The organism is Caballeronia ptereochthonis, from assembly GCF_001545075.1.
Classification (GTDB): Bacteria; Pseudomonadota; Gammaproteobacteria; order Burkholderiales; family Burkholderiaceae; genus Caballeronia; species Caballeronia ptereochthonis.
The window spans coordinates 1-55,304 of record NZ_FCOB02000045.1 but is presented as its reverse complement, the minus strand read 5'-3'; the positions used below and the strand labels follow the sequence as shown (position 1 = coordinate 55,304).

The 55,304-nt window shown below is 64.9% G+C and carries 60 protein-coding genes and 4 pseudogenes (1 of these 64 running past the window's edge); 32 read left to right on the top strand and 32 right to left on the bottom strand.

What is annotated here, in order from left to right:
* The 5 genes from AWB83_RS32245 to AWB83_RS32225 all read right to left on the bottom strand — a co-directional run.
* Positions 1-282: the 5' portion of a hypothetical protein gene (locus AWB83_RS32245; protein WP_143750139.1), read on the bottom strand. Its footprint begins 171 nt before the window's first position; only the first 282 of its 453 coding nucleotides appear in the window; it begins with the start codon at positions 280-282; its stop codon lies beyond the left edge, outside the window.
* A 15-nt stretch (positions 283-297) separates the two neighbouring features.
* A complete protein-coding gene (locus AWB83_RS32240; protein ID WP_244197960.1) occupies positions 298-666 on the bottom strand; it encodes a hypothetical protein in 369 nt (122 codons plus the stop codon).
* Between the two features lie 39 nt (positions 667-705).
* Positions 706-1,464: a flagellar brake protein gene (locus AWB83_RS32235; RefSeq protein WP_087049676.1), complete on the bottom strand. Its 759-nt coding sequence runs from the start codon at positions 1,462-1,464 to the stop codon at positions 706-708.
* Positions 1,465-1,826: 362 nt separating this feature from the next.
* Positions 1,827-2,807: a hypothetical protein gene (locus AWB83_RS32230; RefSeq protein ID WP_087049675.1), complete on the bottom strand. Its 981-nt coding sequence runs from the start codon at positions 2,805-2,807 to the stop codon at positions 1,827-1,829.
* A gap of 218 nt (positions 2,808-3,025) precedes the next feature.
* Positions 3,026-4,111, bottom strand: coding sequence for an alpha/beta fold hydrolase (locus tag AWB83_RS32225; protein WP_087049674.1), 1,086 nt, complete (start codon positions 4,109-4,111; stop codon positions 3,026-3,028).
* Between the two features lie 189 nt (positions 4,112-4,300).
* Between AWB83_RS32225 and AWB83_RS32220 the strand changes: the two genes are divergently transcribed.
* Complete coding sequence (locus AWB83_RS32220) at positions 4,301-4,735, top strand: DUF2000 domain-containing protein (protein WP_244197959.1); 435 nt, start codon at positions 4,301-4,303, stop codon at positions 4,733-4,735.
* A 2-nt stretch (positions 4,736-4,737) separates the two neighbouring features.
* Here the strand turns inward: AWB83_RS32220 and AWB83_RS32215 are convergent, their stop codons facing one another.
* The 4 genes from AWB83_RS32215 to AWB83_RS32200 form a co-directional block, all read right to left on the bottom strand.
* Positions 4,738-5,565, bottom strand: a complete 828-nt coding sequence (locus tag AWB83_RS32215; RefSeq protein WP_087049672.1) for a helix-turn-helix transcriptional regulator — start codon at positions 5,563-5,565, stop codon at positions 4,738-4,740.
* A 147-nt stretch (positions 5,566-5,712) separates the two neighbouring features.
* On the bottom strand, positions 5,713-6,024 hold the full coding sequence (locus AWB83_RS32210; RefSeq protein WP_087049671.1) for an AtuA-related protein: 312 nt from the start codon (positions 6,022-6,024) through the stop codon (positions 5,713-5,715).
* Positions 6,011-7,384, bottom strand: a complete 1,374-nt coding sequence (locus AWB83_RS32205; protein WP_087049689.1) for an acyclic terpene utilization AtuA family protein — start codon at positions 7,382-7,384, stop codon at positions 6,011-6,013. Before AWB83_RS32205 ends, AWB83_RS32210 begins: the two co-directional genes overlap by 14 nt.
* A 19-nt stretch (positions 7,385-7,403) precedes the next feature.
* Positions 7,404-8,708: a CitMHS family transporter gene (locus AWB83_RS32200; protein ID WP_087049670.1), complete on the bottom strand. Its 1,305-nt coding sequence runs from the start codon at positions 8,706-8,708 to the stop codon at positions 7,404-7,406.
* A 100-nt stretch (positions 8,709-8,808) separates the two neighbouring features.
* On the opposite strand from AWB83_RS32200, the gene AWB83_RS32195 reads away from it, so the two are divergent.
* Complete coding sequence (locus tag AWB83_RS32195) at positions 8,809-9,747, top strand: LysR family transcriptional regulator (RefSeq protein WP_087049669.1); 939 nt, start codon at positions 8,809-8,811, stop codon at positions 9,745-9,747.
* Positions 9,748-9,778: 31 nt separating this feature from the next.
* On the opposite strand, the gene AWB83_RS32190 is transcribed toward AWB83_RS32195, so the two are convergent.
* Positions 9,779-10,837: an NAD(P)-dependent alcohol dehydrogenase gene (locus tag AWB83_RS32190; protein ID WP_087049668.1), complete on the bottom strand. Its 1,059-nt coding sequence runs from the start codon at positions 10,835-10,837 to the stop codon at positions 9,779-9,781.
* Between the two features lie 470 nt (positions 10,838-11,307).
* On the opposite strand from AWB83_RS32190, the gene AWB83_RS32185 reads away from it, so the two are divergent.
* Positions 11,308-11,586 (top strand): hypothetical protein, encoded by a 279-nt coding sequence (locus AWB83_RS32185; protein WP_087049667.1) that lies wholly within the window; start codon positions 11,308-11,310, stop codon positions 11,584-11,586.
* Positions 11,587-11,736: 150 nt separating this feature from the next.
* Positions 11,737-12,039 (top strand): hypothetical protein, encoded by a 303-nt coding sequence (locus AWB83_RS32180; protein ID WP_087049666.1) that lies wholly within the window; start codon positions 11,737-11,739, stop codon positions 12,037-12,039.
* Positions 12,040-12,043: 4 nt separating this feature from the next.
* Here the strand turns inward: AWB83_RS32180 and AWB83_RS32175 are convergent, their stop codons facing one another.
* The 9 genes from AWB83_RS32175 to AWB83_RS32135 all read right to left on the bottom strand — a co-directional run bounded on the left by AWB83_RS32175 (position 12,044) and on the right by AWB83_RS32135 (position 22,250).
* The gene (locus AWB83_RS32175; RefSeq protein ID WP_087049665.1) at positions 12,044-12,481 is read right to left on the bottom strand and encodes a hypothetical protein; all 438 of its coding nucleotides are present in this window, start codon (positions 12,479-12,481) and stop codon (positions 12,044-12,046) included.
* A gap of 207 nt (positions 12,482-12,688) precedes the next feature.
* On the bottom strand, positions 12,689-13,888 hold the full coding sequence (locus AWB83_RS32170; protein ID WP_087049664.1) for an NAD(P)H-dependent flavin oxidoreductase: 1,200 nt from the start codon (positions 13,886-13,888) through the stop codon (positions 12,689-12,691).
* A gap of 127 nt (positions 13,889-14,015) precedes the next feature.
* On the bottom strand, positions 14,016-15,128 hold the full coding sequence (locus AWB83_RS32165; protein ID WP_087049663.1) for an ABC transporter ATP-binding protein: 1,113 nt from the start codon (positions 15,126-15,128) through the stop codon (positions 14,016-14,018).
* Positions 15,129-15,162: 34 nt separating this feature from the next.
* On the bottom strand, positions 15,163-16,905 hold the full coding sequence (locus AWB83_RS32160; protein WP_087049662.1) for an ABC transporter permease: 1,743 nt from the start codon (positions 16,903-16,905) through the stop codon (positions 15,163-15,165).
* Between the two features lie 202 nt (positions 16,906-17,107).
* Complete coding sequence (locus AWB83_RS32155; protein WP_087049661.1) at positions 17,108-18,460, bottom strand: MFS transporter; 1,353 nt, start codon at positions 18,458-18,460, stop codon at positions 17,108-17,110.
* Positions 18,461-18,508: 48 nt separating this feature from the next.
* The gene (locus AWB83_RS32150; protein ID WP_087049660.1) at positions 18,509-19,483 is read right to left on the bottom strand and encodes an FAD-binding oxidoreductase; all 975 of its coding nucleotides are present in this window, start codon (positions 19,481-19,483) and stop codon (positions 18,509-18,511) included.
* 11 nt (positions 19,484-19,494) lie between these two features.
* A complete protein-coding gene (locus AWB83_RS32145; protein ID WP_087049659.1) occupies positions 19,495-20,505 on the bottom strand; it encodes a PdxA family dehydrogenase in 1,011 nt (336 codons plus the stop codon).
* Positions 20,502-20,972, bottom strand: a complete 471-nt coding sequence (locus tag AWB83_RS32140; RefSeq protein WP_087049658.1) for an aromatic-ring-hydroxylating dioxygenase subunit beta — start codon at positions 20,970-20,972, stop codon at positions 20,502-20,504. Before AWB83_RS32140 ends, AWB83_RS32145 begins: the two co-directional genes overlap by 4 nt.
* Before the next feature lie 18 nt (positions 20,973-20,990).
* Entirely contained in the window at positions 20,991-22,250 is a 1,260-nt protein-coding gene (locus tag AWB83_RS32135) for an aromatic ring-hydroxylating dioxygenase subunit alpha (RefSeq protein ID WP_087049688.1), read from the bottom strand.
* 119 nt (positions 22,251-22,369) lie between these two features.
* On the opposite strand from AWB83_RS32135, the gene AWB83_RS32130 reads away from it, so the two are divergent.
* From AWB83_RS32130 to AWB83_RS32085, 10 genes are all read left to right on the top strand, one after another.
* Positions 22,370-23,212 (top strand): IclR family transcriptional regulator domain-containing protein, encoded by an 843-nt coding sequence (locus tag AWB83_RS32130; protein WP_087049657.1) that lies wholly within the window; start codon positions 22,370-22,372, stop codon positions 23,210-23,212.
* A gap of 237 nt (positions 23,213-23,449) precedes the next feature.
* Positions 23,450-24,337 (top strand): ubiquinol oxidase subunit II, encoded by an 888-nt coding sequence (gene cyoA, locus AWB83_RS32125; protein WP_087049656.1) that lies wholly within the window; start codon positions 23,450-23,452, stop codon positions 24,335-24,337.
* 3 nt (positions 24,338-24,340) lie between these two features.
* Positions 24,341-26,347, top strand: a complete 2,007-nt coding sequence (cyoB, locus tag AWB83_RS32120) for a cytochrome o ubiquinol oxidase subunit I (protein ID WP_087049655.1) — start codon at positions 24,341-24,343, stop codon at positions 26,345-26,347.
* Positions 26,348-26,956, top strand: a complete 609-nt coding sequence (gene cyoC / locus AWB83_RS32115; RefSeq protein ID WP_087049654.1) for a cytochrome o ubiquinol oxidase subunit III — start codon at positions 26,348-26,350, stop codon at positions 26,954-26,956.
* Positions 26,956-27,288, top strand: coding sequence for a cytochrome o ubiquinol oxidase subunit IV (gene cyoD, locus AWB83_RS32110; RefSeq protein WP_087049653.1), 333 nt, complete (start codon positions 26,956-26,958; stop codon positions 27,286-27,288). The genes cyoC and cyoD overlap by 1 nt, the downstream gene beginning before the upstream one ends.
* A 260-nt stretch (positions 27,289-27,548) precedes the next feature.
* Positions 27,549-28,202, top strand: coding sequence for a glycosyltransferase family 2 protein (locus tag AWB83_RS32105; RefSeq protein WP_244197957.1), 654 nt, complete (start codon positions 27,549-27,551; stop codon positions 28,200-28,202).
* Between the two features lie 160 nt (positions 28,203-28,362).
* Positions 28,363-28,890: a 2,4'-dihydroxyacetophenone dioxygenase family protein gene (locus AWB83_RS32100; protein WP_087049651.1), complete on the top strand. Its 528-nt coding sequence runs from the start codon at positions 28,363-28,365 to the stop codon at positions 28,888-28,890.
* A gap of 51 nt (positions 28,891-28,941) precedes the next feature.
* Positions 28,942-30,243 (top strand): MFS transporter, encoded by a 1,302-nt coding sequence (locus AWB83_RS32095; protein ID WP_087049650.1) that lies wholly within the window; start codon positions 28,942-28,944, stop codon positions 30,241-30,243.
* Between the two features lie 11 nt (positions 30,244-30,254).
* A complete protein-coding gene (locus AWB83_RS32090) occupies positions 30,255-30,983 on the top strand; it encodes an SDR family NAD(P)-dependent oxidoreductase (RefSeq protein ID WP_087049649.1) in 729 nt (242 codons plus the stop codon).
* Positions 30,984-31,006: 23 nt separating this feature from the next.
* On the top strand, positions 31,007-31,804 hold the full coding sequence (locus AWB83_RS32085) for an IclR family transcriptional regulator (protein ID WP_087049648.1): 798 nt from the start codon (positions 31,007-31,009) through the stop codon (positions 31,802-31,804).
* Here AWB83_RS32085 and AWB83_RS32080 read toward each other — a convergent pair.
* Positions 31,801-33,162, bottom strand: a complete 1,362-nt coding sequence (locus tag AWB83_RS32080; protein ID WP_244197956.1) for an AarF/UbiB family protein — start codon at positions 33,160-33,162, stop codon at positions 31,801-31,803. The two genes, AWB83_RS32085 and AWB83_RS32080, sit on opposite strands and share 4 nt — an antisense overlap.
* Before the next feature lie 317 nt (positions 33,163-33,479).
* On the opposite strand from AWB83_RS32080, the gene AWB83_RS32075 reads away from it, so the two are divergent.
* Both AWB83_RS32075 and AWB83_RS32070 read left to right on the top strand, forming a co-directional pair.
* Positions 33,480-34,370: a serine hydrolase domain-containing protein gene (locus tag AWB83_RS32075; protein WP_159463098.1), complete on the top strand. Its 891-nt coding sequence runs from the start codon at positions 33,480-33,482 to the stop codon at positions 34,368-34,370.
* A gap of 171 nt (positions 34,371-34,541) precedes the next feature.
* Entirely contained in the window at positions 34,542-34,952 is a 411-nt protein-coding gene (locus AWB83_RS32070) for a hypothetical protein (RefSeq protein ID WP_087049646.1), read from the top strand.
* An 18-nt stretch (positions 34,953-34,970) separates the two neighbouring features.
* On the opposite strand, the gene AWB83_RS32065 is transcribed toward AWB83_RS32070, so the two are convergent.
* The gene (locus AWB83_RS32065; protein ID WP_087049645.1) at positions 34,971-35,435 is read right to left on the bottom strand and encodes a response regulator; all 465 of its coding nucleotides are present in this window, start codon (positions 35,433-35,435) and stop codon (positions 34,971-34,973) included.
* Positions 35,436-35,656: 221 nt separating this feature from the next.
* Here AWB83_RS32065 and AWB83_RS32060 point away from each other — a divergent pair, with 221 nt between their 5' ends.
* The gene (locus tag AWB83_RS32060) at positions 35,657-35,896 is read left to right on the top strand and encodes a hypothetical protein (RefSeq protein WP_087049644.1); all 240 of its coding nucleotides are present in this window, start codon (positions 35,657-35,659) and stop codon (positions 35,894-35,896) included.
* Positions 35,897-36,072: 176 nt separating this feature from the next.
* On the top strand, positions 36,073-36,543 hold the full coding sequence (locus AWB83_RS32055) for a universal stress protein (RefSeq protein WP_087049643.1): 471 nt from the start codon (positions 36,073-36,075) through the stop codon (positions 36,541-36,543).
* 16 nt (positions 36,544-36,559) lie between these two features.
* Here AWB83_RS32055 and AWB83_RS32050 read toward each other — a convergent pair whose 3' ends face one another.
* Entirely contained in the window at positions 36,560-37,306 is a 747-nt protein-coding gene (locus AWB83_RS32050) for an IclR family transcriptional regulator (RefSeq protein WP_087049642.1), read from the bottom strand.
* 128 nt (positions 37,307-37,434) lie between these two features.
* Between AWB83_RS32050 and AWB83_RS32045 the strand changes: the two genes are divergently transcribed.
* Positions 37,435-38,622 carry a fumarylacetoacetate hydrolase family protein gene (locus tag AWB83_RS32045; RefSeq protein ID WP_087049641.1) on the top strand — a complete coding sequence of 396 codons (1,188 nt, stop codon included), beginning with the start codon at positions 37,435-37,437 and terminating at the stop codon, positions 38,620-38,622.
* A gap of 13 nt (positions 38,623-38,635) precedes the next feature.
* Here the strand turns inward: AWB83_RS32045 and AWB83_RS32040 are convergent, their stop codons facing one another.
* The 3 genes from AWB83_RS32040 to msrC form a co-directional block, all read right to left on the bottom strand.
* On the bottom strand, positions 38,636-39,622 hold the full coding sequence (locus tag AWB83_RS32040) for a substrate-binding domain-containing protein (RefSeq protein WP_087049640.1): 987 nt from the start codon (positions 39,620-39,622) through the stop codon (positions 38,636-38,638).
* Between the two features lie 88 nt (positions 39,623-39,710).
* Complete coding sequence (locus AWB83_RS32035; protein WP_087049686.1) at positions 39,711-40,109, bottom strand: DUF302 domain-containing protein; 399 nt, start codon at positions 40,107-40,109, stop codon at positions 39,711-39,713.
* Between the two features lie 14 nt (positions 40,110-40,123).
* Positions 40,124-40,630, bottom strand: coding sequence for a free L-methionine (R)-S-oxide reductase MsrC (gene msrC / locus AWB83_RS32030; RefSeq protein WP_087049685.1), 507 nt, complete (start codon positions 40,628-40,630; stop codon positions 40,124-40,126).
* Positions 40,631-40,733: 103 nt separating this feature from the next.
* On the opposite strand from msrC, the gene AWB83_RS36290 reads away from it, so the two are divergent.
* The 5 genes and pseudogenes from AWB83_RS36290 (at position 40,734) to AWB83_RS32010 (ending at position 45,868) form a co-directional block, all read left to right on the top strand.
* Entirely contained in the window at positions 40,734-40,946 is a 213-nt protein-coding gene (locus tag AWB83_RS36290; RefSeq protein ID WP_143750138.1) for a hypothetical protein, read from the top strand.
* 46 nt (positions 40,947-40,992) lie between these two features.
* The gene (locus AWB83_RS32025) at positions 40,993-42,237 is read left to right on the top strand and encodes an ROK family transcriptional regulator (protein ID WP_087049684.1); all 1,245 of its coding nucleotides are present in this window, start codon (positions 40,993-40,995) and stop codon (positions 42,235-42,237) included.
* On the top strand, positions 42,227-43,783 hold the full coding sequence (locus AWB83_RS32020) for a sugar ABC transporter ATP-binding protein (protein ID WP_087049639.1): 1,557 nt from the start codon (positions 42,227-42,229) through the stop codon (positions 43,781-43,783). Before AWB83_RS32025 ends, AWB83_RS32020 begins: the two co-directional genes overlap by 11 nt.
* 106 nt (positions 43,784-43,889) lie before the next feature.
* A pseudogene (locus tag AWB83_RS32015) lies at positions 43,890-44,840 on the top strand (ABC transporter permease subunit); the annotation flags it as partial.
* Positions 44,841-44,920: 80 nt separating this feature from the next.
* Positions 44,921-45,868: an ABC transporter substrate-binding protein gene (locus AWB83_RS32010; RefSeq protein ID WP_087049638.1), complete on the top strand. Its 948-nt coding sequence runs from the start codon at positions 44,921-44,923 to the stop codon at positions 45,866-45,868.
* A 13-nt stretch (positions 45,869-45,881) separates the two neighbouring features.
* Here the strand turns inward: AWB83_RS32010 and AWB83_RS32005 are convergent, their stop codons facing one another.
* Positions 45,882-46,796, bottom strand: coding sequence for an SMP-30/gluconolactonase/LRE family protein (locus AWB83_RS32005; RefSeq protein WP_087049637.1), 915 nt, complete (start codon positions 46,794-46,796; stop codon positions 45,882-45,884).
* A gap of 158 nt (positions 46,797-46,954) precedes the next feature.
* On the opposite strand from AWB83_RS32005, the gene AWB83_RS32000 reads away from it, so the two are divergent.
* The 4 genes from AWB83_RS32000 (at position 46,955) to AWB83_RS31990 (ending at position 48,461) form a co-directional block, all read left to right on the top strand.
* On the top strand, positions 46,955-47,455 hold the full coding sequence (locus AWB83_RS32000) for a molybdopterin-dependent oxidoreductase (protein ID WP_087049636.1): 501 nt from the start codon (positions 46,955-46,957) through the stop codon (positions 47,453-47,455).
* Entirely contained in the window at positions 47,452-47,598 is a 147-nt protein-coding gene (locus AWB83_RS37860; RefSeq protein WP_445343898.1) for a hypothetical protein, read from the top strand. The genes AWB83_RS32000 and AWB83_RS37860 overlap by 4 nt, the downstream gene beginning before the upstream one ends.
* Complete coding sequence (locus AWB83_RS31995) at positions 47,595-47,999, top strand: nitrogen fixation protein NifQ (protein ID WP_445343899.1); 405 nt, start codon at positions 47,595-47,597, stop codon at positions 47,997-47,999. Before AWB83_RS37860 ends, AWB83_RS31995 begins: the two co-directional genes overlap by 4 nt.
* A 138-nt stretch (positions 48,000-48,137) precedes the next feature.
* A complete protein-coding gene (locus tag AWB83_RS31990) occupies positions 48,138-48,461 on the top strand; it encodes a winged helix-turn-helix domain-containing protein (RefSeq protein ID WP_208636831.1) in 324 nt (107 codons plus the stop codon).
* On the opposite strand, the gene AWB83_RS31985 is transcribed toward AWB83_RS31990, so the two are convergent.
* Positions 48,458-49,768 carry a DUF2325 domain-containing protein gene (locus AWB83_RS31985; protein ID WP_087049682.1) on the bottom strand — a complete coding sequence of 437 codons (1,311 nt, stop codon included), beginning with the start codon at positions 49,766-49,768 and terminating at the stop codon, positions 48,458-48,460. The two genes, AWB83_RS31990 and AWB83_RS31985, sit on opposite strands and share 4 nt — an antisense overlap.
* A 291-nt stretch (positions 49,769-50,059) precedes the next feature.
* Between AWB83_RS31985 and AWB83_RS37575 the strand changes: the two are divergent.
* Positions 50,060-50,278, top strand: a pseudogene (locus AWB83_RS37575) (biotin/lipoyl-containing protein); the annotation flags it as partial.
* Between the two features lie 162 nt (positions 50,279-50,440).
* On the top strand, positions 50,441-51,850 hold the full coding sequence (gene lpdA, locus AWB83_RS31980; RefSeq protein WP_244197962.1) for a dihydrolipoyl dehydrogenase: 1,410 nt from the start codon (positions 50,441-50,443) through the stop codon (positions 51,848-51,850).
* Positions 51,851-52,346: 496 nt separating this feature from the next.
* Here the strand turns inward: lpdA and AWB83_RS31970 are convergent.
* Positions 52,347-52,523 (bottom strand): annotated as a pseudogene (locus AWB83_RS31970) (response regulator); the annotation flags it as partial.
* Between the two features lie 2 nt (positions 52,524-52,525).
* On the opposite strand from AWB83_RS31970, the pseudogene AWB83_RS31965 reads away from it, so the two are divergent.
* Together AWB83_RS31965 and AWB83_RS31960 are read left to right on the top strand one after the other, a co-directional pair.
* Positions 52,526-52,837: pseudogene (locus AWB83_RS31965) on the top strand (2,5-dihydroxypyridine 5,6-dioxygenase NicX family protein); the annotation flags it as partial.
* Positions 52,834-53,457, top strand: a complete 624-nt coding sequence (locus AWB83_RS31960; RefSeq protein ID WP_087049632.1) for an isochorismatase family protein — start codon at positions 52,834-52,836, stop codon at positions 53,455-53,457. The pseudogene AWB83_RS31965 and the gene AWB83_RS31960, both read left to right, overlap by 4 nt.
* A 13-nt stretch (positions 53,458-53,470) precedes the next feature.
* Here AWB83_RS31960 and AWB83_RS31955 read toward each other — a convergent pair whose 3' ends face one another.
* From AWB83_RS31955 to AWB83_RS31940, 4 genes are all read right to left on the bottom strand, one after another.
* A complete protein-coding gene (locus tag AWB83_RS31955; protein WP_087049631.1) occupies positions 53,471-53,806 on the bottom strand; it encodes a hypothetical protein in 336 nt (111 codons plus the stop codon).
* A 179-nt stretch (positions 53,807-53,985) separates the two neighbouring features.
* On the bottom strand, positions 53,986-54,204 hold the full coding sequence (locus AWB83_RS31950; protein ID WP_087049630.1) for a hypothetical protein: 219 nt from the start codon (positions 54,202-54,204) through the stop codon (positions 53,986-53,988).
* 96 nt (positions 54,205-54,300) lie between these two features.
* The gene (gene phbB / locus AWB83_RS31945; RefSeq protein ID WP_087049629.1) at positions 54,301-55,044 is read right to left on the bottom strand and encodes an acetoacetyl-CoA reductase; all 744 of its coding nucleotides are present in this window, start codon (positions 55,042-55,044) and stop codon (positions 54,301-54,303) included.
* A gap of 158 nt (positions 55,045-55,202) precedes the next feature.
* On the bottom strand, positions 55,203-55,304 hold a 102-nt coding region (locus AWB83_RS31940), incomplete at its 5' end, for a hypothetical protein (protein WP_143750135.1).

Below are 55,304 nucleotides of genomic sequence, written 5' to 3'. Positions count from 1 at the left end.
GGATTGATAGCGCGCGACGAAATCGCGCTTCGAGCGCAGCGTCGTTTTCCTGCCCGCGGCCCGCACGGTGATGGGATAGGAAACCATGTCCGCGACGGCGTTCCTGTCGCCCGCCGCGACCGCATGCTGAAGGCGATCGAAGAACGCGCGATAGGGCTCGTGCGCGCCGACGAGCGCATCCATGCGGGCATCGACTTCCTGATCCGATTGAGCGAAGGCTGCGCCCGGAATGGCCAGCGCCGCCGCGACGGCGAGTCCGGTCAAGATTCCTGTCAAACGCATCGATGTGTCTCCCAGTCAGGCGAACGGCGCCGTGAGAATCAGCGCGCATTCGGTCAGAAACGAGCCGAGCCCCACGCCGATCAGCACGCGCGCGACATAAGTCCACATGCGATTATCGACGTTGCCCGAGCAACGCCACGCAAGCATGCACCACAGGAGATAGAGCGCGGAACACGCGGCGAACAGGCCCAGCATGCCGGGCCAGAACCAGACGGTGATCAGCAGAAATGTCTCAGGAGCGACGCCACTCGTCCAGAGGTCGAGATAGACGACCCACCATGCAAGGTGGATCGGCACGCCCAACAGCCACCAGACTTTCCAGAAGCGTTCTTCTCCACGCCAGGCCTTGCGGAACATGCGTCGCGATGCAAAGGGAAGAGGCACGCATTCTACTACTCCATGCGCGCCTCGCCCGCGGCCGGACTATGCCGACAGGCTGCGACGCTTCGCCTCCATGCGCGTGATGAGCCGCTGCAACACGTTCTCCGCCACGCCCGAGAGCCGCGTGAAGCGAAAGCCGACCACATAGCGCACATCGCCGCGCGGCGTGGTCACGCTTCGCGGCGATACGAGCTGGAGATCGACGGAAAAGGCCGCGCCCGGACCGAGCTGCAGGACGACATCGTTGAACACGGTGCCGATCTCCGTTTCCGCGAGACGCGGCGTATCCGTGCGCAGCGCGATGCCGCCGAGCGACAGGTCGTGCACTTCGTAGCGGAACGCCTCGCCGTCGGCATAGGCGCCTTTGGCGTAGAACGGATCGAGAATCGGCGCCGGCACGCGGAAGTACTCGCGCCGCTGGAACTGGTAGAGCTTCTCCGGAAAGGACACTTCGAACGCCTGCCGTCCCTCGTACGTCACGGCGCGCGCGGCATCCGTCGTGAACTCCACGCGCACGCCGTCCGGCGCCGCCTTGAAGTACAGCTGCCGCGCCTTCAGCAGCGCGCGGTTGTCCGACTCCACGCCGCCCCAGTCGAATACGATGCGCGCCTCGCGCGCGTCGACTTCCAGCAACTGCGTGATGATCTGCCCTTGCGCGCTCGTCACCGTCAGCATGTCGCGGCGTCGCGCGAGATTGCGCAGGCACATTGAGATTTCAGCAGGCGCGCGACGCGCGAAGCGCTCGTGGTCGTCGGCGAATTTTTCGATGTCGGATGTGTGCGGCAACGGTTCGGCGAGCATGGTGGTCCAATCTAGTTATCGGTTTAGGACGGCAAACTGCGCGAGCGGCATCGCCTGTGCGGTTCGAAAACCAGCGGAAATCCGCCCCTTGCCATTGACGTGAACCCACGTGCCGACTGGCGATTGGCCGATTCTTTCGGTCGATGCCTGCTCTCAAATGCTTCTTCGGTGCAATACCTGATGACACATATGTTGCATGAAAAAAACCGGCTTCAGTACGCCGGTAACGACTAGATTTTCGCGGTAATTCAGCGTTTTGCAGAGCAGCAAAGCTCGTTTCTTACACTCCACTTTCGAAAAATCGCGAAGGCCGGGCGCAACTGCAAGCCTCGCCCGGCCTCGCGTGCTCCAGGACGAACGCGTCATGCGAGCACGTCGACCTCGCTGACGAGCGTGCGGCGTCTCAGCGGTGCGAGCGCCGCGCCGAGCCGCTCGCCGTGCGCCTCACCGATCACGCCCGACAGAATTTCGCCGAAGCGCGGCTCGTCGACGCCCGAGACGATGTACTGCCAGCGATACGCGTCGAGCAGCCCCGCATGCACGCGCGCCTCTTCTTCGTCCGACAGCGCGCGGTCGAGCTGCGTGGCGAAATAATGCGCATCGGCGGCTGCCTGCGCCTGCAGCATGCCGTCGATCACACCGACGAGCTCGATCAAATCGCCGATGGCAGCATCGCGCGCCGCGTCGTCGATGCGTGCGTCCTCGCGCATCCATTCCAGCTCGTCGATGATCGCGTGCTGCGACTCCTCCTTCCAGTGGAACAGGAAGATGTCCTTGAAGAGCGGCGACAGGCTGCTGTCGCTTTCCATGCTCTGCCGGAAATGCACCTGCGTGACGATCTCGATGCAGCACGTCAGCGCGAGAATCGACCACGTCGATTTGCCGAGCACGAACGCGGCGACCTCGTCGGCCTGCGGAATGAAGCGATATCCGGGCGGCAGCGCTTCGGCCGCGAGCGCCTCGACGCGGCGGAACAGTTCCTGATGCTTCAGTTCCTCATCGGTGAAACGGACGATCGCCTCGAGCGCGGTCTGATCGTCGAGCGCGTGATGGCGGCCGACTTCCAGCATCTTCGCGCCGATGAAGCGCTCGATCATGCCGAACATGTTCGCGTAGGTGCGGCCCTGAATCTGCGACATCACGCGGCGTTCGCCCGCGTCCAGAAACGGCAGACGCTGCACCTCGGTGAGCCCGTCGGGCATGAACTTGTGGGCGGGATCGAAGTGGCGGCCGCGCAATACGTCGCGATCGATGTCCCAGCGGATACGGCGGGACACTTCGATGCACTTCGCGTAGCGCTGCTGCGTGCTGATTTTTCCCGACTCGGATTGAATGGCTTTCATATGCGGACTCCGGATGATGCTGCGCCGATGACGGCGGATGGACGCCCGGGCGGCGGCCCGATGCGTCGAACAGGTCGGCGTGATGGAGGCGTCGCGTCACCGTTCTGCGAGCCATTCTCGGCAGACGCGCAACTGCGCACATGAGGCGCATGTCCCGGTCGCGACCGGAAAGGTGGTCTTTTGGCGGCAAGGATGGGGGACCGTTGTCCTGCGGCGTTTCAGGCGGCGGGCGCGTCGAAGCCCGCGCGGCGCGCTAGCACGATGGCCTGCGCGCGGCTCTCGACCTCGAGCTTCGCGAAAATGCTGGTGATGTGATTGCGCACGGTCTTCTCGCTCAATGCGAGACGCGCGGCGATCTGCGCGTTGTCGCGCCCGCCGGCGAGCAGTTCGACGATATCGCGCTCGCGCGGCGTCAGCGTGGAGAACGCGGGATCGGTCGCCGGCGACGACGGCAGGAACGCACGCACTTCCTCGCGCCAGCGCTGCCAGGCGGCATCGCTTTCCAGCACGAGATGGTTCTCGCTTTCCAGGGGCACGAAGCGCGCGCCGGGAATCTGTCCGGCGAGCAGGCGGCTTTCATCGAAGGGCACGCGTGCGTCGCCGCTTGCGTGCAGCACGAGCGTCGGACATTGCACGCGCGGCAGCAGATCCACTACGTCGATTTCATTGAACACGCGCATGATGCGCGCGGCGTTGCGCGGCGTGGTCGTGAGCCGTTCGAGCTCGTTGAACCAGTGATGCTGTTCCGGCGTGCCGCCCGGGATGAACTGCGTCGTGAAAAACTGGCGGAAGGCCGGATTGTGCTTGCCCCAGCCGAGCTCCGCGAGCTTCACGAGCATTTCGGCTTCCTCGTGCTGCGCGGGATCGCTGGTACGCTTGAGACGGCCGCGCGCGTAGCCGCCGTGCAGCACGAGATGGCTCACGCGTTCGGGATGCGCGACCGCATACGCGATGGCGATCGACGCGCCCTGCGAAATCCCGAGCAGCGGAAAGCGATCGAGGCCGCTCGCATCGACGACGGCCTCCAGATCGCGCAGCCAGGCATCGAACGAAATTTCGGCGACGTCGGGATCGGAGAGGCCGCAGCCGCGCTGATCGTAGCGAATCAGCGTGTGCCGCCTGCACAGCTCGATCATCAGATGGCTCCAGACCGGACTCGTGAAATCCAGTTCCAGATGGCTGAGCCAGTTCGCGGCCTTGATGATCGGCGGCCCGGCGCCGCAGGTCGCGTATGCGATGCGCACGCCGTCGCTCGCCGTGCAGAGGCGAATGTGCTGGCGTGGCATGGAAGGGCGCGTCACCATCGAGGGAAGGTGTAAGTAGGGACTACGTACAAACGATGGCCGCGCGGCGATCCGCGCGATTGCTCATGCTCGCGCGTAATCCAATGGAAAGTCAAGAATGTAAGCCAGGCGCCGCGTGCAACAGGATTCAAGACACTGCCGCGCATGCCATTCCATCATCGGACTTTTATCGATGAAAGAGGAATGCCCGTGACGGAAAACAATGTGGAGCAGCCGCCGCGCCCGCAGCGCTGCGTCATCGTGGTCGACGGCGATCTGCCGGCGGGAAAGGCGGCGAACGCGGCCGCGGTGCTGGCGCTCACGGTTGGCCAGCGTCATCCGGCCCTCGTCGGCGAACCGCTCGTGGATGCGTCGGGCTGCGCGCATCCCGGTCTCATCCCCGTCGGCATCGCCGTGCTCGCCGCGAACCAGCAGGAAATGTCGGCGATACGCGGCAGAGCGATCGCCGCGTCATGCGATGTCGTCACCTTCCCGGTGCAGGGACAGCAGACGACCGACTACGGCGCGTTCCGCGACGCGGTGGCCACCGTCGCCACCGACGACTTGCGTTACGTCGGACTCGCGCTGATCGGCGACAGGAAGCCGGTCAGCAAGGCCGTCGCGAATCTCGGCTTACTGAGGTAGTGCTACGCGCGCGTCGCCGTCTTGTATGCGCCCGGCGTGACGCCGAGCATGCGGCGGAACGTGCGCGTGAGATGCGCCTGATCGGCGAAGCCCGTCGCAGCGGCGATGTCGGAAAGCGCGCCGCCCCGGCGGATCATCTGCATCGCGCGGCGCACGCGGGCCTGGCGCTGATACTCGTGCGGCGTCATCCCCGTTTCGCGGCTGAATGCGCGAAACAGGCGATACGGCGGCAGGCCGGCCGCTGCCGCAATCTCGTCCAGATGGACCTGCTCGCCCAGGCGATCGTCGAGAAAGCGGCGCGCGGCCGCGACGGCACGCGGCTCGCGCGGCGTGACGACGGTTCCCGCGCCCTCCTTGACATGCCGCGCGACGAGCCGCGCGGCGAACGCCAGATAGCGCTCGTCGCGATGCAGCGACGGCCCATGAAGTTCCGACGAGCGATGCACGTCGTAGAGCGCCGTGCACAGCGCCGGATCGCGGATGATCGGCCCGACGACTCCGCCCGGCAACGCCGACGCGCGCTCGTCGCCGGTCAGCGCGCGCAGATGCGCGACATCGACATAGAGCGTGCGCTGCGCCCAGCCTTCGCCGTCGACGGGCCAGCCGGCATGCGGCTCGTCGGCGTCGATGGCGTAAAGGTCGCCGCGCCGCGCGACGAACTCCGTGCCGCGCATGCGGATGCGGATCGCGCCGCCCGTCAGCAGCGCGAAGCAGGCGGTGTCGTGCGCATGCACGTCGTAGGAGAAATTGGCGAAACGGCCGCGCAGCAGTTCCGCGCCGAGTTCGGGCGCGCGCCAGATTTGCGTGTCGGCTTTGGGTTGCGGTTTCATGGCTCGCTTGATGGCGGCATTCGGGCGATGTCCGCGCTTCGCGCTTCGGCAGAACGAACACTAACCGATACTCAGCCCATCCCGGAATATACGGCAACATTGCTCGCGCAGTTTTCTTCGCGGCCCGAACGTTCGGGCAATTTCGATTTATGCGGGCTCGCCGATGTCGATATCGAGCAGCGCCGAACTCACCGACTTGCCATGCGCGTCGAGCGCGAGCGAACGCGTGACGCCGCCGCCGAGCGCATGGCCGAGCACGAAGTTGAACGCGTTCAGCAGCGGCAGTTCGTGGCGCACGACATCGCCCTTCACGACATCGGCGAGATGCGCCTTCACGCGTTCGGGCGTCAGTTGTTCACGCAGATGAGCGAAATGCTTCGCGTCGAAGCAGATCACCGAGACGTTGAGCGTGTTGCCCTTGTCGCCGGTGCGGCCATGGGCCAGTTCACGCAGTTTCATCGCTTGCCTCCACGAATTCGAAGACGGGATTCACGTGCCTGCGCGGCAGCAGCACGGACTGCACGGCGATGACTTCGCGCGTCGCCTTCGTCACGCCGCCGCCGCCCGCCGGTCCGTTGGTGTAGAGCGTTTCGACCTCGTTGCCGATGCGCGCCGCCTCCTTCGCGCTCGATGCACGGCCCGCCACGCGCACGCGCACTTCGCACGGTTCCTCGTGGCGCGCGGCCAACGCGTCGCCATAAAGCGAGTTCACGCCGATGAGATCGAAGCGCAACTCGCTCGTGTCGACGCCCGTGATCGCGAGACGTTCACGCACGATATCGAGCGCGAGCCGCGCGCGAGCCACCGCGCCCGGTCCGCCATAGGAAATCTGCCCTTCGCCGATGCAGCCGTCGAGATAGGCGACCGAGACTTTCAGCGTGCCGGTGCGCTCGCTGCCGCGTCCGCCTGTCACGCGCACGCGGTCTTTCGCCTCCTCCGCAACGCGAACCTGCGTGAAGTCCGCGACGACATCCGGCTGAAAGTAACGGCCCGGATCGTGGATCTCGTATAGCAGTTGCTCCTTGCAGGCGGCTTCGGTCACGCGGCCGCCCGCATGCGCCACTTTCGTCACGATCACGCTGCCGTCCGCGCTCACTTCTCCGATCGGAAAGCCGAGGCGCGCGAGATCGGGCACGTCCTTGTAGCCGGGATCGGCGAAATAGCCGCCCGTCACCTGCCCCGCGCATTCGAGCAGATGACCGACGACGGTCGCCTGCCCGAGCGTGTTCCAGTCGTCCATGCGCCAGCCGAATTCATGGATGAGCGGCGCCGTGAAGAGCGAGGGGTCCGCGACGCGCCCCGTCAGCACGATATCCGCGCCCGCCGCGAGCGCGCCGACGATCGGCGCCGCGCCCACATACGCATTCGCCGATACGATGCGGCCCGCATAAGCGCTCACGTCGTCGCCGGTTTCCTCGAAACGCAGACGCGATCGAAGGACGACGTCGAGCACATCGTCGCCGCTGACGGCCGCGATCTTCAGTCCATGCAGTCCGAACTCACGCGCGATCTGCGCGGTCTTCCTCGCCGCCGCGCGCGGATTGGCCGCGCCCATGTTCGAGATGATGCGCACGCCGTTCTTCGCCGCGACCGGCAGCACGGCGCGCATGCGCGCTTCGAGGAGCGGATCGTAGCCGAGTTCGGGATCGTTGCGGCGCGCTTGCTGCGCGATCGCGATGGTGCGCTCGGCCAGGCATTCGAACACGAGATAGTCGAGCGCGCCGTGTTCGGCAAGTTCGACGGCAGGCTCGATACGGTCGCCCGAATAGCCCGCGCCTGCGCCGATCCGCACGCGCTTCGATGATTCAGTCTGGGTCATGATGCTCATCCAGTGTGAGTTACAACGGAAACACGCCCAGCACCACGCACGCGATCGTCATGACGATCGACGCGCCGAATAGCAGCGGGAACGTGAACTTCTGATGATCCGCGAGATCGATGCCGCACAGGCCGACGACGAGAAACGTCGCGGGCGTGAGCGGGCTCACGGGAAACCCGGTCGTCATCTGGCCGAGCAGCGCTGCCTGGCCGACGTGCACCGGCAGCACGCCGAACTGCGACGCCACTTCGGCGATCACCGGCAGCACGCCGAAATAGAACGAATCGGGATCGAAGAGCATCGAGAGCGGCATGGACGCGAGTCCGAGCGCGACCGGAATGTGCCCGGCCATCGCGGGCGGCACGAAACCGACGGCCGCTTGCGCCATCGCCTTCAGCATGCCGCTGCCCTGCATGATCCCGGTGAACACGCCCGCCGCGAGCAGGATGCCCGCCATCATCAGCGCGGCGCGGGCGTGCGCGTCGATGCGCTTTCGCTGCATGTCGACGTTCGGGTAGTTCACCATCAGCGCGATGCACAGCCCCACCATGAACATGATCGCGGGCGGAATCTTCTCGCCCATCGCGACCATCGTGCCGAGCACGACGATCGTCAGGACGATGTTGAACCAGAAGTTCCCCGGACGGCGCAGCGCCTGTTCCTCGGGCGTGAGTTCGCGCTTCGGAACGGGGACGGCGCCGTTCGCGCTCGAATAGCCGAGACGCCGTTCCTCGCGGCGGCCGAGCCACCACGCCATGCCGAAGACGAACACCAGGCCGATTGCCTGTATCGGAATCAGCGGATTGAAGAGCGACGAAATCGGCAGATGCAGCGATGCCGATGCGCGGATCATCGGCCCCGTCCACGGGAGGAAGTTGATGCCCGCCGCCATCGACACGGCCGCCGCGAGCACGCGCTTGTCCATGTTCAGGCGTTCGTAGAGCGGCAGCATCGCGGGAATCGTGACGAGAAAGCACACGGCGCCCGAGCCGTCGAGATGGATGAGCAGCGCGAGCAGCGTCGTGCCCATCACGATGCGCGTCGGTTTCGTGCCGACCGCGCGCAGGATGCGGTCGATGATCGGATCGAGCGTGCCGGCGTCCGTGATCGTGCCGAAGTAGAGGATCGCGAACACGAACATGCCGACGACCGGCGCGAGGCTCTTCAGGCCGTCGATGACGAACTTGCTCGTCTGCAAGCCGAAGCCGCCGATCAGCGACGCCGCGATCGGCACGACGATGAGCGCGACGAGCGGCGACATGCGCTTCGAAAGAATCGCCCCGAGCAGGACGAGGATGGTGGCAAGCCCCAATAACGGCAGCATGAAATTGTCTCCGAATCTTGTTTTTTGATGTCGTTCAGCGTAAGTTCGGAACGCCGATAACACAATTGAAATGATTTGATCGCAGCCATCATCAACTGTAATGGATCTGAATCTTCGCGATCTCCGTGCGCTCGTCGCCGTGGCCGAGGCGGGCAGCTTCACGCGCGCGGCGCAGCGGCTGCATCTGTCGCAACCGGCGCTCACCGTGCAGATACGCAGGCTGGAGGAAGCGGTCGGCGCGCGGCTGTTCGACCGCAATAGCCGCAATGTCGCGCTGACGCCAACCGGGCGGGAACTGCTGCCGCTGCTGCGCAAGTCGCTGCACGACATGGAGAACGTGCTGCGCGACGCGCGCGCGCTCGGTCAGGGAGAAAGCGGCACGATCCGCATCGCGTGCCTGCCGACGTTCGCGGCGAGCGTGTTGCCCGAGTTGATCATCGGGATGAAGCGCGAGGTGCCGCGCGTCGCATTCCAGATTCGCGACGTGGTGGCGAGCACCGTGAATGCGCTCGTGCGCAGCGAGGAAGCGGATATCGGCCTGACGGGCGGCGAAGTGGCCGATCCGCTGCTCGAAGTCTTGCATGCGGGCGTCGACCGGCTCGTCGTGGTGTGTCCGCGCGAGCATGCGCTGGCGAAGAAGCGCCATATCGGGCTGAAGGATCTCGCGCGCGCGCCGCTCGTGCTCACCGCCCCGGGGACGAGCGTGCGCGCGGTCGTCGATGCGGCGCTCGGCGAAACGCGCGAGGCGCTCGATATCGCGTGCGAACCGACTTACATGATGACCGCCGTTGCGATGGTGCGCGGCGGTCTCGGCGTGACGATCCTGCCGGAGACGGCGCGCGAGGTGCGCGCGGAACCGGGCCTCGTCGTCAAGCCGATCGATCATCCCGCGTTCGTGCGGCCGATTGCGGTCGTGAAGAAGAGAGGCAGGACGTTGCCGGCGGTAACCGGGCGGTTCGTGGAGAGGATGCGTGAGGCGATGGACGCGACCGGGCCACAGGATGGCGGGGCGTTCAGGATGACCGTCATTCGGCCCTGAGATCGCACCCGCCCGAGGTGGTCAATGCCGGTCAACGCTCCATCGTCGACATGTCGATCACGAAGCGATACTTCACGTCGCTCTTCAACATGCGCTCGTAAGCCTTGTTGATCTCGTCCATGCGAATCATCTCGATGTCGGACGTGATGCCATGCTCGCCGCAGAAATCGAGCATCTCCTGCGTCTCCGCGATGCCGCCGATGAGCGATCCCGCGAGCGAGCGCCGCTTGAAGATCATGTTCATCACCGAAGGCGACGGATGCGGATGCTCCGGCACGCCCACGAGCGTCATCGTTCCGTCACGCTTGAGCAGCGTCATGAACTGATCCAGATCATGCGACGCGGCCACCGTGTTCAGAATGAAGTCGAAGCTGTTGGCATGCGCGGCCATCTGGTCCGGGTCCTTCGAGATCACGACTTCGTGCGCGCCCAGGCGCTTCGCGTCTTCGATCTTGCCCGGCGAAGTCGTGAAGAGCACGACATGCGCGCCCATCGCGGCGGCGAGCTTCACGCCCATGTGCCCGAGGCCGCCGAGACCGACGACACCGACCTTGTGCCCCTTCTGCACGTTCCAGTGACGCAGCGGCGAGTACGTCGTGATACCCGCGCACAGCAGCGGTGCGACGCCCGCCAGCTCGAGGTTATCGGGAACGCGCAGCGCAAACGCCTCGTCGACGACGATGGCGGTCGAATAGCCGCCCTGGGTGAAGCCACCCGATTTCCGGTCCGGCGAGTTGTAGGTCTGGATGAAGCTGTCGGGACCGTCGCAGAACTGTTCGAGCCCTTCCTTGCAGGCATCGCATACACGGCAGGAATCGACCATGCAGCCGACGCCCGCGAGATCACCCGCCTTGAACTTCGTCACCTCCGAACCGACCTCGACGACGCGTCCGACGATCTCGTGACCCGGCACGACCGGATAGTTCGTGCCGCCCCATTCGTTCCTCGCCATGTGCAGATCGGAGTGACACACGCCGCAGAACAGAACGTCGATGCGCACATCGTTCGGACCAACGTCGCGGCGCTGGATTTCGAGCGGGCCGAGCGGCCGGTCGGCTGCGGAGGCTGCATAGGAATACGCTTTCAGCATGATTTGCTTCCCTCTTGAATTTGAATCCTGTGAAACGGACCGGCGCTTCCTCGCGATGGAAAAGCGCGACCCATGAGACGTGCGCGATGGCCGGCTGTGTGCGGCAGCGAACTGTCGCCGTCATGCACCGCACATGCTGCCGATGACTTGCCGATCGCGCCGATATTTCGGCGGCGATGCGCAGCGCCAATACTGTATGCCTGTCAGAAGATCTCTGCCGAAACGACCGCGTCGATTTGGCGTCGTCGGAGAATTTGACAATCGTGCGCGCTGCTGTCGGCTCCCTACTTAATCGGGACTATTCGACTCGCGGCGAGCGCCTTAAGGTTGTCATGCGCGCGGAGACGACGAATCTTTTCGCGCGGCGCCGGGCGCCCTGCGCGCCCGGCGCTCCCTGACGAATCATTCGATCGGCGGGCGGCCGTACGGCACGCAACGTCCCGGCGTCGGCACATTGAGAGAGCGAGACGATGAAGGCTAAGGCAATCACGGCAAGCATCGACATGCCGGACGGCGCGGTCAGCGCCGAGTTTCATATCGATACGGGGCGTCTCAGGATCTTCGAGCGCGGCGTGTTGCGCGTCGAGTTGTTTCCGCCGCATTCGTGGTTCACGGTGGCGTCGGTGGCGGGCAACAGCCGCTGGGGCACGCGGCCGCGCGAAGCGGATCTCCATCTCGTCGTGGAGAACTTCATCCTGCAGCGCTTCGGCATGACGGCTTATCACCGTGAAGTGTCGTGCGCGCAATGAACGAGACGCTTCCGTGCGCGCGCATGCAATTGCCGATGGCAGCGTAGGCCCCGGCCTGCAACGACGCGTCGAACCGTTTTATTTTGCTCGCAGGCATGGCAACATGAAGACTCGGTTCACCGTCCACGCAATCCTTTAGCCGGAGAAGCCATGGAAATGACCATCAGCGAATTGACGGGCATGCTCGTGGAACTGGAACGGGAAGACCCCGTCGACTATGGCGATCTGCCTTTCGGAGAGCCCGAACTGCGCAGCCTCGTCATGACCGCGCTCGTCGACAAACATCGGAAGCTTCAGGCGAGCGGGCTGAATCCCGGTGACGTCAACCTCACCTATATGCTCACGACCGCATTGCTCGTGCTCGAGAATCTGGTGCTGCACGCACGTCTCTTGCTGCTGCAAGGGCAGCGCATCGACGTGAACGCGCTGCTGCGAAAATATTCGGGTGGTTGAGCGGTCAGCGCTGACGGCGCGCGGGCGGCCGATAACCGGGAATCTGGCGCAAGGCCCGATCGCATGCGACGGAGAGCGCCGCCAACCGGGCGACGTTCGCGCGCATGTCGACGTGCGTTCGTGCGATGACCTCGCGCAATCGTTCCAGCCGAGGCGTGATCGAGTTCGCGATCAGCTCGCCTTCTTCCTTGCGCTCGAGCAGTGCCTCCGCATCCTCGCGCACCTCTCGAAGCTCCATGATCGACACCTTGTTCTGCGCGAGCAGTCGCGCATGGTTCTCCGCGAGTTCGCCAAGGCCCATCGCGCGCATGCGCTCGACGAAATCGCGCGTCGACTGCATCGCGAGTTCGCCCGCGTCGTAGGCCATGAATTGCACGTCGTTGATCGGCAGGGACATGCGCCCTTCGGGTGTTTCGAATTCGAGCCTGGTGGTGGTCGGCATGGTGATCGATGTGCGGTTCTGAAGTTGCCCGCATTCTAGGCCGACCATCGATGCACACTCTTCGGAACAGGGCTAAAGCGACGACGCGAAGATGCAATACCGCGTTACGTCCCCACTCTCGCCGCACGAAGCAACCTCGCTGAGGCAGGTAACAATAGGAACTCGACGATCGATCACGCGCGCCGCGAAACACGGCGTTTCGGTTTCTCAGCACGCCGCCTGCGCGGCCTTCGTCATGCCCGTCAGCAGCAGTTCGATCAAGTCGCGGACACTGCGAATCGCCGCGCCGAACGGCAGCTTTTCGCGGCCGCGAAAAAACAGGCCATTGCCGACATCGCCACGCAACGCCGCCGCGAGACGCGTATCGATGCAGAAGTGGCCGAATTTCTCGATGCCGTCGCGCAGGCCGCAGACGCTCAGACATTCGAGCCCCGATGGACACGGCTGCCTGCGCGCGCCGATCTTCGTGCGGATGCGTTCCTCGTTGCGCAGATAGCGCATGAGCCACGGCGTCTTTACGGCGCGCGCGGGCAAACCCGTCACGCTGACGAATTCGACGATGTCATCCGGCTGCGCTTCGGCCAGCACGCGCTTGAACTCGGGATGCGCGTCGCCCTCTTCGGTGACGGCGAACGGCGTGCCGATCTGCACGCCATCCGCGCCGGCCGCGAGCCACTTGCGCACGGCGTCGTGACTATCGATGCCGCCCGCGACGATCACCGGCACATCCGAACGCTCGAGACCGAGCGATGCGAACAACGCATCGAGCTCCCGCAGCACGCGCTCGAAGCCGAAGCGTTCGTCGCGCATGTCGGCGAGGTCCGTCACGCCGAGATGCCCGCCCGCATGCGCGGGATGCTCGATCACGATCGCATCGGGCAGACGGCCTTTCTTCATCCATTTCCGGAGCACGAGCGTCACGCCGCGGCTGTCGGAAAGAATCGGAATCAGCGCGATATCGCAGCCCTGCGTGAGATCGGGCAAGTCGAGTGGCAAGCCCGCGCCCATGACGATCGCATCGGCGCCCTGCTCGCACGCGACGCGCACATAGTCGGCGTGCGCGCTCACGGCCTTCATCACGTTGACGGCGATCATGCCGCGGCCCTGCGCCAACGCGCGCGCGGCTTCGATCTCGCGGGCGAGCGCAATGAGGTTGGCGCGTTCGAGCGTCGCGCGCGAATGATCTTCGCGGCACATCGCGAGCAGGTCGTCATGATGATGACGCAAGTCGATGCTCGCGATGGTGCCGACCGCGCCTTCGCGCGCCACGCTTCCCGCGAGCCGATGCGCGGAGATGCCGACGCCCATGCCGCCCTGCACGATCGGCAGCAGGCTGCGGCCGCGTATCCTGAGCGGGGCGAAGGAATGAGCGTGAGAAGTCGAAACGGAATCCTGATACGAGTTCATGGCGATGCGGGCCGACACGTTCGGCCCAAGGCGGCGATCTTGTCGATCGTAGCCTCGGGACATCATCCACGACAAGGAGGCGGCGCGCGCGTCCCTTGACGAACGTCACATGAACGCGCCGCGCGTTTCAGCCCTTCTGCGAAGCCAGCGCGATGCCGCTCGCCGGATCGATCGAAAAATGAATGGTCTCCCCGACCGGCGTCTTGTGCGACGGATGCACGCGCGCGAGCACGATCTGTTCGCCCACCCTGATCTGGAAATCGAGCGTTTCGCCGAGAAACACCTTCGCCGCGACCGTGCCCGTGAACACGTTCCGCGCGCTCACGCCGTCGAGCGTCTCGTGCACCATCACGTTCTCGGGACGCACGGAGATCACCACTTCGTCGCCGGGACGGCACGACGTCGCATTCGCCACCGCGATCGGGCCGATCGCCGACTCGATCAGCACGTGGCCCGCGTCGTCCTCGCAGTCGCGCACGCGGCCGTCGATGAAATTGGTCGTGCCCACGAAGTCCGCGACGAACTTGCAGTTCGGCAGATCGTAGATCGCGCGCGGCGCGGCCTTCTGCACGATCTGTCCGTCCTTCATCACCGCGATCTCGTGCGACAGCGCGAGCGCCTCCTCCTGATCGTGCGTCACGTAGATCGTCGTGATGCGCAGTTCGCGCTGCATGCGTTTCAGCTCGAAGCGCATCTTGTCGCGCAGCTTCGCGTCGAGGTTCGAGAGCGGTTCGTCGAGCAGCAGAAGCTTCGGCTCCATCACGAGCGCGCGCGCCAGCGCGAGGCGTTGCTGCTGGCCGCCCGACATGCGCGTCGCGTCGCGATCCGCGACGTGATCGAGGCCGACCGCCGTCAGCACGCGCATCACCTTTTCCTCGATCTCGCGCTTCGAGTACTTCTTCCCGCCGACCTCGAGCGGAAAGCTCGCGTTGCGAAACACCGTCATGTGCGGCCAGATCGCGTACGACTGGAACACCATGCCGAACTTGCGGCGATTCGGCGGCACGAAGGTCTCGTCGCGGGCGGAGAACACGGTCACGCCGTTCACCGAGATCGAGCCGCCGACCGGACGCTCGAGACCGGCGATGGAGCGCAGCGTCGTCGTCTTGCCGCAGCCGCTCGGGCCGAGCAGCGTGAAGAGCTTGCCCTCGGGCACGTCGAACGAAACGTCGCGGGCGGCGCGCACGCGCGCGTTGTTGCCGTCGACATATTCGGTGTTAAGACCCTGAACGTTCAGCACCTTTGTCTCCGATGTTTTTTATCGTCGCGCGCGATCAGCCGTGATTGGCCTTCACGCCGAACTTGCCGCCGATCCATTGCGCGAGCGTAACCAGCGCGAGGAGCGCGAGCACCAGCATCACCGACAGCGCGGAAAGCTCGACGTATTGCCCGTTCTGCCACAACTCCCAGATCACGATCGACACGGTCTCCGAACCGGGGCTATAGAGCAGGATCGAACTCGACAATTCGCGGATCGACACGATCATCACGTAGATCCAGCCCGCCAGCAGGCCCGGCTTGAGGAGCGGCAACACGATGCGGAAGAAGGTCGCGCTCCAGCTCGCGCAACTCATCGCGGCGGACTCTTCGAGTTCCTTGTGAATCTGCACCATCGACGTGGTCGTGTAGCGCATGCCGTACGGCATGAAGCGCGTGATATAGGCGATGAGCAGAATCCACAGCGTGCCGTAGATGCCGATATCGACTTTCAGCGAAACGATCATGAACGACAGGCCGAGCACGAGCCCGGGAAACACGAGCGGCAGAGAAGCGAGGTTGTCGAGGAACCAGCGCCCCGGCAGCTTCGTCTTGGTGACGATCCAGCAGATCACCGCTGAAAGCAGCATTACGGCGGTCGCGCAGCCGAACGACAGTACGAGGCTGTTGATTACCGCGTGTCTGAGCGTCGAAAGATGCAGGATGTAGCGGTAGGCGTCGAAAGAAAGATGATGCAGCGCGGAGAGCGAAGGCGTGCGGTAATACTTTTGCAGCGAAGACCAGAGCAGCACCGCGAACGGCAGCGCGACGATCAGCAGGAAGTAGACGAGGAACACGCCGGCCATCAGATAGCGCCATTTGCCGATATCGACGACGCGCGGACGAAAGCCCTTGCCGCTGATCGTCGAATACTTGCCGCCGCCCGACGACACGCGCGATTGCAGATAGAGACCGACCGAGGTGATCACGAGCAGCAGCATCGAATACGACGACGCGAGACCGATCTGACTCGGATACTGCTCGATGGCTTCATAGATCGACGACGTGAACACCTGCAGCTTCACGGGCAAGCCGATCAGCGCGGGCACTTCGAACGATTCGAGCGCGCGCACGAAGAGAATCAGCAGCGTCGAGACGATGGCCGGAAACGCGAGGCGCAGCGTGATGCGCCACATCGTGCGCGCGATGCCCGCGCCGCTCATCAGCGACGACTCCTCCAGCGACGGATCCATGCCGCGAAAGGCCGCGGACATGAGGAGAAAGGCCATCGTCGAGTAATGCAGGCCGTCCACCCAGATCATGCCGCTCATGCTGTAGATGTTGAAAATCGGCTTCGTCACGCCGAAGAGCGCGCCGAGCGCCACGTTGAGCACGCCGATCTTCGGGCTCGCGAGAAAGATCCACGCAATCGTGAAGAGGATGCTCGGCACGATCAGCGGGACGATCGTGATCGCATAGAAGAACTTGCGCAAGGGCGTATTGGTGCGCTCGATGATCCAGGCGAGCACGGTGCCGATCGCGAACGAGACGCACGCCGCGCCGAGCGCGAACTTGAGCGAGTTGAAAAGCGTGCGCAGCGTCTCGGGGCTGCCGTACGCGAGCTTGTAATTGCCGAAGGTGAAAACGGCCGGGTTATCCGCGACTTGCGGCGTGAAGAAGCTTTGCCAGAACAGAAACACGAGGGGAATCAGCGCAAGCACCCCCGCGATGACCACCGCGCCGCCGATCACGAGCCACTTCGCATCGAGCCGCGTGGAACGCGATATGGCTGCCTTCATCGCATCGAATGTCAGTTCCAAGCGCGGCTCCTCCCCGAAGGGATCGACTGAGTCTCATCGGATGAAGGGCATCATAAGCTTAGGTATCTAAGCAAATAAACCTGCGGAAAATACCGATGAGGCGCTGGCACGGTGAGCGTTCTATTCAACGAAATAAAAACAGCGCGGTGGACTCCCTGGAGCCGCACCGCGCCGGAAAGCATGCGCAATCGAATTGAAAAGTTCAGCCGGGCACGCGCGTCGCCGCCACGGTATCGTGCGCACCCGACAGACGTCCCATCAGGAACACGGCAAGGCCCGCGACGAGCACCGGCAATGCGGCGATACGGAAGACTTCAGCCGGCGTCCAGTGCGCCGAATACATCACGCCGACGATCAGCGGCCCCGCGATCCCGCCCAGACGTCCGATGCCGAGCGCCCAGCCTACCCCGGTCGAGCGCAGGTTCGACGGATAGTAGATGGCCGCGAGCGCGATCACGCTCTTCTGTCCGCCGCTGATGCAGAAGCCCGCGCAGAACACCGCCACCATCAGCAGCCAGACCGGCGCGGCGAACGTCGACGCCACCATGAACATGAAGAGGCAGCCGGCGACGTACATCACCGTCAGGGTGACGTACGGGCCGACGCGGTCCATCGCGAGTCCGAGCGGCACGGCGGAGATCACGCCCGCGATCGTCGGCAAGGCGGTCACCCAGACCACCGTCGCGGCGGGATAGCCGAGGCCGGTGAGCATCGTCGGCAGCCAGCTCTGCAGGAAATAGAACTCCGCGAGATTCAGGAAGAACACGCCCCACAGCAGCAGCGTGCCGGCCGACGTGCGTCCACGGAACAGCGCGGCGACGCTCGCGCGCGATTCCTCTTCGTCTTCGAGAATGAAGCGGCTGCCTTCCGGAATCTGCGCCTGCGGAAACACCTTCGACACGAGCCGGCGGATGCGCTCATCGCCCTGCGGACGCTTCTTCAGGAACGCGAGCGACTCGGGCAGCAAGAAGACGAGCGGCAGCGCGAGCGCAAGCGGCGCAAGCGCGCCCGCGAGCATCAGCGATTGCCAGCCGAAGGCGGGCAACAGCACGCCCGACATGAAGCCCGCCACCACGAACCCCAGCGAAAAGCCGCAATAGACGAGCAGCACGAAGGTCGAGCGCACGCGCTTCGGCGCGAATTCGCAGGTCAACGCGACCGCGCTCGGCGCCGCCGCGCCAAGGCCGATGCCCGTCAGGAAGCGCAGGCCGATCAGTTCGGTGACGTTGGTCGCGAACACCGTGAGCAGCGTGAAGATCGCGAAGAACACGGTGCTGAACACCATCATGCGCTTGTGGCCAAAGCGGCTCGACAGCGGCGATATCGCGAGATAGCCGACCATCAGGCCGACGAGCGCCGCCGAGAAGATCGAGCCGAGAATCTCGCGCGGCAGGTGCCATGACTTTGCGAGCACGGGCACGATGTAGCTCACGGCCTGCGTGTCGAAGCCGTCGAGGAACATCAGGAGCGCGCATAGCAGCACGATGAGATATTGCCGCCGGTTGATGCGCTGCCGCTCGATGATGTCTGAAACGCTGATGCTTGGGGAACCCACTTTATTGTCTCCGTTCGCTTGTTATTCGAATATCGTGCGATGCGCGCGCTATGCCGCCGGTTCGAGCGCGTCGGTCTGCACGAAGGCGTCGCAGAAAAACTCGTCTTCCGGCAGGCCCGCGCGCGTGAACTCGTCGCGGGCGGCGCTCGTCATCGCCGGATTGCCGCATGCATAGACCTGATGTTCCGCGAGCGACGGATGATCGGCCAGCACCGCGCGATGCACGAGTCCCGTGCGGCCAGTCCAGTCATCGTCCGGATCGGACAGCACCGGAGTGAACTCGACGTGTCCCTCGTCGTGCCACTTCCGAGCGAGCTCGGCGAGATACAAGTCCTGCCTGCGGCGCGCACCCCAGTACAGCTTGAGCGGACGCGCGAGCTTGCGCTTGATCGCATCCTCGACGATCGACTTCACCGGCGCGAAGCCCGTTCCCGTCGCGACGAGAATCACCGGTTTCTCCGACTCGTCGCGGAAGAAGAATTCGCCATAAGGTAGTTCGACACGCAACTTCCTGCCGACCGCGAGCTCCTTCAGCACGCCATCGGAGAAGCGGCCGCCCGGCACGTGACGCACGTGGAGATGCACGCTGTCGCTCTGATGCGGCGGATTCGCCATCGAATAGTTGCGGACCGTTTCTTCGTCGAGATGGACCTGAAGATACTGGCCCGCGCGGAATTTCGCGCGCACGCCGATCGGCAGGCGCAGTTGCAGCACCGTGACATCCGGCGCGGCCTGCGTGATGCGGAACACGGACGCGTCGAGCTTCTTGCGCACGATGCGTTCGCGCTTCTCGATCTTGCGCGGCGCGATCGTCATATTGGCCGCCGGGCGCACGCAACACAGCAGCGCTTTTTCGGTGACGCCATCGGCGTTCACCACACCGCCCTGGCATTCCGCGCACACGCCCTTGCGGCACGAATACGGCAACGCGAAGCCCGCACGTTCGGCCGCGTCGAGCACGGTTTCGCCGTCGTTGCAGTCGAAGCTGATGTCGCTCGCGGCGACGTTGATCTGATAAGACACGAATACTCCTCTCAAGCCTTGGCCGTCGCTGCCGGCGATTCGCCGCGCGTGACGAGCCCGATCGCCCCGAGCAGGGGCGCGGGGTCCGCAACGAGCCGTCCGGCGATATCGAAGCCGCTGCCATGACCGACGCTCGAAAACACCACATCGCCGCCGATCGACATCGCCGCCGAATGGCGTCCCGCGCGCAGCTTCACCGGAATGTGGCCCTGATCGTGATACATCGCGACGAACACGTCGATGTCCTCGCGCGTCAGCAGCAAGTCCGCGCCCTGCGGGCCGATCACGTCGATACCTTCCTCGCGCAGCGCCGCGACAGCGGGCTCGGTCACCTCGATATCCTCGCGGCCGAACAAGCCGCCCTCGCCTGCGTGCGGGTTGATGCCCATCATGCCGATGCGCGGACGCTCGACGCCCATCGCGTTCATTGCGCGGACCGCGGCGCGCGCCGCGCCTTCCACCTGCCTGGCCGTGAGACGCGCGAGCGCGCCCGCGAGACCTTCGTGCAGCGTCGCGTGAACGATGCGCAAGCCGCCGCCGACGAGCAGCAGGTACACGTCGTCGGATGCGAGGCCCAGGTGCTTCGCCACGTAACCGGGATAGCCCGCGAACGCCGTGCCGGATGCGTTGATCGCCGTTTCAGAATGGGGGCACGCGATGACCGCATCGGCATGGCCCGGGCGTGCGAGATCGAGTGCGGCGCGCACATAGGCAAGCGTTGCCGCGCCGGCCGCCGCGCCGACTTCACCCGGCTTGAACGAATCGACCGGAAGCGCCGGGACGTTCAGCACGTCGAACGCAGCCGGAGAAAGCGCGGGCAACGCGTCGGCGCGAACTTCGCGCACGTCGAAGGAGGGCGCGCAACGCTGCGCATACCAGCGGATCACGTGCGCATCGCCGACGAGCACCGCGCGCGGACCTTCTTCGACCGCGAGCCGCGCCGCCGCTTTCACGGCGATCTCCGGCCCGATGCCGTTCGGGTCGCCGATGGCGAGCGCGATGAGGGAAGCCGCGCGCCTCATAGCGGCAACGCGAGCAGCGTATTGATGCGCGAGCTGTCGCACACGGCGATGCGCTCGCGCAGCTTCACGCTGTCCTCATGCCGCACGTAGACGTCGAGATAACGCCCGGTGACGAACAGGCTCGTCGTGCCGTCGCGCATGATGCGCGCGACCATGAACGAGGTCTCGCTGCGCACCTCTGCGCCGCTCTCCGATACGATGTATGGCTGCCCCAGCAAATGCCGGTATGCATGGCGCTCGTAGATGTTCGCATCGCGTAGCGACGCGATGCGGTCCACCAGCATGCCGCGCGACGCCGCGTAGATCAGGCCCGCTTCGAGACCGCGCTTGTGGTTTTCGGCGGTCGTCACCTTGTACACGCATTCGCCGACGAAGAATTCCGGCCATTGCGTCAGGTCCCCATCGTCGATGCAGCGCGCGTACTCCGCCTGCGCCCGCGCGATCAACTGGAAAGTGTCTTGCATGATTGCTCGTCCCCGTCGTGCTCAATAGTTCATTGCGTGGCGATACGCCTTCCAGAAGCCGCGAATCGATGCCTCCGTCACGCGGCTCTCGCTGCTCTCGGCGGTGTCGCCGCCCATCTCGATGACCGAGCACGCGTTCTCCGCGCCTTCGATACCGCGCTGCACGAAGCCGCCGACGCAGCCGTCTTCCATCGACACATAACCTGCCGGGCCGACGAGGTTCGCCTGTCGCAGCCGCATTTCGCGCAGTTCGGGCGTGTCGTCCTCGAAGCCGAGGTAGGTCCAGTTGAGTTCGGTTTCCGCAGTGCCGCGCGGCAGGATTTGGCGCACGGCGATCGCGTTCTGGATCTGCTGCAGCACGAAGCCGGGGAACACGGAAAGGATCTGCAGCGTGATGCCGTCGCCGAATTCGTCGGTGCCCTTCAGCACGGACGCATCTTCGAGACGGTGGCCGCTTTCAGAGCGGATGTTCTGCTGCGAATAGTCCTTGCTGGATGTTTCTTTCGCGTGATCGACGGCCGAATAGCTCACATGATGCGCACCGCTCGGATCGACGATGATCCCGCCGCGCTGCGAGAGGCGATTCAACTGGAACGTCGTGAAGAACAGATGCAGGATGCTCGCGTGATACGAGTCCTTCACGTTCTCGACATACAGCTTCCAGTTGTTCGGCAGCATCTGCGTGAAGCGGCCGAGCACGACGGGCTTGCGGCCTTCGAGCACGCGCGCGATGCGCGAGACGATCTCCTCGCCGAGATATTCCTCGAGCGGCGCGACTTCATCGGAATAGCTGCCGAACACGAGTCCGTGCAGCGTCTCGACGCGCAGCTTGCGCAGGCCGTGGTCCTCCATGCAGAAGTCCGGCTTCATGCCGCCCTTGCCGTTGATGCCGTCCTTGAACGCGACACCCAGCAGGTCGCCCTGCAGGTTGTAGGTCCACGCGTGATAGACGCAGCTGAAGTCTTTCGCGTTGCCCTCGTCCTCCAGGCACACGAGCGCGCCGCGATGCGCGCAGCGGTTCTCGAACGCATACAGCTCGCCGTCGGTATCGCGCGTGACGACGACAGGCGTGTCGCCGACGAAGGTCGCGCGGAAATCGCCCGGATTCGGCAGCTCGACTTCGAGGCAGAGGAAATTCCAGTTCGCGCCGCGAAAGACGTTGTCCTGCTCGTCAGCGTAGACGTCCTTGCTCTGGAAGACGGCGTATGGCACGCGCGTCAGCCCTTCCTCGGGCCAGGTCACATGCGCGCGCGGCGCCGGTTTGATAAGGATGGTGTTCAAGTCGTTCTCCTTCAAGTTCTCGATGTCTCGCGGCGGCATTCGTTTCCGGCGTTGTCGGCGCTTGACACCGCCTCGCCGCTGTGTTCGAATATCGTACATTGTTCGAATATAGAACCATCATGACATCCGTCAAAATGCCTGTCAACGGCGAGGACGGCGCGCCCGCGTCCGTCACAGATAACGAACTTATCGCCGAAGAGGCGTCGGAGCCGCGTGCGCGCGAGGGAATGGGCGGTCTCGCGAAGGGACTCGCGATCATCGAGGCGTTCAGCGCGACGACCGTGCGCATGACCGTGGCGGAAGCCGCGCGCCTCGCGGATGTCACGCGCCCCGCCGCGCGACGCTGCCTGCTCACGCTCGTCGATCTCGGCTACCTGTCCCACGACGGCAAGTTCTTCACGCCGCTGCCGCGCATGCTGCGACTGGGCGGCGCCTACCTGAGCACGTCGTCGCTCGCGCAGATCGCGCAGCCGCTGCTCGCCGCCGCGCGCGACGAGCTGCAGGAGTCGGTGTCGCTCGCCGTGCTGGATGAAGGGCACTCGGTGTTCGTCGGGCGCGCGGAGGCGCTTCGCATCGTGTCGACGGGCGCGAAGCTCGGCGGCCGCCTGCCGGCGTATTGCTCGGCGACGGGCCGCGTGCTGCTTTCGCAGAAGTCGGATGGGGAGATCGTGCGGCACATCTCGTCGGTGCCGTTGAAGAAGCTCACGCCGCACACGATCAACGCGCCGGAGGAGGTGATCGCCACCATTCACCGCGTGCAGACGGACGGCTACGCGATCAGCGACGAGGAGCTCGAGCTCGGCATGCGGGCAATGGCCGTGCCGGTGAAGAACCGCATGGGCGGCATCGAGGCGGCGGTGAGCGTGAGCGTGTCGTCGGCGCGTGTGAGCGTCGACGCGATGAAGCGCGATTTTCTGCCGGTCTTGCAGCGCGTCGCGGCACGGCTCGAACGGGCGCTCTGAGCCACGCTTTATTACACCCGCGACATCACCTCTTCGTTGTAGACTGCCCTCTCCCTTCCGGATCGCGCCGGAGAGGGCGCTCCTCCGCGACACCCTGTCGCATCGCATTGATCTGAAACAATTTTCCAAACATTCGCACCATCGCGAAAAAACGCGCATGGCATGATCCTGACGCGGCGCAACGCCGTGCAACAGCGTTCTTCCGGGACGCTTCGATCATAGAAACCAGCGAATGCAATGAATGAAAATACCCAACGTTTAGCAGTGCCATTGTTATCGGGGTTGATAGCCAGCCTGTGCCTCTCGGGATGCAAGCTGGATGTCCTGGACTCGAAAGGCGTGATCGGCGCTGCGGAATCCTCGCTGATCGCCACGGCGACTTACGCGATGCTTCTCGTCGTCGTCCCGGTGATCCTGCTTACCCTGTTCATCGCCTGGCGCTACCGCGCGTCCAACACGAAGGCCACCTACGCGCCGAAGTGGGCGCACTCCACGGTCATCGAGGTCGTGGTATGGGCCATCCCCGCGGTCATCATCCTGTACCTCGGCATCCTGACGTGGAAAACCACGCATGAGCTCGATCCGTACAAGCCCCTCGAATCGCAGGTCAAGCCGATCAACGTCGAGGTCGTGGCGCTCGACTGGAAATGGCTGTTCATCTATCCGGACCTGGGCGTCGCATCGGTGAACCAGCTGGCGTTCCCGGTGGGCACGCCGGTGAACTTCCGCATCACGTCCGATTCGGTGATGAACTCGTTCTTCATCCCGCAACTCGGCAGCCAGATCTACGCGATGGCCGGCATGCAGACGCGCCTGCACCTGATGGCCGATCACGCGGGCGACTACGCGGGCATCTCCGCCAACTACAGCGGCGCAGGCTTCTCCGACATGAAGTTCCGCGCCCTCGCGATGTCTCCCGCCGAGTTCGACGCGTGGCTGAAGAAAGTGAAGAACGCGCCCGACAATCTGAGCATGGACGTCTACGCCGGCGTCGCGCGTCCGAGCGAGAAGGTCGCGGTGCGCTACTTCTCGACCGTCGATCCGAAGCTCTTCAACAACATCGTCGCGAAGTACAACAACGGCCGCTTCGATGTGAACGGCGCAAATTGCGTAACCAAGGGGTAAGCCATGTTCGGTAAACTAACGCTTGAGGCGATCCCGTACCACGAACCCATCATCATGGGGGCGACTGTCTTCATGGCGATCCTCGTGCTCGGTACGGTCGCCCTTATCACCAGACTCGGCAAGTGGGGCTGGCTCTGGCGCGAGTATCTGACTTCGGTCGATCACAAGCGCATCGGTGTGATGTATCTCGTCGTCGCCGGGCTGATGCTCGTGCGCGGCTTCGCCGACGCCGTCATGATGCGCCTGCAGCAGGCCATCGCGCTCGATTCGCCGGGCTACCTCCCGCCGCATCACTACGACCAGATCTTCTCGGCGCACGGCACCATCATGATCTTCTTCATGGCGATGGCGCTGCTGGTCGCGTTCTTCAACCTCGTCGTGCCCCTGCAGATCGGCGCACGCGACGTCGCCTTCCCGTTCATCAACTCGCTCTCGTTCTGGATGACGGCCATGGCGGCCATTCTGATCAACCTGTCGCTCTTCATCGGCGAGTTCTCGAAGACGGGCTGGCTCGCGTATCCGCCGCTCTCCGAGACGCAGTTCAGTCCGGGCGTGGGGGTCGATTACTACATCTGGGCGCTGCAGCTGTCCGGCGTCGGCACGCTTCTGACCGCCGTGAACTTCTTCGTGACGATCGTGAAGATGCGCGCGCCCGGCATGACGTGGATGAAACTGCCCGTCTTCACCTGGACCGCGTTCTGCTCGAACGTGCTGATCATGGCGACGTTCCCGATCCTGACGGTCGCCCTGGCGCTGCTCGCTCTCGACCGCTACCTCGGCATGCACTTCTTCACGAACGACGGCGGCGGCAACCCGATGGTCTACCTGAACCTGATCTGGGCCTGGGGTCACCCGGAGGTCTACATCCTGGTTCTGCCCGCGTTCGGCATCTATTCGGAAGTGGTTGCGACGTTCTCGAAGAAGCCGCTCTTCGGCTACAAGACGATGGTCTGGGCGACGTGCTGCATCATGGTGCTCTCGTTCCTCGTGTGGCTGCACCACTTCTTCACGATGGGCTCGGGCGCGAACGTCAATGCCTTCTTCGGCATTATGACGATGATCATCTCCATCCCGACCGGCGTGAAGATCTTCAACTGGCTGTTCACGATGTACCGCGGCCGCGTGAAGTTCACGACGCCGGTTCTCTGGACCATCGGCTTCATCATCACCTTCACGCTCGGCGGCATGACCGGCGTGATGATGGCGATTCCCGGCGCGGATTTCGTGCTGCACAACAGCCTGTTCCTGATCGCGCACTTCCATAACGCGATCATCGGCGGCGTGGTGTTCGGCTACTTCGCGGGCGTGCAGTACTGGTGGCCGAAGGTGTTCGGCTTCAAGCTCGACGAGAAGCTCGGCCGCAACGCGTTCATCTGCTGGTTCGTGGGTTTCTTCGTGGCGTTCGTGCCGATCTACATCCTCGGCTTCATGGGTATGACGCGCCGGCTGAACCACTACGACAACCCGGCCTGGCAACCGTACCTGATCGTGGCCGCGGTCGGCGTGGGCATCATCGCGCTGGGCGTCGTGTTCCAGGTCGCGCAGATCGTCGTGAGCACCATCCGCCGCAATCAGCCTGCCTATCGCGACGTCACCGGCGATCCGTGGGACGGCCGCACGCTCGAATGGGCGATGAGCTCGCCGCCGCCCGTCTACAACGTCGCGCGTATCCCCTCCGTGCGCCAGCTGGACGACTTCGCCGACGTGAAGGAAACCGGCCGCATCGATGCGCGTGCGTATCGCGACATTCACATGCCGTCGAACACCAGCGCGGGTCTTGTGATCGGCGTGCTCGCGCTCGCGTTCGGCTTCGCCGCGGTGTGGCACATCTGGTGGCTGGCGATCGCGGGGCTCGCCGGCATCGCCGCGACGGTGATCGGCTACAGCTTCCGCGACAACGCCGGCTTCATCATTCCGGCCGCGACCGTGAAGTCGATCGAGGAGCCGAATTCGCCGAAGCCGCCTGTGAGGGCCGGCGCGGAACGCGAACTGGAACTGGAGGTGATGTAAATGTCGCAAACGACACTTTCCGCGCAACACGCGCATGACCATGAGCACGAGCACCAGTCGCACTCGGTGTTCGGCTTCTGGGCCTACCTGATGACCGACTGCGTGCTGTTCGCGTCCCTCTTCGCGGCCTTCGCGATGTTCGCGATGCAGACAGCGGGCGGTCCGACCGGCAAGGATCTTTTCAATCTGACGGACGTCGCATACGAGACCGGCCTGCTGCTGACGAGCAGCCTGACGTTCGGTCTCGCGATGATCTCGGCGACCCGCAAGCAGTCGGGCGCGGTGCTCGCGTGGCTGTTCGTCACGTTCGCGCTGGGCGCGGGCTTTCTCTGGCTGGAGGTGCATGAGTTCGCGCACCTCGTCGCGGAGGGCGCGGGCCCGCAACGCAGCGCGTTCTGGTCTTCGTTCTTCACGCTGGTCGGCACGCACGGCCTGCACGTCACGATCGGCCTCGTCTGGCTCGTCGTGCTCGCCGTGCAAATCGCGGGCAATCCGCAGATGAACGAGCGTGAGTTGCGCCGGCTGGCTTGCCTCAGCCTCTTCTGGCACTTCCTCGACATCGTCTGGATTTGCGTGTTCTCCTTCGTCTACCTCGGGAGCGTGGTCTGATGGCACATACGCATACCAATTCGAGCGATTTCCCGCATGTGACCGTGCGCGGCTATCTCATCGGTTTCGTTCTGGCCGTCGTGCTGACGGTGGCGTCGTTCTGGGCCGCGACCTCGGGCGCGTTCAAGGGCGAGAACGCGATCCTCGCGCTCGCCGTGCTTGCCGCGGTGCAGGTGATCGTGCACGTGGTGTTCTTCCTGCACGTGAACGCGTCGAAGGGACAACGCTGGCATGCCATGTCGTTTGCTTACACGATCTTGATGTCGCTCATCCTGATCGCCGGCACGGTGTGGGTCATGCATAACGTCCACATGCTGATGATGGCGCGATAGATCGTTCGGCTTGCCCGATCGATGAACGGCGGACCCGCAAACGGGTTCGCCGTTTTTCTTTGCCTGGTCCCGGCGATCAACATTCGACCAATTCCGAACTCGCGGCATGACGATTTTTCAGATAATTCGTGCACGATTTTTTTCTATCCGGTCGCTTGAACGCGAGAGGTAGCGACACACGAGGAACTGCAATGCGAGAAGCGAACAACTTCCCGAGATCGGTCTGCATCGCGACGCCAGCCTACGAAGGAACCTGCAAGATGAGCTACGTCGAGAGCCTTCTTCCACTCGTCCTTCAGATGATGCGGCAGAGTATCGGCATCTACTTTACGACGAGCAAAGGCGCGCTCGTCGTGCCGGGACGCAATCTTTGCGTCGATTTCTTTCTCAAGAAAACAGACGCCTCGCATCTGCTTTTCATCGACAACGACATGAGCTGGCGAACCGCGGACGTCATGCGCATGCTCGGGCACGGCGATCGCGACGTCGTCGCGGCGATGTGCCCGAAGAAGGAGTACGACTGGGAACGCATCGCACAGGTTGCGCGGGAGCGACCCGATCTGCCGGCGTCGGCGTTGCCGCTCTATGGCGTCAAGCAGGTGACCAATATCCCGGTCTATGACGACATCATCGAAGTGGATGGCATCGGAACCGGGATGATGCTGATTCGCCGCGAGGTTTTCGATGCGTTGCGGCATGTCCATCCGGACTGGATGCAAGGCGGGACGAGCATTCACAATGGCACGTTCGCCTATTTTGGCGGCGCGCGAAACACGGACGGCGTGAGCGAGGATCTGGCCTTCTGCGCGGACGTCCGGGCGCTGGGCAAGCGCGTGTACGCTTGCCCGTGGCTGCGGATAGGTCATACGGGGAATCACGAGTTCGTCGGGCATCCGCTGTCGACCGGGCTCTGAAGCTCCGGTAACTCGAAAACGCGCTGCCTCGTGCAGCGCGTTTTTGTTTCTGCGCGCCTGGCAACTGGGCATCTCCCCATCTCTTGACATTTTCAGCATCCACGGAGAACATTTGTCCATAATTTGATTCTGTCATCCACAATATGGACAAGGAGACGCAATGAGCGCGCCAAAGCCCGCGGCGGACGCCATGACGCCGTATCAACTTCCCTTCCCGAAAGAAGCGCAAAAGGAAATCGTCATCGGCAGTGCGATTCCCTCCGACGAGCGCGAGTGGGTTCCGCAAGCAGAGAACGTCTGGTTCCGCCCGCTATGCCTGAACGTATCGACCGGTTACTGGATGAACCTCCTGCGGGTGCGCAAGTCCGGCGTGCTGTCGCGCCACCGTCATCCGCAAGCCGTGCACGGCATGGTGCTGAAAGGCCGCTGGCGCTATCTCGAACACGACTGGGTCGCGACCGAAGGCAGCTACGTCTTCGAGCCGCCCGGCGAAACCCACACGCTCTACGTGCCGGAAGACGTCGAGGAGATGATCACCTACTTCCAGGTGAACGGCGTGATGTTCTACTGCGACCCGTACGGCAACTACACCGGCTACGAGGACGTATTCACCAAGGTCGACATGTGCCGCAAGCATTACGAGGCGGTCGGACTGGGCGCGGACTTCGTCGATCAGTTCATCCGGTAAATTTCCCAAACCACCTCTAGCAGACTCACAAGAGCATTCGGAGGAGACACCATGCTGGAAAAATCGCCGCGCCTGAAGCGCATTCAATGGGTCGCGCTCACGTTCCTGACACTCGCGGGAATCGTGAATTATCTCGATCGCAGCACGCTGTCCATCGCGAATCATTCGGTCACGCAGGAGCTCGGCCTTTCGGCTTCGCAGATGGGCCTGCTGCTCTCCGCGTTCTCGTTCGCGTACGCGTTCTCGCAACTGCCCATCGGCGTGATGCTCGATCGCTTCGGCGCGCGCATCATGCTCGGCCTCGGCATGTTCGTGTGGTCGGTCGCGCAGTTGTTCGGCGGGCTCGTGATGAACCTGCAGCAGTTCCTTGCGGCGCGCATCGCGCTCGGCATCGGCGAGGCGCCGCAGTTTCCGGCGGGCGCGAAGGTCGTCTCCGAATGGTTCGCGCAACACGAGCGCGGCAAGCCGACCGGCATCTTCGTGACCTCGTCGACGATCGGGCCCGCGCTCGCGCCGCCGATTCTCACCGTGCTGCTGCTCTCCTTCGGGTGGCGCAACATGTTCGTCATCATGGGCGCGCTGGGCATTGCGGTGTCGATCGGCTGGTACATCGTCTATCGCAACCGCAAGGACGTGAAACTCGAGCCGCAGGAGCTCGCGCATCTGACCGAAGGCGAACCGGCGCAGCGCAAGGAACGCAACATGACGTTCGCGGAATGGCGCGGCCTGTTCGGCCAGGCGACCACGTGGGGCATGATCTTCGGCTTCATGGGCGTGATCTACATGGTGTGGCTCTATCTCACGTGGCTGCCCGCGTATCTCGAACACGAACGTCATCTGACCATCGCCAAGACCGGCTGGATCGTGACGATTCCGTATCTCGCAGGCACGCTCGGCATGCTGTCGTCGGGCTTCATCGCCGATGGCCTGATGGCGCGCGGCGTCGCGCCGATTCGCAGCCGCAAGTGGCCGATCTGCTCGGGTCTCATCGGCGGCGCGCTCTTCACCGTGCCGGCCGCGTTCACGCCGAACCTGACGCTCGCCATCGTCTATCTGTCGGCCGCGATGTTCTTCGTCAACATGGCGAGCGGCGCGGCATGGGCGCTCGTTTCCGTCGCGGCGCCGCGCCACATGGTCGCGTCGCTCGGCAGCATTCAGAACTTCGGCGGCTACTTCGGCGGCTCGTTCGCGCCGTTCATCACCGGCCTCGTCGTCGACAAGACGCACTCGTTCGTGAATGCGTTCCTGATCAGCGCGGGCGTCGCGTTCGCCGCCGCGCTCGTCTACATGTTCGTCGTGCGCGCGCCGATCCAGGATGCGGAGCAACAGGCCGAGCCCATTCCCGTCGTATGAATCAAACCACCATGACTTTTCAGGCAGATCTCTTCAAGGGCAAGACCGTCGTCGTGACCGGCGGAACGCAGGGCATCGGAGCGGGCATCGCGCAGCAGTTCGCCGCGCTCGGCGCGCGCGTGATCGCCGCCGGCCTCGCGCCGACCGATGCGCAGCGCGAGGCATTGGGCGATGGAATCGAAGTCGCCGCGCTCGATGTCGCCGATGCCGCGAGCACCGCCACGCTTTTCGCAAGCCTCGACGCGCTCGACGTGCTCGTCAACTGCGCGGGCATGATCCGTCGCGGCGACGAGCACGACATCGAGACGTTCGAGCGCGTGATCGCCGTGAACCTCAGCGGCACGATGCGCATGTGCGCGGCCGCGCGGCCGCTGCTCGCGAAGCGCCACGGCTCGATCGTCAACACGGCGTCGATGCTCACCTTCTTCGGCGGCGGACTCGTGCCCGCGTACAGCGCGAGCAAGGGCGGCGTCGCGCAATTGACGAAGTCGCTCGCGATCGCCTACGCGCCCGACGGCATTCGCGTGAACGCGATCGCGCCCGGCTGGATCGCGACGCCGCTGACCCAGGCGCTGCAGGACGACGACGCCCGCTCGCAAGCCATCCTCGAACGCACGCCGATGAAGCGCTGGGGCTTGCCCGAGGACGTCGCGCGCGTGACGGCGTTCCTCGCGTCGCCGGCGGCCTCGTTCATGACGGGCGCGATCGTGCCCGTCGATGGCGGATATCTCGTCGCCTGAGCGCGTCGTTATAATCCAGCGCCATGTCCTCCGATTCGTCCTCTCTCGACGCCGCCAGAGCCACCGGCACCGCCGCGTTCTCGAAGTTCATGGCGGTGCTGCAACTCATCGCCGACGCCGACGAGCCGCCGACCATCGCGCGTCTCACGGCGGCGAGCGGCTATCCGCGCCCGACGGTGTATCGCATCGTCGGTGCGTTGATCGCGGAAGGGCTGGTCGTCGAAAGCGCGCGCGGTTCGTGCTATGCGCTCGGTCCGCGCCTGATGTCGCTCGCGAGCCGCAGCTGGGAGCGCTCGGACTTGCGCATCGCCGCAACCGACGCATTGCAGGCATTGCGCGACGCGACGCAGGAAACCGTGCACCTGGCGGTGAGAAGCGGTTCGGAAATGGTGTACGTGGAGAAGCTCGAAAGCCCGCATGCCGTGCGCATGGCATCGCGCATCGGCACGCGCGTGACGCTTTATTCGAGCTCCGTCGGCAAGGCCTATTTGTCGACGCTCGGCGCCGCCGAACGCGATGCGCTCCTGCAAGGCATCGCGTTCGAACGCTTCACGGCGAATACGATCGTCGATCGCCGTGCGCTCGACGCCGAGCTCGACGCGACGCAGGCGCGCGGCTACGCGGAAGACCGCGAGGAAAACGAGGCGCAGATTTTCTGCTACGGCAGCGCCATCGTGGGCGCGAACGGCGCGACGCTCGGCTGCGTGAGCGTCAGCATTCCGCTGTTCAGAAAGAGCGCGGCGCCGCTCGAAACCTACATCGAGCCGCTCAAGGAAGCGTGCCGCGCGATCGCGGAGCGCATGAGTCCCGGCACGCGCTAACGACATACCGTACCGCGCACCCGTTGCGACGCCGCCGCGCGCTTCGCGATGAGCGACGGCAGGCGCGGCAGCGTATGCGGCCAGTGCGTCGCCTCGTGCGCGAGATGCACCGCCAGGCTTCGCAGGCTGAACTGATCCGCCACCAGCCGCACGATGACCTTGCGGGCGATCTTCCACACATCGACATCCGGCGCGATTTCCTGCGCCACGCGCTCGATCCGCTCCGCCGAGCGCGACAACAGCACCGCCCGCGACGCGATGCGCGCATGCGCCGCGCTGAACATGTGCTCGGCGGGCGCCTTGCCGATCGCGCCGAACAGATCCGCGACACCGACGTTGCGTCGCGCGTGCGGCGAGGCGAAGCGCTCCGCCTCGCGCCGATACGTCGCTTCGACGCGCACTTCGTGATGCGTCGCGTGCGCCTCCGGCCGCCCGTGCTCGAGATGCGCGCGCGCCGCGGCCTTGTGATCGCCCTCCATGAGCGCATGCGACACGCCGACGAGAAACTCGCGCTCGTGCGCGGCGAAGAGCATCATCGGATTGTCGGCTTCGAGGACGATCTGACCGCGCGTGTCCCGCTCGATGCTCACGCGCGCGCCCGCCGCATCGAGCCCCGCGTGATACAGCCCGACGCCGAGCGACATCTCGAAGAACGCTTCGATGAGCGTCGCGACGACATCGGCCTGATCGAGCCCGCATGCCGCAAGTGCAGTGGCGTCCGCAAGCGCGGCGGTTTCGATCGCGCGGGTCGTCAGCACTGAATCGTTGCAGTAATCCCAGAGCACTTCGGGCACCGCGAGCCGGTCGTCGTCGCGCAGGCGAAAGCGCAAATAGCTCTGATCGGCGGCGCGCTGGCGCAGGTCGATCATCGAGTCGACGCTTTCTCGCGCCCGCTGCACCCATTCCGCGGGATGCATCTCGCGCGCTTTCGCCGAGCGCCGTTCCGCGAAGCGCGCCGCCGCCAGCGCGAGATCGAGATCGTCCGCGAGTTCCGCGCACGCGTCGGCGCGCAGCAACGTGATGCGCACGGTCGTATCGCCGATGCGCGCCGTATGCGTCTGCTCCGCTACGCCCGAGCGCAGCGGCGCGTCGCTCAGATGCGTGAGCTCGAAGGCGAGCGTCGCGGGGAAGGCCGCCGCGCAAGCGGTGCGAAAGCGCGCGGCATCGTAAGGCGTGAAGAGGCCGTCCATTTCGGCCAAGGCGACGCGCACGGCGGTTTCCGCAAGCGCGGGATGGCGCGCGAGCGCGCCGGAGGCGTTCTCGAGCACGCGCGACAGTTGCGACAGCGCGGGCACGCCCGCCGCGAGCGGAGCGGCGCGCGCGCCGTGCGACGCGAAGAAGCGCGCAACGCGCGTCATCGCTGCGCCATCATCGAACAGATGACTTTCGCGGACGAACGCCCTGCCAAGACGCCAGAGCGTCGCGAATCGTCGGACAGACAAGTTCAGGCTCGCCGAAAGTGAGTTGAAACCGCTGAAAGACTGCAATGCCGTCATGCGTGGCATCCGGATTGCTTGATGTTTAACACGATTCGCGCAGGCGTGCACGTGGATCTTTCGTGCCGTTCGTCATGGACCGAGCGGGTTTACTTCGTTATCCTGTTCATCATGCTTACTTTCTTTCCTTGCCCATGACGGTCTCCAGCGATTCCAGCCTTGCTTCCATGCGCCAGGCATTGACTCAAGAAAACGGCGTGCGCAGCTTCGTCGTGGCTCGCGATGACGTCATCGTCTTCGAACACTATCGGCATGATGTCGAGCCCGAGAGCCTCGAGAACATCAATTCGGTCACGAAATCGGTGGTCGGGCTCGCGGTCGGCGCCGCGCGGCGCGAAGGCGCGCTGCCGCCCCTCGATACGCCCGCAAGCCGTCTCGTGCCGCAAATGCGCGACGCCGCGCTCGATCCGCGTGTCCGGCGCATCACGCTCCAACATCTGCTCACGATGACATCCGGCTTCGAATGGGATCCGAGCGTCATCGACGATTGCGTGCTCGGTCCATGCGAACGTTTCGCAAGCGGCGAAAGTCGCCTGCGCTTCATACTTTCGCGGCCCTTCGCGAGCGAGCCCGGCACACGCTTCCAGTACGACTCGCACGCGGTCCAGTTGCTGTCGGCCGCGCTCGAGTACGCCACGGGCCGCACGCTCGCCGACTATGCGCGCGACACGCTGTTCGCCCCGCTCGGCATCGACACCAGCGACTGGATCGCCGACGAGGAAGGCCACACGTTCGGCGGCCGCGGACTCATGCTGCGCCCGCGCGACATGATCCGGCTCGGTCTTCTGATCATGCATCGCGGCGCGTGGCGCGGCGTGCGCCTGATCGACGAATCGTTCATCGGCGAAGCCATCTCCGTGCAAAGCGAAGGCGGCCCGCCCATGGACGACGCGCAATATGGCTATCTCTGCTGGATCGACCCGCGCTATGTCTTCGCGGCGGGCTATGGCGAGCAGTTCATTTTCGTCGCGCCGCGCGAGCGGATCGTCGTGGCCGCCACCTGCGAGAACGACGACGCGCCCAAGAACGTGCGCACGCTACTCGCCCGGCATGTGCTGAACGCGTCCTGAATCGGTCTGCGCGCCCGACCTGTATATTTTTGTCGACACGCACTTCGGATTAATCTCAGTACGGTATCTTGTTGATACGTCACGATACGACGTATCAATATCGATATCGAGCGCGATGCAACTTCGAGCGCCCATGCACGAAGATACATAACGACAAGACTGAGAGGCGCCATGCAACTCCATTCCGAACCGTCGATGGCGAGAGCCATGTACATCCTCGGCCAGATCGGCGCGATCATTTGCCACGAGCGCGGGCCATGCCCGCAGACCAACGTTCTGATCGGGATGGCGTCCCGTCCCGCCGAAGGCTTCACCATCGCGGTCGCCGAGATGAACGCGCTGTGCCCGCCGCGACGCGGACATCGCCGCGCGCTGCTGCAATGGAAGCACAAGGAGATACGGCGCCTGAGCAGGATGCTGCCCGATCCCTTGCCGACGGCCGCATCCGCGCAAACGCAGATGCCGTTCTGGGCAGGCTATTGCCAGTATTGGGAAGACATGCTGAACGACCACGCCGAACGCAATATCGAACGGCCCGCGCTCAGGTTGATCGACACGTCCCGCAAGCGCCCCGACGCGTGATCGATTTGCTGCGGCGGCCTATGCGCTCGGACGGTCCGTTTCGGCGTCGCCTTGGCGCTTCGAGAAGTAATCGCGCATCACCGCGATCATCCCGTCGAGTTCCGTGGGCTTCACGAAATAACCGTTGAAGCCGGTGCGTTGCGCGCGCGTCCAGTCCTCCGGGTTCGTGCGGCTCGTATGCGCGATCAGCAGCATGGTGACATCGAGTGCGCGGATTGCCTCGGCCGCCTCCCAGCCGTCGCCGAGCGGCATCATCAGATCGAGCAGCACCACGCCCGGACGCCACTTGCGCGCGAGCGTGACCGCGTCGAGACCCGTGTGCACCGCGCGCACGATGAACTCGGCGTCCTCGAGCGCGAGACAGATCGCGCGCGTCGACTCGATATCGTCATCGGCGATGAGCACGCGCGGCTCGTCGGGGCGCGTCGTGCGCACCGGAATCTGCCACAGGGCTTGCGAAGGAACGCGGTTGGGTCGCTGCATCGGTTCTGGCCTCGGAATGGACAAGAAACAGAGCAACGATCGTTCCCTCGCGAGGTTTGCGAGGCGCCCGCTCAGATCCCACGCGGCCCACCGACGTTACACTTCGGGAATACCCGGCGCCATCGCGCCCCGCCAATGCACGCACGCCGTGCACGTTTTGCATCGGGTCTGGCACCGGCTTGCCGCGAACGTGCGCGCATCCCATATCGTGAGGCTTATCGATGTTCGTCGTCTATTGGCTCGGCGGCAACCCTGACGCCGAAGGCGCGGCCCGCTACAGGAAGTTCGACGCCACGGCGCTCGCCGACGCGCTTCGCTTCGCGGAAGACCTGAGAAAACGCCAGGCCGAAGGCGAGGACGTCGGCTTCGTCACGCTCTGCAGCGAGAATCCGCATTCGGTCGGCAAGCCGGGCGTGGCCGATCCGCCCGCCGGCTACGACTGGAAGAAGCGCCGGCGTTAGTGCTGCGCGGGCGGGCTGGCACGAATCTATTTGTTTAGCAAAATTGGAGGAAACGCGGCGCCTTTGGAGATCCTGGTGAATCTTTCAGGCCTCGCGCTGCATGCGCTCATTCGTGCCTAACTAACGCCAGCGAAGATGCATCCCGAGCAGAAACCAGATCTGAAAGGAGATGCACCATGTACAAGCACATCCTCGTCGCCGTGGGACCGGGCTTCAGCGAAAGCGCCCTCAATATCGCGATCAGCCGCGCACGCGAATGCAACGCGCGCCTCACGGCGCTGCATGTCGTCGATCAGACGCCATGGTGGGCCGTCGTCACGGCGGACTGCAACTGCGCGCAGACGCTCGCCGTCATCGACGATCACGCCCGCGCCGTCACACGCTACAGCGCGCGGCTGATCGAGCGCGCGGGCATCGACGGAACCGTGCGCAGCATCGAGCTGCCGTTGAATGCGAGCGTTGGCGAAACGATCGCGAAGGTCTCGATGGAGCTTGGCGCGGACCTGATCGTGCTGGGCGGCGAAGCGGACGCCGGCTGGCGGCACGGCGGACAACGCCTGCGCGATGTCGTCTGCGCGCGGACGAAGTGTGATGTGCTGATTGCGTCGCACGCCGAGATGCATGCGGATGCGGATCAGCTGATGTGAGGAGGACGCACGCGCGTCAGAGCGCGCTGCGCAAATGCCCGGCAAGCTGCACGATGCCGATTGAAATCTGCTTCTCGCGCTTCGCATCCAGCCGCCCGACCGGCACGCTCGTCGAGACGGCGACGCGCTTGCCCGCCGGCGTCATCCCGACATAAGCCGCAAAGCACGCGAGCCCTTCGGCCACTTCCTCGCGTTCGACGGCGAGCCCGCTCGTGCGGATCGCGCCGAGTTCGCGCAGGAGCGCCGCGCGGCGCGTGATCGTGCGCGGCGTGACGGCTTCCAGGCGCTCGGGCAGACGTTCGATGACGGCATCGTCGGCCAGGCCCGCGAGCAGCGCCTTGCCGAGCGCGCAGCAATGCGCGGGCAGGCGCGAGCCGAGATCGGACACGAGCCGCACCGGACGATGCGCATCCTCGCGCGCCACGTACACCACGTGCACGCCGTCGAGCACGGCCAGCTGCACGACCTCGTTGTGCTTGTTGATGAACGCGCCCGCGCCCTCGCGAAACGCCGCCTGCAGCTTGTCGTGGCGCACGTAGGCGTTGCCGAGCTCGAACAGGCCGACGCCGACGACGTAGCCATCGTCGCGCTTCTCGATCCATTGCATGCGCGCGAGCGTTTCCAGCATCAGATAGAGCGTGCTGCGCGAAAGACCGGTCTGCTCGGCGAGCGCGGCGGCGCGTACCGGCTTCGCGGCGGCGGCGAGCGCTTCGAGGATGTCGTTCGTGCGGCGCAGCGCGGGCACGTCGTAAGCTTTTTCCATCGTTTCCGTGCTGGGTGAGGATACGGCAATATTCCAACAGGTTGGATAAACATGCAACCTAATGGACACCATGCAACGCGCGGGCTACGATCGATTCTCCTTTTTTCGATGCCCCGGTGATCCCGCCCATGCAGCCCGTTTCCGTCTCCTCCTGCCTGCCCGAAGACTTCGCCGATGCCGTGCTGATCGGCCGCGTGTGGCGTTCCGCGCCCGTGAACGGTCCCGCCGTCGTGGCCCTGCGCCGCGGCGAAGTGTTCGACATCACGCGCGCCGCGCCGACTACCGCCGATCTCTTCGACCGCCCTGATGCGCTCGACATCGCCCGCAACGCCGAAGGCGAGCATCTCGGCAGCGTGCAGGACCTGCTGCAGGCGACGCTCGATGCCGCGCCCGGCAGCGTGCGCCTGCTCGCGCCGTGCGATGTCCAGGCGGTGAAGGCTTGCGGCGTCACGTTCGCGGTGAGCCTGCTCGAGCGCGTGATCGAGGAGCAGGCAGGCGGTGACGCGAGCAAGGCTCAGGAAGTGCGCGACACGATCAACAAGCTGATCGGCGCGGATCTCTCGAAGATCAAGCCCGGCTCCGAGAGCGCGGCCAGGCTAAAGGCCGAACTGGAGCGGCGCGGCGCGTGGTCGCAATACATGGAAGTCGGCATCGGGCCGGATGCGGAAGTGTTTTCGAAGTCGCAGCCGATGTCGTCGGTCGGCTTCGGCGCGGATGTCGGCCTCTATCCGACGTCGCAATGGAACAATCCGGAACCGGAGATCGTGCTCGCGGTGAACGCGCGCGGCGAGATCGTCGGGGCGGCGCTTGGCAACGACGTGAACCTGCGCGACATCGAGGGCCGCAGCGCGCTGCTGCTCGGCAAGGCGAAGGACAACAACGCGTCGTGCTCGATCGGCCCGTTCGTGCGCCTGTTCGACGAGCGCTTCACGCTCGATTCGGTGCGCGGCGCGAGCGTGTCGCTGCGCATCGAGGGCGCGGACGACGGCTTCGTGCTCGAAGGCGTGAGCCACATGAGCGAGATCAGCCGCGATCCGGCGGACCTCGTCAAGCAGACGCACGGCGCGCATCATCAGTATCCGGACGGCTTCATGCTGTTCCTCGGCACGATGTTCTCGCCGATCAAGGATCGCGACAGCAAAGGCGGCGGATTCACGCATCATCTCGGCGATGTCGTGACCATCTCCACGCCGAGTCTCGGCGCGCTCGTCAACACGGTCAGACTCTCGACGGAGATCGAGCCGTGGACGTTCGGCGTGCGTGCGCTGTATCAGAGCCTGGCGGCGCGCGGCTTGTTGGGAGCGGCGGCACACTGACGCCCAGGGCGTCTCACGACGCTCCGAACCGGAACGCTTTCGCCTGCCCTTTCGTCACGAGTTGAACGGGCGTCTCCATATACGGCGACAAATCCCGCTGTCGCCGTCTTTCCAGCAGCGCCTTCACCGCGACATCCACGCCGAACACCGCCTGACGCGCGCCGAACTGCTCGACGGTCGCGAGCAGACGGCCGTCGTCGAGCATCGGCTGCACGGCTTCGATGTTGTTGTAGCCCGTCACGAGCACGCGGCCTTTCTTGCCGGAAATGCGCACGGCGTCGATCGCACCCATCGCCATGTTGTCGTTCGCGCACATCAGCCCACGGATCGCCGGATGCTCGTAGAGCATCTGAAGGGCGATCGCCTTGCCGCTCGTCAAGGTCCAGTCGCCGCCGTCCGTATCGACGATGCGCATGCCCGCCGCGCTCATCGCCTCCCTGAAGCCGAGCGTGCGCTGCTGGACGTTGCGATCGTTCGTCGGCCCTTCGATGATGCCGACCTCATCGTCCGCCGCAAGCTTCGAGCCGAGATAGGCGCCGACGAGCCGCGCCCCGCGCCGGCTGTCCGGCCCGACGAACGGAATCGTGACGTTCGCCGCTTCCTGCGCGCCCTCGTCGAACGGATTGTCGATCGCGATCACGATGATGCCCGCCGCGATCGCTTTCGCCGCCACGGGAAGAAGCGCCTTCGAGTCCGCCGGAGCGATGACGATGGCATTGGTCTTCGCGTCGATCAGCGACTCGACGATGCGGGCCTGCCCTGCCACGTCGTTGTCGGCGAGCGTGCCGTGCGTCGTCAGATCGAGTTGCGATGCGTAGTGCCGCTGGTAGTTCCGCGCGCCTTCGATCATCGAAACGACGAAGGGATCGCCCAGCGACTTCATGACGAGCGCGACCGTCGCCTTGTTGTCCGATGCCGCACGCGCGGCGGGCACGCGCGCAAGACCGCAGGCGCTCAAGGCGCAGGCGGCAAGCAGGCGGCGGCGGGCAAGGCTCGTCATTGAATTTCGAGACGGAGGAAATCGCCTCATTGTAGACGCAGCCGCCCCGCACACGGCCAGGGCCTGTTCGCGGCAAGGGCCTCCCGATTCAGCGCGCCGCCGCCTCCACGAGCGCGGGCACGCCGCTGACGGGCTTCATCAGTTCGTCATCGAGTCCGTGACGCGCGCGCACGTACTCCGTCGCGTTATAGGAGAGCCATGCGCGGCCGTCCGCGTCTTCCCACGCCAGCACCTTGAGCGGCAGATCGAGCGCGGCGGTGGGCACCGCCTGCATCAGCGGCGTGCCGGCCTGCGGATTGCCGAACACCAGCAGCTGGCTCGGCGGCATCGCAAGTCCGGCGCGGGCGGCGTCGCCGCTGAAGTCGATGCGCGCGAAGAGGATCAGCCCTCGCGCGCGAATCAGCGCTTCGAGCGTGTCGGCGCTCGCCGCGGCGCCATGCGCGCTCGCGATCGTGACGACGCCATTGTCATTCGAATCGGCGGACATGATGCCTCCGGGTATCAACGGCCCGTGCGCTTGCGCCACGCGAGCGCGACGAACGCCGTGCACAGCGCTTCCATGCCGAGCGCGTCCTCATCGTCGAAGCGGCCGGGCACGGGACTATCCACGTCCCATACGCCGATCAAGGTCCCGTCGGCGGCGACGAGCGGCACGACGATCTCCGAGCGCGACGCCGAATCGCACGCGATGTGGCCGGGAAACGCCTCCACGTCCGGCACGACCTGCGTGCGCCGCTCGCGCGCCGCCGTGCCGCATACGCCGCGTCCGAGCGCGATGCGCACGCACGCGGGCTTGCCCTGAAACGGCCCGACGACGAGCTCGGTGCCGTCGAACAGATAGAAGCCCGCCCAGTTCAGATCGGCAAGGGTGTGATAGACGAGCGATGAAAAATTCGCGGCATTGGCGATGAAATCCGTCTCGTCGCCGATGAGCGAGCGGATTTGCTGCAGCAGGTCGTCGTACTGGGCGGCCTTGGTGGCATGCGCGGCCTGGGAGATCGAAAACATGATGGCGATGAGGAATGTCGGCGCGCCGCGGACAGCGCGCGATGTGAAGAGGTGTCGCCGACGATAGCACAACGATTCCCGCCGCGCCGCCGGCCGAAAGCTCGTGTATCGCAGCGTGAAAGCTGATCGCAAAACATCGCTGCGCTTCTTGGCACTGCTGAGCGCATCGCCTAGTGTGAAAGCGCACCGGGCCCGTGACTTGCGTCGGCCGGGCATCGCGCTTCATGCCTTTGTTTTTCATCGAATGCTTAAATCCCCCTTCGGGATTTCCCTGCTTTACTTCGATGCGCCGTCGGTCTTAAATAAATCAACTTGATTTAATTAATGGCCACGCCTCGATGGCCGGTTTTCGGAGACAGCGCGTGAAATCCCCAAGCGGTAGAGGAAGCAATTCCGCGAACGTGCGCAGATACAACGAGCGCCTGCTTCTGCAGGCGCTGCGTCGCACCGAGCCGGCATCGAAGGCCGACCTCGCGCGTCACGCGAATCTGACGAGCACCGCAGTCGGCAGCATCGTCGAGTCGCTGGGCCGCGCGGGGCTGATCGAATATACCGGGCGCCGCCTCGACGGCCAGCGCGGCCAGCCCGCGTCGCTCATCCGGCTCGATCCGCGCGGCGCGTTCGGGATCGGCGTGCGGCTGGATCGCACGGGCATCGAAACGGTGCTCGTCAATTTTGCCGGCGACGTATTGGCGCGCAGCGCGCTCGATGCCGTGCTGCCGCATCCGTCGGCCGTGCTGAAGATCGTGCAGCGCGATGTGGGCAACATGCTCGGGCTGCTCTCCGCGACGGAGCGCGAGCGGCTGACGGGTATCGGCATCGCGCAGCCGTTCAATCTCGGCAGCTGGCTGCGCGAACTGGGGCTGCCCGCCGAAACCTTCCGCGCGTGGGACGCGACCGATTTCGCCGACGAACTCGGCCGTGCGCTGTCGCTGCCGGTTTTCAGCGAGAACGACGGCAACGCCGCCGCGACCGCCGAACTTTTCTACGGCCACGGCCGCCGCTGCGACGACTTCGTCTATCTGTTCCTCGGCTCGGCGATCGGCGGCGGCATCGCGATCAACGGCGATTGCCTGCGCGGCGCGTCGGGCAATGCGGGCGACATCGGCGTGATTCCCGTGCCGCCGAGCCGCCTGCCTTCCGCGCCGCAGCCGTCGGGCCAGTGGGACATTCTGCTGTCGCGCGCGTCGCTCAACGCGCTCGTGCGGCATCTCAACTACTCCGGCGCGGCGGCGGACAACCGCATCGACCTGCAGGCGTGCATCGAGCGTCACCTGCCCGCCGTGGACGAATGGATCGAGGACTGCATCGAGGCGCTCGCGCCCGCCTTGCGCGCGACGCTCTGCGTACTCGACGTGCCGATGGTCGTGATCGATTCCGACATCGACGGCGGCCTGCTGGACCGGCTCGTCAAGCGTCTCGCCGCGACGCTCGCCGCCAACGCGCCCGAATCGCGCGGCACCCCGACACTCGTGCGCGGCACTTTCGGCCCGGATGCGGGCGCGATCGGCGCAGCCACGCTGCCGATGTTCTTCAACTTTTCACCGCGCGTGGCGGGCCTTCGCCACGCGGGGCAAAAAACGCAAGAGGTGCACCATGCCGCATGACTCCGCTTCTTCCCCTTCGTCGCGTCCGCCGTTGCTGGAAATGCGCGGCATCAGCAAGACCTTTCCCGGCGTGCGCGCGCTGAACGACGTGCGCCTCTCGGTCTATCCCGGCGAAGTGCATTCGCTGATGGGCGAGAACGGCGCGGGCAAGTCCACGCTGATGAAGATCCTGTCGGGCGCGTATCAGGCGGACCCGGGCGGCCAGATTCTGATCGACGGCAAGCCCGTCTCCATCGACGGACCGCTCGCCGCGCGAGCGCTCGGCGTCGCCGTGATCTATCAGGAACTGAGCCTCGCGCCGAATCTCTCCGTCGCCGAGAACATCTATGCGGGACGCGAGCTGCGGCGCGGCAGGCTGGTCGACCGCGTGGGCATGGAGCGCGGCAGCGAGGACGTGCTGAAACGGCTGGGCGCCGCGTTCAAGCCGCATACGCTCGTCGGCGATCTGTCGATCGCGGAGCGGCAGCTGGTCGAAATCGCGCGCGCCGTGCATGCGCATGCCCGCATCCTCGTGATGGACGAGCCGACCACGCCGCTTTCCTCGCGCGAAACCGATCGCCTGTTCGAGCTCGTGCGGCAATTGCGCGAGGAAGGCATCGCGATCATCTACATCAGCCACCGGATGGCGGAGATCTATGAACTCTCCGACCGCGTCTCGGTGCTGCGCGACGGCTCCTACGTCGGCACGCTGATGCGCGACGAGCTCTCCGCCGACAGCCTCGTCAAGATGATGGTCGGCCGCGACATCTCCGGCTTCTACAAGAAAGAGCACGCGCCCTACGATCCGGGCAACGTCGTGCTCTCGGTGCGCGATATCGCCGACGGCAACCGCGTGCGCGGCTGCAGCCTCGATCTGCACGCGGGCGAAGTGCTCGGCATCGCGGGACTCGTCGGCGCGGGACGCACGGAGCTCGCGCGCCTGATCTTCGGCGCCGAACCGGCCGCGCGCGGCGAAGTGACGATGCACGGCAAGCCGCTCAGGCTGCGTACGCCGCGCGATGCGATCGATGCGGGTCTCGTCTATCTGACCGAAGACCGCAAGGGCCAGGGCCTGTTCCTCGACATGAGCGTGCGCGACAACATCAACATCACGATCGCCGGGCGCGACTCGAGGATGGGTGTGATGGACCTGCCGCGCGGCAACACGCGCGCGAAGGACGCAATCGCCGCGCTCACCATTCGCGTGCCGAACATGCGCGTGAACGTGGGCGCGCTTTCGGGCGGCAACCAGCAGAAGGTGCTGCTTTCGCGCCTGCTCGAAACCAAGCCCGAAGTGCTGATTCTCGACGAGCCGACGCGCGGCGTGGACATCGGCGCGAAGTCGGAGATTTACCGAATCATCAACGATCTCGCGCGCTCGGGCGTGGGGATCATCGTGATCTCGAGCGAGTTGCCGGAAGTGATCGGCGTCGCGGATCGCGTGCTCGTGATGCGTGAAGGTGAAATTGCGGGCGAGCTCGGCGGCCATTCCGGCAAGCCGATTTCGCAGGAAGGAATCATCGAACTGGCGACGGGCTCGAAGATCGCGCTCGATCAGGCGGCTTAAAGCATATCTGGAGAGAGACATGGCTAACACCACCAAGCACCACGACACCGGCGCCGCGCCGGTCGCAAAGGCCGAAAGCGTGACGCAACGGCAAAAGCGCATCGAGCATCGCGAGCGCATGCAGGTGCTGATGCGCACCGCGGGCATGCTGCCCGTGCTGATTCTGCTGTGCATCGGCTTCGGCATCGTCACGGATGGCTTCTTCAGCTTCCAGAACCTGTCGATCGTCGCGCAGCAGGCGTCGATCAACATCGTGCTCGCGGCGGGGATGACCTTCGTGATTCTGACGGGCGGCATCGACCTGTCCGTCGGCTCGGTGCTTTCCGCAGCGGCGGTCACCGCGCTGCTGGCATCGAACATCCCGGGCATTGGCTGGCTCGGCGTGCCCGCGGCGCTCGCCGTGGGCCTCGGCTTCGGCGTCGTCAACGGCCTGCTGATCGCGCTGCTCAAGCTGCCGCCCTTCATCGTGACACTGGGCTCGCTCACCGCCGTGCGCGGCATCGCGCGCCTCATCGGGCATGACACGACCATCTTCAACCCGCAACTGTCCTTCGCGTTCATCGGCAACGACACGCTCTTCGGCGTACCGTGGCTCGTGATCATCGCGATTCTCGTCGTGATCGTCTCGTGGTTCATCCTGCGCCGCACGGTGCTTGGCCTGCGCATCTACTCGGTCGGCGGCAATCCGGAAGCGGCGCGTCTGTCCGGCATCAAGGTCTGGGGCATCGAGCTCTTCGTCTACGCGATTTCAGGCTTGCTCGCCGGCCTGGGCGCCGTGATGTCCGCCGCGCGCCTCTATGCCGCGAACGGCCTGCAGCTCGGCCAGTCGTACGAACTCGATGCAATCGCCGCGGTGATTCTCGGCGGCACGAGCTTCGTGGGCGGCGTCGGCTCGATCGTCGGCACGCTGGTGGGCGCGCTCATCATCGCGGTGCTGACCAACGGCCTGGTGCTGCTCGGCGTGTCGGACATCTGGCAGTACATCATCAAGGGTCTCGTGATCATCGGCGCGGTGGCGCTCGATCGCTACCGTCAGCGCGGCTCGGCCCGCACCTGATTTTCCCGTCTTTCAAACATCGGGCGCTTGCAGGTCCGCTCGCGCCCGCCCAAACGAACGGACCAACTGGAGACAACAACATGCGCAAGCACAATAAGCTTTTCGCCAGCGTCGCACTCGCTCTCGGTTTCACCCTGTCGCTATCCGCTCACGCCGCCGACAAGCCGCTGAAGGCCGTCGGCATCACGGTCGGCTCGCTCGGCAATCCATACTTCGTGACGATCTCCAAGGGCGCGGAAGCGAAGGCCAAGCAGATCAACCCGAACGCCCGGGTCACGGCGGTGTCGTCGGATTACGACATGAACAAGCAGTTCACGCAGATCGACAACTTCATTTCGGCGCACGTCGACGTGATCCTCCTGAACGCCGTCGATCCGAAGGCGATCGAACCCGCGGTGAAGAAGGCAAAGGCCGCGGGCATCGTCGTGATCGCGGTCGACGTCGCGGCGGCCGGCGCGGACGCGACAGTGCAGACCAACAACGTGCAGGCGGGCGAGCTCGCGTGCGACTTCATGGCGAAGAAGCTGAACGGCAAGGGCAACGTGGTGATCGAGAACGGGCCGCAGGTGTCGGCGGTGATCGATCGCGTGAAGGGCTGCAAGGCCGAGCTCGCCAAGAGCCCGGGCATCAAGGTCCTCTCCGACGACCAGGACGGCAAAGGCTCGCGGGAAGGCGGCATGAACGCGATGCAGGGTTATCTCACGCGCTTCCCGAAGCTCGACGGCGTGTTCGCGATCAACGATCCGCAAGCGATCGGCACCGATCTCGCCGCGAAGCAATTGCATCGCGGCAATATCGTGATCACGTCGGTGGACGGCGCGCCTGATATCGAAAGCGCGCTCAAGACCGACACGATGATCCAGGCATCCGCGAGCCAGGACCCGTGGTCGATGGCGCAGCAGGCGGTGAGCGTCGGCTACGACATGATGAACGGCAAGAAGCCGGCCAACACGATGATCCTCATGCCGTCGACGCTCGTCACGCGCGAGAACGTGGGCAGCTACAAGGGCTGGTCGTCGCCGCGTTGAGCGTCGAGCGCGGTCATTTGATCGGCAGCACGCGCAGCGAGCTCGGCTTGTCCGGCGTGCTCGACCGGTCGACCGCGACGAGGCGTTTCCTCGCGACATCCACGGCGACGCCGCGCGGCGCGTCGAGGTCGTCGACGATGACGGTCGCGCGGCCGCGCTTCGAGAATCTGCACACGGCGTGCGCGCCGCATTTGGTGTAGAGCGTGCCGTCGGGCGTCGCGGCCATCAGGTCGGGCGCCTCGACGGTCGCGAAGACATCGCCCGCGGGTATCGGCGCGCTTGCGGCGCGCGCCGCCTGCAGATCCACCCTGTAGATGCGGTTCGCGGCCTGATCGCTGATGTAGAGCATGTCGCCGGCCACCGCGAGTCCGACCGGCTTGCCCAGTCCGGTGACGATATCCCGCTCGATCACCTGCCTCGGCGCCGCGCCGCGCGTGATCACGCTCACGCCGCCCGCGGGCGGCGCGCTGCCCTCCTTCACGAACCAGCTCGACAGGAACGTGCCGCCGTCCAGCACGAGCAGACCCAGACGCCTTCGCGCCGAATTCGTGTCGGACGCGAGCGCGACCTGAGCGCTCGGGGCGACGTCGAACACCGCGCTCGCCGAACCGAAACCGAAGCGCTCGACGAGCAGATGCCCATTCGGCGCGAACGCGATCTGGCTCAAACCCGTGCGCTCGCCCTCCGCCGCCGGAATGCGCGCGTAGAGCGAAAACGCGGGCGCGTCCTCGTCGCCGATGTGCGATGTCATGACGATGCCGTTGGTCCTGTCGTCGGTGACGAACACCGCGCCGTCCGAATCGCGCACCGCGACGCCGTTCGGCGTGCCCGCGAGCGGCACTTTCTGCGCGGACATGCCCGGCGCGACCGAGCCGCACGCCGCGAGGAACATCGTCATTGCGATTGCCGCCGTCAGCCGCCGCTTCATGCGCCTCTCCCGTCGATAAGCCGAAAAACATGTCCGGCATGCTCCAGGGGCCATGGCAGCATGCCGGTCATCGTAATATAGTTGCAGATACAACGCCCTCTCAAGGCCGGGCCACAGCCGCTCTCACGCGTCTTTGACGCGCTTTTACGTTGATCGCCATGGAACTCGCGCACTCGATCCCCGCTCGCACGGACGTGCTCACCGGACCTGTCGTCGAAATCGGGGGCGCGGTCCAGAGGCCGCTCACGCTCGATCTTGCCGCATTGCGCGAATTCGCGTGCGCGAGCATCGAGCCATTCGATCTCGTGTGCTTCTCGACGGGACGCTATATCCGCCCGATGGGAAGCTACCGCGGCGTGCAGTTGCGCGTGCTGCTCGACGCGGCGGGCGTGCGCCGGCCCGACAGCACGGATTTCAAGCGCACGGTGTTTCTGGCGCACGCGCACGATGGCTACGCCGTGACGTTTTCGTGGCACGAGCTTTTCAATACGCCGGTGGGCGAGCAGGTGATCGTGGCCTACGAATGCGCGGATCGCGAACTGGGCGTCGAGGACGGCTTGCCGGTGCTCGTTTCCGGCGCGGATACCGTGCACGCGCCTCGCCACATGAAACGCCTCGTGCGCGTCGATTCGCACATTCTGGGCAGCTCGCATCGATGAATGCGCCAGCGCGCGAGCTGCTCGCCCGCGCCGCCGATCCGGAGGCACCCGATACCGTGCTGTTCGCGCGGCTCGTCGGCGCGCGCATCGACTCGGGCGATCTGCTTCTGCTCGGGCTGGCGGCGGCGAACTCTCCGCGCTGATCGGCCGCCATTTTCCCGGCGCGGCGATCGATCGTCCGCCGGGCGCGATGCGCTCTTCGCCGCACTGGGCGTTCGTGCGCGATCTGCATGGGCTTCTGATGTGGCACGACCGCACGGCGGCGCGGCATCGGGAAGATGCACATTGCCTCGCGATGATCATTTCAGCCGCGTCGCTGCGGCCCCATCATCTGTGGTGCGATCTCGGCCTGAGCGGTCGCGACGACGTCACCGACATGCTGACGCGGCACTATCCCGATCTCGTCGCGCACAACGTCGCGAACATGCGCTGGAAGAAGTTTCTCGCGCAGGAGGTCGCGCACGCGCGAGGCGTCGTGCCGACCGGCGCACCGGGCTGTCCCGGATGTGCGGATCATGGATTCTGCTATCCGGACAACCGATAACGCCCACCCACGCGGCATGAAACGTCCGTCCGATTTCCTTCGTGTATCCTCTCGGGCATGGCGACGACGACCCTCAAGACCAAGGCAGGCGCAAAAGAGCCGGCCCCGGCGAACCAGCCGGCCGAAGTGCGCTTTCGCATGCGCATCACGAAAGGCGAGACCATCGCGCTGGGTCCGGGCAAGGTCGCGCTGCTGGAAGCGGTGCGCAAGCACGGCTCGATATCGGCGGCGGCGCGCAGCCTCGACATGTCGTACCGGCGCGCGTGGCTGCTCATCGACGAACTCAATCGCTCGCTCCAGTCCCCCGCGACCCTCTCGGAGCAAGGCGGACAAAGCGGCGGCGGCTGCGTGCTGACGCCGGTCGGCGAAAACATCATCCGGCTCTACCGCGATGTCGAAGCGCGGGCCGAAGCCGCCTGCGCCGAGCAGATCGCATCGCTCACGAAGCTGCTCAAGCCCTAACCGTGGCGCAGGCAGAACGCGGACGGCGGCGGTGAACCCGCGTGCGTGTCCTGCGTGCTCGCGACCAGCCGCGCGACGAACTCCACGAAACTCGCGACGCTCGCGGTGCGCAGCGGCGAGTATTCGACGCCGTGCCGCTCGCAGACGCGCTTCAGCATGTTCATCGAGTCGTGATCGATGCAGTCCACGGGGAACAGCACGACATCCGCATTCGGCAGCGCCGCGGCCAGCAATCCCTTGCGATCCTCGACGCCGCCGTCGTGGACGATCAACTCGCCGCCCGCCGCTTCCACCAGCGACCTCAGCACCGCATTCGAACCGGGCCGTCCGCCGACATAGACGATGCGCTTGCCGTTCACCCATTCCATGGCTTGGCGGCGCGCGTCGGGCTGATCGGCGGCGTCGAGCGTCGCGCGCTCCAGCGCCGCGCATTCGGCCTGCACGATCTTCAGCAGCGCCTGCGCTTCACCGAGCTTGTTGCGCAGCGCGCGCGTCTGCTCCTCCTCCTGTTGGGCGCGCTGCTCGGCGGCCTCGTGGCGGCTCGTGTGCAGCGCGAGGCGGCGCTCGCCGTCCTCGACCCTTTCGCGCAGGCGTTCGACTTCGGCATCGAGCTGCGCGGTCGACCGATCCGGCTTGCGCTCCGCGATTGCGGTGAGCTGCAGCGCGTGCTCCTTCGATTCCCTGACGGACGCATCGCGCTCCGCGCTCAGTTCGAGCAGGCGCGCTTGCTGGCGTTCGATCTTTTCCTTGAGCTCCTGGTTTTCCGCTTCCAGCGCGACCAGACGGCGAATATCCGCGCGATTCGCCGCGCCAACGAGATGCGACAGCATGTGCACTTCGCCGAACGCGGACTGGCGCACTTCGATCGTCGCGTGCGGATGGGACATCACGGCCCAGTAGGCGGGCGGAATGTCGCCGGACTTGAGCGCCTCGTTCCACAGATCGAGCAGCGCTTCGCTGTCGCGCGCGGCATCGAAGCGGCGGATCGCGCCGGCGTAACGTTCGTCGAGCGCCTTGTTCAGCGCCTTCGCACCCGCGCCGCCCGCGATCGCCAGTTCCACCGCCGCGTGGTGAATCTCCAGATCGCTCGCGTGATAGCGGTCGAGGTCGGTGAACTTCGGCACGAGCTTGCGCAGCTCGCCGGTACTCAGGCACGTCCCGATGACCGAGCAGTGCAGATGCGAGTCCAGTTCGGCAAGGCGCGCGCGGCGGCGCGACGCGCGCAAGTCGGCCTCGGTCGGCTGACAGCAGGCATCGCGATGGGCATGGGCGTTCGTGCGGGCGAGTTGAAACGGCGGAGTCTGCATGATCACCTCGTGCTCGATCGGCTGGTCCGGAAGGCGTGTCATATCGGGTATCGCACCGGAGTCCGGTCATTCGATTTCCGCTTCGTAATATACCACCGAATATAACGACTGCGAAAAGACGCGCCAATGCACGGGCGGCTTCCGAGGCGCGCGGTACGGACAGGGCGTATCCTACGACTTCGGCGCGCCGGACCGGCCGGCCGAAGCCGGGTCCGCACGCCAGCTTTCCATACGACGTTTCCGTTCGCCGGACACTCCCGTCGCTAACAATCGCTCTAAAGGAGAATCTGAATGGCCAGGGTTGAAGTCAAGGTTCCGCAGCTTTCCGAATCCGTCACCGAAGCGACGATGTTGCCGTGGAAGAAGAAAGCGGGCGACGCCGTGGCGCAAGACGAAATCCTCGTCGAACTGGAAACGGACAAGGTGGTGCTCGAAGTGCCGGCGCCCGCCGCCGGCACGCTCGCGGAAGTGGCGAAGAAGGAAGGCGACATCGTCCACGCGGACGAATTGCTCGCGATCATCGATACCGAGGCGAAGGCGTCGGCCGCGACTCCTGCGCCTGCTCCTGCTTCTGAAAAACCCGCCGCACAATCAACCGCGCAACCCGCGAAGGCCGCCGCACCCGCGCCCTCTCCCGCGCCCGCTTCGGGCGAAAAAGCCGACTTCGACGTCATCGTGATCGGCTCCGGCCCCGGCGGCTACATCGCCGCGATCCGTGCCGCACAGCTCGGCAGGAAGGTCGCGTGCGTCGAGGAGTGGATCAATCCGGCAGGCAAGCCGAAGCTCGGCGGCACGTGTCTGAACGTCGGCTGCATTCCGTCGAAGGCGTTGCTCGCGTCATCCGAGGAGTTCGAGAACGCGAAGCTGCATTTCGGCGATCACGGCATCAGCATGGACAATCTTTCTGTCGACGTCGGCAAAATGGTCGGGCGCAAGGAAGCGATCGTCGAGAAGATCACGGGCGGCGTCGAGTTCCTCTTCCGCAAGAACAAGATCACCTGGCTGAAAGGGCACGGCAAGCTCGCGGGGAAAGACGGCGGCAATTTCAAAATCGAAGTGAGCGGCGACGGCAAGACCGAGAGCCACACCGCGCAACACGTGATCATCGCGACGGGCTCGAAGGCGCGTCATTTGCCGAACGTGCCCGTCGACAACAAGATCGTCTCCGACAACGAAGGCGCGCTCGCCTTCGATTCCATTCCGAAGAAGCTCGCCGTGATCGGGGCGGGCGTGATCGGTCTGGAACTCGGCTCGGTGTGGCGCAGGCTCGGCGCGGAAGTGACGATCCTGGAAGCACTGCCCGAATTTCTCGGCACCACCGACACCGCGCTGCAAAAGGAAGCCGCCAAGCTCTTCAAGAAGCAGGGCCTGACGATTCACCTCGGCGTGAACATCGACGGCGTGAAGACGACGGCTTCGAGCGTTTCGGTTTCGTACAAGGACAAGGACGGCAACGCGCAGACGCTGGAGGCGGACCGCCTGATCGTGTCGATCGGCCGCGTGCCCAATACCGACAATCTCGGGCTCGATTCGATCGGACTATCGACGGACGAGCGCGGCTTCATTCCCGTCGACGGCCATTGCGCGACGAAAGTCGTCAACGTCTACGCGATCGGCGATGTCGTGCGCGGCCCGATGCTCGCGCACAAGGCGGAAGACGAAGGCGTGCTGGTGGCGGAGATCATCGACGGACAGAAGCCGCACATCGACTACAACTGCATTCCGTGGGTGATCTACACGCATCCGGAAATCGCATGGGTCGGGCAGACGGAACAGGCGCTGAAAGCCGAAGGCCGCGAGATCAAGTCCGGCCAGTTTCCGATGCTGGCGAACGGCCGCGCGCTCGGCATCGGCGAGACGGACGGCTTCATCAAGGTCATCGCCGATGCGAAAACCGACGAGATTCTCGGCGTGCATATCGTCTCGGCGAACGCGTCGGATCTGATCGCGGAGGCCGTGGTCGCGATGGAGTTCAAGGCGGCGTCGGAGGACATCGGGCGGATCTGCCATCCGCATCCGTCGCTTTCCGAAGTGATGCGCGAAGCGGCGCTCGCCGTCGACAAGCGCGCGCTGAACATCTGAACCCCTGAATCCGGCGCGGCAGCGACGCGCACATTCGGCACAGGAGCGGGCCTCACGGCCCGTTCCCGCACGACGCATCGAATGCGTTGGACCCTTCTTGTCACTTCTCGTTACTTGTATCGTCGGCTCCGCCAATTGAGCAGGATATCGAAATGTTCACTGCATCCGCGCCATCCCGCGGGGTCAGCGAATGCCCTTCCTATAGTCGATGCCCGGAATGGTCAGGCCGACGGCCGGTATGTACTATTACGGCCCGCAACCGAACAGACCGATCTACACGGGCGGGCACACGCCCCATATGAACCAGGCGAACTACACGACGCGCAGCCAGGAATTCATCGACCGGCTGAGTGACGATATCCGTACGTACCGGATGAACCGGAAGAGGCAGAAGCAGCAGGGTGGCTCAGTCGCATCCTCGTCGTAGCCTGTCTGACGGGACGATTCCCGTTCGCGTGAAGCGCGCTGAACATTCGACCGCCTGGACGCGGCGGGCCATCCACACGCGCAGGAGCGAGTAGAGCCGGTCGATGTCGATCGGCTTCGCCAGATAATCGCTCGCGCCCGCCGCGAGGCATTGCTCCTGATCGTCCTTCATGGCCTTCGCCGTGATCGCGATGATCGGCAGCTTCCTGAAGCGCGCGTCCTCGCGGATGCGCCGCCTCGCTTCCAGCCGATGCCGATCTGCTGCGCGAATACATGCTCTCCTTCGACGATCCCGAAGCCTTCGCGATCACGCACATCGGCTGGGGCCTGCAAAAGCGCGCGCACTGGTCGACGCTCGGCCTCTACGATCGCGAAGCGACGCTCGGCATGGACGCGCGCGCCTTCGACGGCAACTTCCTGTTCTCGCTCGGTCCGAACGACGAAGGCGACGGCAAGCGCACGACCGCTTGCCACATCGACATTCCGTTGCGCCGCTGCACCGTCTCGCTCGACGGCGTGGAGGTGGTGCGCGAAGGCAAGACCATCGAGGAGGCTACATGACGGGCGAAGCGAAAGAGGCAATGTATGCACGGCAGGGCTTCGGCAACGAGCTTTCGATCGAAGGGCAGATCGGGCTCCTGATCGTCGATTTCGTGAACGGCTTCGCCGATCCGGCCGTATTCGGCGGCGGCAATATCCGCGACGCGATCGAACGCACCGTGCCGCTTCTGCGCGCCGCGCGCGCGTTGCGCTGGCCGGTCGCGTACAGCCGCATCGTCTATGCCGACGACGACTCCGACGCGAACATCCTTTCGCTCAAGGTGCCAGGCATGCTGACGCTGAAGGAACACGCGCACGACAGCGCAATCGTGCCGCAACTCACGCCGGAACCGGGCGAGCTCGTCGTGCGCAAGAACGTGCCGTCGGCGTTCTTCGGCACGTCGCTCGCGGCACGGCTCGCGATGCGCGGCGTGCGCACGCTCGTCGTCGCCGGCGCGGTCACGAGCGGCTGCGTACGCGCGAGCGTCGTCGACGCAATGCAGTTCGGCCTGCGGCCCGTGGTGCTGTCCGATTGCGTCGGTGATCGCGCGCTCGGTTCGCACGAGGCAAGCCTCTTCGACATGGCGCAGAAATATGCGGCCGTGATGACGTCGGACGAACTGCTCGCGGGCGTGTATTGAGTTCGCGCGGGGCTTATCCGCGCGCGGCGTTGCTCGTCTCCGGCACGCAGCTGAACGAAACCGTCGCCGTTTGCTGTTCGAGCGAGCGCACGCCGCTCGTCGCCTCCGACTTGACCGAGACGCGCTGCGCGCGTTGCTTGCAATAGTCGGTGGCGGCGTCAATCGCAGCGTTGCGTGCGGTCACCCACGACATGCGCGTGCCCGTCGCTTTGCCGGTAACCGTGTAGGTGTCCGGCTGCGAACCGGCGATGATGTCGCTCGTCGTGCCGCACGCGGCGAGCAGAAACGAGAACGCGATCGCGCCGAGCGCGCGCCGCGTCGAAAGGAATGTTCGTAGGGAATCGAGCATGACGCTTGTGAACCGTGAATTTCGAGATACGGTCCGAATGGTACAAGCGTCCGCGAATTTCTTCACAGATCAGCGGAAAGGCGCCATGCCGCCGGATCCAGGGAAAGCGCTCATGCGACCCCGGCCGCGCGCCTTTCACGATTGACCGCGTATGCAGCCGACTGTTCCCGCGTTGCGCGTCAAGCCTGAGCGATGCGATCCAGCAGGCGTTTCAGCCGGTTATGCTGAGACGGCGCGAGCCCCGGCGTGGCGAGCGCCTGCACGACGCGTCCGCGCCAATAGGTCTGCGAGAAAAGCGAATTCGCGCCTTCGAGGCTCAGCACCTGTTCGAGGTGCTCGATCGCCGAGTCGAGATGACTGGCGCTGTAAGGATGTGGGCCTGCGTAATCGTAGTTCATGGCGCCGTTCGCCAGGAAAGCGGAGTTTCGAATGAGGAAACGCGTCCGTCCGAGAGCAAAGCGGCGCGCCTTCGACGGGCGCGCCGCTCGCCGGCATCAGCTCATGTGCTGGCCGCCGTTGATCGCGATGTTCGAGCCGGTGACGAAGCCCGCGTCGTCCGAGCATAGGAACGCGACGAGCGCCGCGACTTCTTCCGGCTTGCCGAGACGGCCGGCCGGAATCTGCGGCAGGATCTTCGTGTCGAGAATCTCCTGCGGAATCGCGGTCACCATCTTGGTCGCGAGATAGCCCGGCGAAATCGTGTTGACGGTCACGCCCTTCTTCGCGACTTCGAGCGCGAGCGACTTCGTGAAGCCGTGCATGCCCGCCTTCGCGGCCGAGTAGTTCGTCTGACCAATCTGTCCCTTCGAGCCGTTCACCGACGAAATGTTGATGATGCGGCCCCAGCCGCGCGACACCATCTCTTCGCACACGGGCTTGGTCATGTTGAAGACCGAGTCGAGATTGGTGCGCAGCACGGCATCCCAGTTCACCTTGGTCATCTTCTTGAAGGTCGTGTCCTGCGTGATACCAGCATTGTTCACGAGGATGTCGATCGGGCCGACTTCGGCCTGGATCTTCGCCACGCAGTGCTGGGCGGAGTCGTAATCGGCGACGTCCACAGCGTACGCGCGGAAGTTGCGGCCCTGGCGATCCATGTTCGCGAGCCACTCGCTCACCGTCGCGTTGCCCGGCGAATGCGTCACGACGACCGCGTATCCGGCGTCGTGCAGCTTGATGCTGATGGCTTCGCCGAGGCCGCCCATGCCACCCGTCACCACTGCGATTCGCTTAGTCATACTGATGCTCCTCTCGAACAATTCTCTCAGGTTAATGAAACTCGGAATGGCACCGACGCCGTTCTGTTACCTCGATGCGCGACGCTTGTAATGGTTGTATCGCGTCGGTCCGCATGCGCGGCGCCGGTGTGTGCTGCCTGTTGCGTTGATTCGGGACGTTACGGACGCTCGACTGCGAGCGCCACACCCATGCCGCCGCCGATGCACAGCGACGCCAGACCCTTCTTCGCATCGCGCTTCTGCATCTCGTGCAGCAGCGT

What these genes read in the sequence shown, in the direction of transcription:
- AWB83_RS32180 (WP_087049666.1), top strand. Translation starts at nt 11,737, where the DNA reads ATGGAAATGACCATCAGCGAATTGACGGGCATGCTCGTGGAACTGGAA.
- phbB (WP_087049629.1), bottom strand. Translation starts at nt 55,044, where the DNA reads ATGACTAAGCGAATCGCAGTGGTGACGGGTGGCATGGGCGGCCTCGGC.
- AWB83_RS31950 (WP_087049630.1), bottom strand. Translation starts at nt 54,204, where the DNA reads ATGAACTACGATTACGCAGGCCCACATCCTTACAGCGCCAGTCATCTC.
- AWB83_RS32175 (WP_087049665.1), bottom strand. Translation starts at nt 12,481, where the DNA reads ATGCCGACCACCACCAGGCTCGAATTCGAAACACCCGAAGGGCGCATG.
- cyoC (WP_087049654.1), top strand. Translation starts at nt 26,348, where the DNA reads ATGTCGCAAACGACACTTTCCGCGCAACACGCGCATGACCATGAGCAC.
- AWB83_RS32100 (WP_087049651.1), top strand. Translation starts at nt 28,363, where the DNA reads ATGAGCGCGCCAAAGCCCGCGGCGGACGCCATGACGCCGTATCAACTT.
- AWB83_RS31985 (WP_087049682.1), bottom strand. Translation starts at nt 49,768, where the DNA reads ATGCAGACTCCGCCGTTTCAACTCGCCCGCACGAACGCCCATGCCCAT.
- AWB83_RS32080 (WP_244197956.1), bottom strand. Translation starts at nt 33,162, where the DNA reads ATGACGCGCGTTGCGCGCTTCTTCGCGTCGCACGGCGCGCGCGCCGCT.
- AWB83_RS32040 (WP_087049640.1), bottom strand. Translation starts at nt 39,622, where the DNA reads ATGACGAGCCTTGCCCGCCGCCGCCTGCTTGCCGCCTGCGCCTTGAGC.
- AWB83_RS32070 (WP_087049646.1), top strand. Translation starts at nt 34,542, where the DNA reads ATGCAACTCCATTCCGAACCGTCGATGGCGAGAGCCATGTACATCCTC.
- AWB83_RS32195 (WP_087049669.1), top strand. Translation starts at nt 8,809, where the DNA reads ATGGATCTGAATCTTCGCGATCTCCGTGCGCTCGTCGCCGTGGCCGAG.
- AWB83_RS32170 (WP_087049664.1), bottom strand. Translation starts at nt 13,888, where the DNA reads ATGAACTCGTATCAGGATTCCGTTTCGACTTCTCACGCTCATTCCTTC.
- AWB83_RS31960 (WP_087049632.1), top strand. Translation starts at nt 52,834, where the DNA reads ATGACGGGCGAAGCGAAAGAGGCAATGTATGCACGGCAGGGCTTCGGC.
- AWB83_RS32000 (WP_087049636.1), top strand. Translation starts at nt 46,955, where the DNA reads ATGGAACTCGCGCACTCGATCCCCGCTCGCACGGACGTGCTCACCGGA.
- AWB83_RS32225 (WP_087049674.1), bottom strand. Translation starts at nt 4,111, where the DNA reads ATGGTGACGCGCCCTTCCATGCCACGCCAGCACATTCGCCTCTGCACG.
- AWB83_RS32185 (WP_087049667.1), top strand. Translation starts at nt 11,308, where the DNA reads ATGAAGGCTAAGGCAATCACGGCAAGCATCGACATGCCGGACGGCGCG.
- AWB83_RS32190 (WP_087049668.1), bottom strand. Translation starts at nt 10,837, where the DNA reads ATGCTGAAAGCGTATTCCTATGCAGCCTCCGCAGCCGACCGGCCGCTC.
- AWB83_RS32215 (WP_087049672.1), bottom strand. Translation starts at nt 5,565, where the DNA reads ATGAAACCGCAACCCAAAGCCGACACGCAAATCTGGCGCGCGCCCGAA.
- AWB83_RS32055 (WP_087049643.1), top strand. Translation starts at nt 36,073, where the DNA reads ATGTACAAGCACATCCTCGTCGCCGTGGGACCGGGCTTCAGCGAAAGC.
- AWB83_RS32065 (WP_087049645.1), bottom strand. Translation starts at nt 35,435, where the DNA reads ATGCAGCGACCCAACCGCGTTCCTTCGCAAGCCCTGTGGCAGATTCCG.
- AWB83_RS32105 (WP_244197957.1), top strand. Translation starts at nt 27,549, where the DNA reads ATGAGCTACGTCGAGAGCCTTCTTCCACTCGTCCTTCAGATGATGCGG.
- AWB83_RS32060 (WP_087049644.1), top strand. Translation starts at nt 35,657, where the DNA reads ATGTTCGTCGTCTATTGGCTCGGCGGCAACCCTGACGCCGAAGGCGCG.
- msrC (WP_087049685.1), bottom strand. Translation starts at nt 40,630, where the DNA reads ATGTTTTCGATCTCCCAGGCCGCGCATGCCACCAAGGCCGCCCAGTAC.
- cyoD (WP_087049653.1), top strand. Translation starts at nt 26,956, where the DNA reads ATGGCACATACGCATACCAATTCGAGCGATTTCCCGCATGTGACCGTG.
- AWB83_RS32035 (WP_087049686.1), bottom strand. Translation starts at nt 40,109, where the DNA reads ATGTCCGCCGATTCGAATGACAATGGCGTCGTCACGATCGCGAGCGCG.
- AWB83_RS32145 (WP_087049659.1), bottom strand. Translation starts at nt 20,505, where the DNA reads ATGAGGCGCGCGGCTTCCCTCATCGCGCTCGCCATCGGCGACCCGAAC.
- AWB83_RS32005 (WP_087049637.1), bottom strand. Translation starts at nt 46,796, where the DNA reads ATGAAGCGGCGGCTGACGGCGGCAATCGCAATGACGATGTTCCTCGCG.
- AWB83_RS32020 (WP_087049639.1), top strand. Translation starts at nt 42,227, where the DNA reads ATGCCGCATGACTCCGCTTCTTCCCCTTCGTCGCGTCCGCCGTTGCTG.
- AWB83_RS31955 (WP_087049631.1), bottom strand. Translation starts at nt 53,806, where the DNA reads ATGCTCGATTCCCTACGAACATTCCTTTCGACGCGGCGCGCGCTCGGC.
- AWB83_RS37860 (WP_445343898.1), top strand. Translation starts at nt 47,452, where the DNA reads ATGAATGCGCCAGCGCGCGAGCTGCTCGCCCGCGCCGCCGATCCGGAG.
- AWB83_RS32130 (WP_087049657.1), top strand. Translation starts at nt 22,370, where the DNA reads ATGACATCCGTCAAAATGCCTGTCAACGGCGAGGACGGCGCGCCCGCG.
- AWB83_RS32085 (WP_087049648.1), top strand. Translation starts at nt 31,007, where the DNA reads ATGTCCTCCGATTCGTCCTCTCTCGACGCCGCCAGAGCCACCGGCACC.
- AWB83_RS32200 (WP_087049670.1), bottom strand. Translation starts at nt 8,708, where the DNA reads ATGCTGCCGTTATTGGGGCTTGCCACCATCCTCGTCCTGCTCGGGGCG.
- cyoA (WP_087049656.1), top strand. Translation starts at nt 23,450, where the DNA reads ATGAATGAAAATACCCAACGTTTAGCAGTGCCATTGTTATCGGGGTTG.
- AWB83_RS31990 (WP_208636831.1), top strand. Translation starts at nt 48,138, where the DNA reads ATGCGCATCACGAAAGGCGAGACCATCGCGCTGGGTCCGGGCAAGGTC.
- AWB83_RS32235 (WP_087049676.1), bottom strand. Translation starts at nt 1,464, where the DNA reads ATGCTCGCCGAACCGTTGCCGCACACATCCGACATCGAAAAATTCGCC.
- AWB83_RS32230 (WP_087049675.1), bottom strand. Translation starts at nt 2,807, where the DNA reads ATGAAAGCCATTCAATCCGAGTCGGGAAAAATCAGCACGCAGCAGCGC.
- AWB83_RS32210 (WP_087049671.1), bottom strand. Translation starts at nt 6,024, where the DNA reads ATGAAACTGCGTGAACTGGCCCATGGCCGCACCGGCGACAAGGGCAAC.
- cyoB (WP_087049655.1), top strand. Translation starts at nt 24,341, where the DNA reads ATGTTCGGTAAACTAACGCTTGAGGCGATCCCGTACCACGAACCCATC.
- AWB83_RS32045 (WP_087049641.1), top strand. Translation starts at nt 37,435, where the DNA reads ATGCAGCCCGTTTCCGTCTCCTCCTGCCTGCCCGAAGACTTCGCCGAT.
- AWB83_RS32090 (WP_087049649.1), top strand. Translation starts at nt 30,255, where the DNA reads ATGACTTTTCAGGCAGATCTCTTCAAGGGCAAGACCGTCGTCGTGACC.
- AWB83_RS32010 (WP_087049638.1), top strand. Translation starts at nt 44,921, where the DNA reads ATGCGCAAGCACAATAAGCTTTTCGCCAGCGTCGCACTCGCTCTCGGT.
- AWB83_RS32205 (WP_087049689.1), bottom strand. Translation starts at nt 7,384, where the DNA reads ATGACCCAGACTGAATCATCGAAGCGCGTGCGGATCGGCGCAGGCGCG.
- AWB83_RS32095 (WP_087049650.1), top strand. Translation starts at nt 28,942, where the DNA reads ATGCTGGAAAAATCGCCGCGCCTGAAGCGCATTCAATGGGTCGCGCTC.
- AWB83_RS32050 (WP_087049642.1), bottom strand. Translation starts at nt 37,306, where the DNA reads ATGGAAAAAGCTTACGACGTGCCCGCGCTGCGCCGCACGAACGACATC.